Below are 57,671 nucleotides of genomic sequence, written 5' to 3'. Positions count from 1 at the left end.
CAAAATGAATTAAGTCACTATATTAGTAAGGCACAATTAAAATTTGAAGCAATACGCTTAATTGTGGTGAGTAACTAATCATGATGACCAATCAAGAAAAGCAAACTGAGCTACAAGCACAACAAAAAGTTGTGCGAATGGTTCCAAATCCTGATTTTGTTTATTGCCCTCCAATGTCTCCTTATCTTGATATCATTTATCAAGATAATGATATTGTTGTGCTTAATAAGCAAAGTGGCTTACTCACTGTTTCAGGCCGTTTGCCCGCTCATAAAGACTGTTTACAAAGCAGAGTCAATAAAGTCCTGCCTACGGCAACGGTTGTTCATAGACTCGATATGGCCACATCAGGTATCTTGATCATGGCATTGCACAAGCCTGCCCATGTAGCAATTAGCCGGATGTTTCAACAACGAGAAACAAAAAAAAGTTATATTGCCCGAGTATATGGTCATATGAAAGCAGAAAGTGGCTCGGTTGATCAGCCACTCATTTGTGATTGGCCAAATCGTCCTCGACAAATGGTTGACCATGAACGTGGTAAACAATCACTGACTCACTACAAAGTTTTATCTCGAGATACCGATGATAATGCTGTGCCAAGCACTTTAGTAGAATTAACCCCCATAACAGGGCGCTCTCATCAATTGCGTGTCCATATGCTATTTTTAGGTCACCCTATTCTCGGTGACCGATTATACTCACACGAAGCAGCGGTTACCGCTAGCCCACGTTTATTGCTACATGCACAAATGTTAGAACTAGCACATCCTGTTAATGAAAAGACCCTCACTTTCAACGTTCCTTGTCCTTTTATTTGATGCTAAGCTCTTTCTTGTTAAGAAAATAAAGTTTCTGCCGATAATTTATAAAGTACCTATTAACAAATTATCGGTAAATTTTTCCCCTTCGATCTCTAAGGAACTTATGATAAAACGTTTTTTAACTTCGTTAACCATTCTTTGCTTGTTCACTGTTAGTGCAAGTAATAGTTATGGTTTTCGCTATCAAGAAGAAACTAAAACTGAACAGAAAAAAACGAAAGAAAACAAAGCAGCAACCAAAGAAGTGGAAGATAAGCCCAGTGATGTTGAAAAGATAATCATTAAAAAGCGCCCTAAAATTTTTGCGCCTATTAATGCCCTTCTACAAAAAGAACAAGACCTGAGCCATTACTTAACCCCTGAAAAATTGACACCTATGCTCGCTGGAGCTCAAGATTTTATTACCATCATTAACGAGAATACGGCAAGTAATCAAAAGGGTGTAATGATATTACTGCCTGACTGGGAAATGAGTGCAAAAAGTAGTAATGCGTTAAATTACTTACAAAGAATGCTACCCAGTCAGGGGTGGACAACGATTGCTATTCAACCCCCCAGTAGGCCTGTAGATTACCCCTCTACTGCATTTAAGCAACCGCTACAACTTGAAGAAAATAATAAACACTTAATTGAACACCAAGACAAATTAACCATAATGATGACTGCAGTGATTAAGAAGGCGAAAAGTTATCCTGGAATATTTGTTGTAGTATCGCAAGGTAGTCATGCAATATTACTCGCCGACTTATACGCCACAGGAAAGCTTCAATCACCCAGTGCTTTGATAATGCTTAGTGGGTATATGAATACAGCGGTTGATAGCCTATCATTTGCCAAGTCACTGGCGAAAAGTCAGTTTCCTGTCTTAGACCTCTACTTATCAAGAGAACATCAATTGGCAAATACCGATGCAATACTTCGTAAAGCACAAGCAACGAAAGAAATGAAAGCGTATTACCGACAAACTCAACTACATAATAACCAAGTGGGCTATTACCCTGAGAAGCAACTTTTGAGGTCTATAAACGGTTGGCTTAAATCAATTGGTTGGTAAAATGAGCTCCCACAGCCTACAGTAGTAAAGAATGACAATATAAAAACAACAAACTAAAAGGCCTGTTGAATATATTTATTCAACAGGCCTTTTTTAATCGTTTACGCTTAAAGAAACGACAACTTTGTCGTCATTAATTTTAAGTTATTATAGTTTAAACTGTTGCACTGATTGCTGTAATTCTTCAGCTAACTTAGCCACTTCATTACTTGATTGAGCGGTTTGTTGCGAACCTGCAGTGGTTTGCTCTGCAATTGCAACAATAGACTCTAAGTTCTCACTTATTTCATGAGCAACAACACTTTGTTCTTCTGCTGCAGAAGCGATTTGAGTACTCTTGTCAAAGGCTTCATGAACCGAGTGAGTGATCGTTTGCAGTGCTTTCTCAGCTTCTTCACTTTGCTCAACACAATTGGCGGCTTGTTTTTTACCAATATCCATAACACTAACAGCACGTTGGGCACCACTTTGTAGTACCTCAATCATATTTTGTATTTCTTGTGTTGATACTTGTGTTCTACTGGCAAGCGTTCTTACTTCATCAGCAACAACCGCAAATCCACGACCTTGTTCACCCGCTCGTGCGGCTTCAATGGCAGCATTTAATGCCAGTAAGTTAGTTTGTTCAGCGATACCACGAATAACATCAAGAATGCCACCAATAGAGGCACTATCTTGTTGTAGTTTATTAATAACTTGTGCAGCTTCATCAACTTCATCAGCTAATAGTCCAATGGTTTGACGATTACGTTCAGAAATAATTTTGATACGTTTCGCTTCATCATCAGCTTGTTTTATTTCACCTAGCGTATCATTAGCACTTGATAAAACACTTTGAGAAGTACTGCTCATTTGTGTTGTTGCTGAGGCGGCTTGTTCAACCTGTGAACGTTGCTCTGCAATAGCAACCGTACCTTGCGCTGTTACGGCTGAAGTTTCTTCCGCAGCAGTTGCCAGTTGTGTTGAGCGACTGACAATACCCTGAATAAGGGTACGTAAACTATCAATTAATAAATTACAATTACGTGATAATTCTGCAAATTCATCTTTGCCACTTTCATCTAATTTATGTGACAAGTCGCCAGAAGAAACAATATTCAACATTTTATTCACAAGACTTAATGGACGAGTAATACTGATAAGGGTAAACCATGCAATAGTAATTGCCGCAGCAATTGAAAAAATCATAATACCAATCGTTTGTGTCGTACCATCAGAAACTTTCTCTTGAACAAGATAACCTGCAGCTTTGGCAGTTTTGTCTGCAAGGTTTACTTGCGTTGCTAATATAGCGTTGGCTTTTTTGATATTTTTTTCAGCCGCATCTAAATTTTCAGTTGCTGTTTGTAAGGCTAATAACTGTTTTTCTTTATGAGAAAAAATATCATTATCAGAATTAATGAGGGTAGTTAATTCACGTAAGGCCACCGATAAATCGTCTGCTACGTCTTTTGCGCCCTTATTAGACAATTCAGAAATAATATCTATAAATGATTTTTCAACATCTACAAAAGCATTAGTAATTTGATTACCGACTAAATCTACTGATGATCTATCAATTAATCCCCTGTATTCAAGTGCCGAACTTACAGCACCGTTAAGCAGCGTTTCTATACTCTCACCTAAACTAACCGCTCGCTGTAACTTAGTATCAGCCAAGTCATGATCCGCGAGATCTAATAATAATGTTGCCGCATCATCCGCTTTGTCTTCAAGGCTACTTATTTTTTTACGTAATGTAAGCGCTTCATTGATACTCATTTGTCGGTTACTAAAAACTAAGCCAATTTCTTGCTCAAGTTGTGCATAGACTGAATCGACTTTGCGTAAGTTAGACAATAATGAATTTTCATTTTGGACAACAGTTTTTAATTTTTGCAGCTCTGTTGAAAAACCTTCTTTTTCTTGGTTAAAAGAAGCGAGATTAGTACTAAGTGGCGCTAATTCTGTTTGATAGTATGCACGTAAAGTAACATTACCTATTTGCGTTAAGGTCGTAGCAAGTTTGTTGCTGCCTTGTAAGGTGGGTATCGCTAGTTCACTTTGCTGAACTGTAGAGCCTTTAATTATGTTTAAATTCCATAGAGATATGGCACTAGTTATTACCAGCAAAACTGCAATAATGGCAAAACCACCCATTATTTTCATTGCTACCGTTAAATTCATAAATGTCACCGTGTAAATAGATAGTATTGAGTACGAGTGTAAACTAAATTAACTGCTAATTTTTTAGTTGCAACTCTTTAGTTTCAAAGCCAATAATCATAGATTATTGATCATTATTGTCGATTAAATTATCGGCTAATGCTATGAAACATTAAGCCATGAAGTTCAGTATAACAAGCTTAATCTATTTTTCATCTTTAGTTATTGCTTTATCGTGCGTTTTTTATTTTTTTCTCTCGTTTATTCTCTCTATGGGAGTGTTCTGTAAATAATTTCTTATCAGACCATCTTAAGAGTGTTAGATGCCCGCCCCACACACAGCCTGTATCCAGCGCATAAATATTTTCAGCTGAACAATGTCCCATTAATGAAGCCCAATGACCAAATATCCATGAATAACCTTTTTGATTTTTAGAAAATTCAAACCAAGGCTTTATATAATTTGGCGCTTGTTCTATGGAAAGTTTACATGAAAACTCTAATGCCTGATTAAGTTGGCAGTAGCGCATTCTGGTCAGTGAATTAACGGTTATTCTAAATTTTTCATTAGGCGATTGAGCTAATGACCATAGTGTAGGATCTTCACCATACATAATTGCTAACCATTCTTTTCTGAGCCCTGAAGCCAAGTTTTCACTGACTTTTTGTGCTTGTAGCATTGCTTCTTCAGGAGACCAAAATGGCGGTAAACCCGCATGGCTCATGTAAACATTTTCATGAGGAATTTTTTGAATAAGAGGCTGTTTTGCTAGCCAGTCCATTAATTCATTAACATCTGGAGCCGCTAATAATTCATCAAAAAAATCTGCAGGTTTTGCTTTTTTTAACCCTGCATGAATCGCTAACAGATGCAGGTCATGATTACCTAAAACAACTTTGGCACTATTGCCTAGTGCCTTTACATACCTGAGTGTTTTTAAAGAATCGGGGCCTCTAGCAACAAGATCACCGGCAAGCCAGAGCTGGTCATTTAACGGTTCAAATGCGACTTGGTCAAGTAAAGCCCGAAGCTCATTATAACAACCTTGAACATCTCCAACAAAATAAATGGCCATAACGGTGGTCTCGCTCTTAATTTAAAATGAGAGGTTGAGCTAAGCCAAAAACAGGTATCTCAACTTGTTGCAAGTTTTTATCATCACTGAGCATTTGATAATGCCCCTGCATGGTGCCAACAGGCGTTTTTAAAACGCAACCACTGGTGTAGCTGTAGGTTTTTTCTGGTGCTATTGTCGGTTGCTTACCAATAACTCCCTCACCGACAACTGTCGAGGTTTTATTGTCGCCATCAGTAATTAACCAATAACGAGACAATAATTTAATGGGCTTGTTACTGTTATTAGTAATACTAATGGTATAACTAAAAATATAATTTTTTTCGTTCTCAATCAATTGCGAAGTAATGTATTCAGTTTTAACGCTTACTGAAATATTATCTTTCATTCCAATTGACTCGACTGTTTCCAGCGGTGACTTTACATTCATAACTCGACCGGATTATCTGTTAAAAAGTTGGCAAGCTTGATGTAGTCACTAATGGGTAGGTTTTCAGCACGAAGCCTAGCATCAATACCTAAATCGGCTAATTGCTCAACAGTAAATAACTTTTTAAAACTATTACGTATGGTTTTTCTACGTTGATTAAATGCCGCTAGACAAACTTGATTGAGCGAGCGAATGTCTTTTACAGGATTTTTAATTTCGCGATGCGGTATTAATCTTACAATAGCAGAGTCAACTTTTGGCGCAGGTTTAAACGCTTCAGGCCCTATTTGCATAACAGGAATAACCTGGCACTGATATTGAGTCATAATTGAAAGTCGTCCATAAGCTTTGCAATTTTCACTCGCCGCCATGCGTTGAACAACTTCTTTTTGTAGCATGAAATGCATATCTTTCACACTATCTTTAAAAGTAAGTAGGTGGAAAATTAATGGTGTTGAAATATTGTAAGGTAAATTGCCAAAAATCCTTAAAGGTTTTTCTTTGGTCGCTATCTCACTAAAGTCAAATTTCAATGCATCAGCTTCATAAATGGTCAATTTTGAAGCAATAAAAGGATGATGGCGTAAACGATGAGCAAGATCTCTATCAAGTTCAACCACTGAAATAGCACCTGCTCGTTCAATGACAGGCTCGGTTAATGCCCCTAACCCTGGACCAATTTCAATAAGGTTTTCACCCGGTTCTGGATCGATAGCGTCAACAATTTTGCTGATAACACCTTCGTCATGTAAAAAATTTTGTCCGAAGCGTTTTTTGGCCTGATGGCCTAAATGAGTTTTATTATTCATGATTGATTATTTGCTAATTTAATGGCGGTGTTGATAGCTTCAATAATACTTCCTGAATCAGCTAAATTTGTACCGGCTAATTCAAGTGCTGTACCGTGGTCTACTGAAGTTCTAATAAAGGGTAAGCCTAAGGTAATGTTAACCGATGAACCAAAGCCTTTATATTTCAATACAGGCAGTCCTTGATCATGATACATAGTTAAAATAGCATCGGCGTCTTTTAGGTACTTTTCTTGAAATATAGTATCTGCAGGCAATGGCCCTATAAGCTTGAGACCTTCATCCCTTAAGGTATTTAAGGCGGGGATCATTACATCGATTTCTTCTCGGCCTAAATGCCCATCTTCACCGGCATGAGGGTTTATGCCACAGACATAGATTTTAGGCTCTTTAATACCAAATTTGTTAATAAGGTCCGTATTTAAAATACGCGTTACTTTTTGTAAACGTTCTGCTGTTATCGCTTTAGACACATAAGCTAAAGGAATATGCGTTGTGACAAGAGCCACTCTTAAACCTTCAGTTGCCAACATCATCACGACATCCGCACAATTGGCTTGGCTGGCGAAATATTCAGTATGGCCACTAAAAGCAATGCCAGCTTTATTGATTAATCCTTTATGTACCGGGCCTGTAACGATGGCATCGATTTCTCCCGAAATGTTTTTTTCACTAGCAATTCTTAATGTTTCAATAACATAACTGCCATTTTCAGCATTAAGCTCACCTGGAACACAAGGTTCAGCCATATCAACCGAGAGTATTGTTAAAGTACCTGCTTTTTGTGGTTTTGCAGCTACCGCACTATCATAATCAATAAGTGTTAGTGGTAAACCTAAAGTGGCTGCTCGCTCTTGCATTAATTTTTTACAAGCAACAACCACAAGCTCAACTGACCAATCTTGTTGTGCTATAGCGATAGTTAAATCAGGGCCAATTCCCGCAGGTTCACCTGGAGTAATGGCTATGCGTTTTATCATTATTTTTTATCTCTATTGAAAATCTCTATATATGCTTCGTCGCGAAGCTCTTTAAGCCAGCGCGCACTTTCTAGACTAAACTTTCGATTAAAAAGAATTCTTCTTGCTTTATTTTCGTTCATCTGTTCTGTTGCATCAAGCGTTCTACGGCCTGTTAGCTGTGCTAAATGCCAGCCAAATGAAGATCTAAAAGGCTTATGTATTTCATCAACTTTCAAACGAGCTAACGCATTCTTAAAAGCGGGGTCATAAGCATCAGGGTCTGCCCAACCTAAGTCACCACCTCTCACTGAGGTAGGTCCATCAGAATGCGCTTTAGCGAGGTCAGCAAAATCGGCTTCTCCAGCATTAATTTGATCCATATAGCCTTGTAACAGCGCTTCTGCCTTGGCCTCGCTTAAGATAACGGATGGTTCTATCAATATATGTCGTGATTTTACTTCTTCTACTTCAACAATCTGTCTACCACGAATATCTATAATTTTTACGATACTAAAACCTAAGCCTGTACGGATAGGTCCTAAAATTGCTTCTTTACTTTCGCCATCAACAATAGATGAGAATAGCGTGGGTAATTCATTGATGTTTTTCCAGCCTAAGTCACCCCCTTCTAAAGCATTTGAACCACCAGAAGAAGCAATAGCAATTTTAGCAAAATCACTGCCGTTGTTAAGTAATTCAATCACTTTCTCAGCACGCACTTTTGCAGCGTTCATATCCGCTTGTGTAGGTTCAGTTGGAAATTCAATAAGTATGTGACCTAAGCGGTATTCAACGTCAGCAGTTGTTTGCTCTTTCATTGAAGAAAGTAAGTTAGCCACATCTTGTGGTGAAATATAAATACGGCGCTGCACACTGTTACGGCGAACTTCGCCAGAAATAAGCTCCGTTCTAACATCTTCACGATATTTGTCGTAATCTGTGCCATCTTTAACAATATTTTGACGGAACTCTTCTAACGTGAATTTTTCTTCTTTAGCAATATTCGTTAAGGTTTCATCAAGCTGAGCATCACTGACTTGCACACCCATACGTTCGCCAAGTTGAGTAATTAAACTATCGTTAATCAATTTTTCAGTAACCTGGGTTCTTAACGCTTTATCCGAAGGTAATTCTTGTTTTTTCTTTTCTGCTTGCTTTTTTATGGTTGCGATTAAGTCTTTGATTTCAGACTCTAAGACAACGCCACCATTTACAATAGCTGATACCCGATCAAGTTCAACCTGTTCGGCTTGTACTGGAAAAAAAGAAGTTATCGCCAAAGCGCTTGTTAAAAGTAAAAATTTCAATGATTTTTTCATGTATCGTCTATTTCTTATATTTAATTATTGAGAAAGTAAGGGCGTTTGTAGCCAAATATACTTGAGTTGAACATATCTGTAATGTCTTTTGTTCTCATGCTAAATCTTATCATAAAACCATTGTTGAATTCATCGCGATTTTCATTATTACCGGACGTCTCATCAAAGTTCGCAGTGATATAGCGATGATAAGCAAAGCTAAGTGACCAACAGCAACTTTGGTACTGTAAACCTGCATAAGTTTCTATGCTGCGATTTTGCTGTAAATCTTGAGTTATTCTCGTAATAACTTGCCAGTTTTTATTTATTCTGACGTTCCCCGCTAAAGACAATTGTTCTAATGTCATACCTGAGACATCACGAGTATATCGATGGTTCAATTGTATTGTTTGATTTTTACCAAAAAGATAATCAATGCTGGTTTGGCTCTTATTGGTGACATCATCTTCGGTATTATATTGAATGTCACTGCTGAACTGCCACTTTCTATTTATACGTGCGTATACTTCTGCTGCTAGCGCAGAGGTATCAGCGACAATACCTTGATTTTCATCTAACGTAAAATTACTGTCATTTAGATAAACAATTCGTCCTAAGCTCAAACGAAATTGCTCTTGGTTTGTACTATCTAATAAACGACTGGTCACCCCCCAGGAATATTGATTAGCTTGCGCTATTCTATCTAAACCACTAAAGCGTTTATCTCTAAACAACCCATTATAATCATCTTGTAACGGTGTCGTATCGTAAACTCCTATGTTACTTTGGTCTTTTTCTGGGATGTATAAATATTGTAACTGAGGCTCTAAAGTCTGTGTAAAACCCCTCCCCCAAAAGCGTGTTTGTCGGTCAAAGTTAACCCCACCATGAAAGCGCACTTTGGGTAAGGTTCTGCTGACACTTTCTTCAAGCTTACTGTCTACAGGAATATTGTCTTGTTCATAATGCGTTTGTAATAATTTAAATTCTGAATTTAAAAACCATTCGGGTGTAACCATCGGGAAAGTAAAGCCCGCTTCTACATGGTAACGCTTTGCTGTCGGTAGCGTTTCATCTGCGGTATCAAAATTTGTCATTTCTGAATAGACATCAAACAGCCCATCTAATAAATCAATTTCTTGATGGCTGTTTAGTTCAAGTTGAGCAAGCGCTTTATAATTTGTTTGATTATCCCCTAACACCTCAAAATCTTGTAATTTGACTTTTGCTTGCCAACTATCAGCGAAATAAGCTAACTCACCCGTTTGGTACAAGTAAGCATCATTGTCATTATAATGCTTACTACCAATGTCAGCTAAGTAGTTATCATCACTAATTGCCGTGTAATCAATATAAGCACGAAACCTTTCTGAAAAAGTACCTACATGCTGCATACGCACTAAATAACGTGCATCGCTACTTTGTTCTTGTTTATTGTCTTGATCTAAGTACTCGAGATCAAATTGTCCTTGTTGCTCATCGTACAAGTAACGAAATTCGGTAATCAACTGATTACCCCGTTTTAACATATACTTAGGAGTAATGGTTGCATCGATATTAGGCGCTATATTCCAGTAATAGGGAATTGACGTGGTGAAACCTGATTTACCTGAGCTACCAATTTCAGGATATAAAAAGCCAGACTGTCTTTCATCACCAATAGGAATGGTAAAATAAGGAAGGTATAAGACCGGCACATTAAACACTGAAAATCTTGCATGATAGGCTTCTAAATAATTTTCATTTTTAGAAATATTAATTTCACTAGCATTCATTTGCCAATCAGGTGAAGCGCCATAACAAGTCGTAAAAGAAGAATCAATTAATGACAGCGTACCTTCTTTAGAAACGGCAATAACTCCAGCACCTCCGTGACCTGCTGCTCCAGTAAGCTGGTATTGAGTATTGTGTAAGGTCGTTGCGCTTAGAGTTTCACTAATATTCAATTGATCCGCAAAAATATCAATACCTTTATTTTGAAAATGAATATCGCCTGTCGCATTAATTGTTGAGTTTTCTCGGTTTAGCTCAACCTCATTGGCTAGAACTGTCTGCTGATTATTTAACAGCATGACATTACCCGTAAATTTGGCCACTTTATTTTTATTAATACCCGTTTTTTCAGCCAAAATAGTAATTGCTTTACTATTTTCAATAGATTGAGGCTCAGTTAACTGCGGGTAAATAGGTATAGGGCATTGAGCCATATCATCGAGAATATGTGTAACTTGTTCAGCAAAGCTATATTTAGCTATTGATAAACAAGCAATTATTAAAATTAAATAACGCGGAAATGACATTAAAAGTCCGATGGGTGAATGATTAAAGCAATAAAAAGAAAATCGAGCAACATTTTATACTCAAACACTTAGATAATATAGCAATTTTCTTTAGTGTGCTAATTCGGTATATTGGTACTCCTAATGGACATTACATATTTTTGCTGCCATTAATGGACACCATGAGAATAATTTACATGAGGAATACAAAACTTGCCAAGCTCTAGAGTTCAAGCGCTACACCAATGGTTAAATCAACAATTTTCAAACGAAAACATTCACTTAACCCCCTTGTCTGGCGATGCTGGCTTTCGCTGTTATTACCGTTTTATTGTTCGTGGTCGTTCATTTATCGCTGTTGATGCACCCGCAGAAAAATCTAACAACGCTGCTTTTTCGTTTATGCAAAAAAGCCTTAGTAACAAAAGTGTTTTAGTGCCCGAAATTATTGCGGTTGACCTGTCGCTCGGTTTTTTTTGTTTAACTGATTTTGGCGAAACACTTTTAGCTGATGTTTTAACGACTGAAAATATGGCAATGTTCTATCAAAAAGCCATTGATATTTTACCAAAGATTCAATCAGCGTTACCTCACAACACCAAAGAATTACCACATTATAACCAAGAATTTGTTGAACTTGAGCTCAATATTTTTTCACAATGGTTATTAGCAGAGCACTTATCATTAGCATTAACTAATAATGAAGAAAAAGAGTTAGCGCACTGTTTTGCTATTCTTACAGAAAACATACTAAGTCAGCCACAAGCTCTTATTCACCGTGATTACCATAGTCGAAATATTATGGTGTTAAAAAATAATGCATTAGGCATTATTGACTTTCAAGACGCGGTTATTGGCCCTATTACTTACGACATCGTTTCACTGTTACGTGACTGTTACCTAAAATGGCCTAACAAGTCTGTTGCACTGTTATTAACCAACTATATTGAAATGATAACTAAACAGTATGCATTAACTGACATTAGTCGCGAACAATGGCAGCGCTGGTTTGATTTAACCGGGTTACAACGTCATATTAAGGCCAGTGGCATATTTGCACGCTTACATCACCGTGATAACAAAAGCAGTTATTTAGCTGATATCCCTCTTACACTTAACTACATCGTAGAGATAAGCCAGCAATACCCTGAATTAGCCTTTTTACATCAGTTTTTATTAAATAAAGTGCTGCCAGCAATGAACAAAATTAAGGAGAAAGCGTTAACATGAAAGCGATGATTTTAGCCGCTGGTCGGGGTGAGCGTATGCGGCCATTAACCGATTATTGCCCAAAACCCTTGCTTAAAGTAGCTGGCATTCCCTTAATTGAACACCACATTAATAAACTTGCCCAGAGCGGTATTACCGATATTGTGATTAACTGCGCTTGGTTAGGAGAGATGATTTCTACCTATTTGGGGGATGGTAAACAATTCGGTGTTAATATAAGCTACAGCCCTGAAAATGATGGTGCGCTTGAAACTGCCGGCGGCATCATTCAGGCATTACCTTTATTAACTAAAAATCAAGGCAATAAACCTTTTATGCTCATTAATGGTGATGTATTTACTGATTTTAACTTTGCTGACATGCCGATATTGGCTAACGACTGTTTAGCTCATATCTGCTTAGTTAACAATCCAGAGCATAATAAAAAGGGTGATTTTATCTTTGATCACCATCAACTAAAAAACATTCAAAATCAGTCAGCGTTGGAGCTAACGACATTGCAGACTTATACCTTTAGTGGTATCAGTCTTTTTCATCCTGATTTTTTTAAACGTGAAAATACTCGACAAGTGTCAAAATTGGGGCCAATGCTTAAAAGAGCCGTTGAGCAAGGTAAAGTTTCAGCCAGCATATTAACTTGTGCATGGACCGATGTTGGCACACCAGAGCGTTTAGCTAATCTAAATAAATAATACAGGTAATATTGATAATGAGAATATGGGGAAAACTTTTAGGCTTTATATTTGGCTTTATGCTGAGTAAAAACCTACTGGGTGCATTAATAGGTATGTTTATTGGCCATAACTTTGATAAAGGTAGAGCACTGAATTTCGGTCATTTATCTGGTTCAAAAGGGTCCGAAAGCGAACGTCAAACCACCTTTTTTTATACCTCTTTTTCAGTCATGGGTTATATGGCAAAAGCTAATGGCTTAGTGTCTAAACATGAAATTGAATTTGCCAACGCCTATATGGACAAGTTATCACTGCAAGGAGAATTGAGACAACAAGCGCAAGATGCCTTTCGAGAAGGGAAAATGGCTGGTTTTCCACTGAACGATCGTTTAGCTAAATTTAAACAGGTTTGTGGGAATCGTCATGATTTATTGTTACTTTTTTTAGAGATTCAAATTCAAGTAGCTTTCGCTGACGGCACATTAGACAGTGACGAACGTCAAGCTTTGCATACCATTGCGCAACATTTAGGATTTTCAAGTAAAGAACTCGACCAACTATTAGAAATGATCATAGCTGGCGCACAGTTTCACCAGGGGCAATCAGGTAAAAGCTCGCAGTCTCAATTAGACAATGCCTATAAAGTATTAGGCGTTACATCAGACACCCCAGAAAAAGATATTAAGAAAGCTTACCGAAAATTAATGTCACAGCATCATCCAGATAAAATGGTTGCTAAAGGGCTTCCTCCTGAAATGATGGAAATAGCCAAACAAAAAGCGCAAGATATTCAAGGTGCATATGAGTTAATTACAAAAAATAAATAACCGTTAATGCTTGTGATTATTGGCAGAGAATAGCCGCTGTAGTTTACTAGAAGCTAAATGAAAAAACGCATATTTGCCTATGCGTTTTTTTGCTTTTAAAAGGCTACTTTCGCTGATAGATACAAAAATCGAGATCAAAATGATTCTTTTCGTCGGCACTACATTTAGTACTTTGTGTTAATTGCCAATCATTATCAGTATCATATTCAGGAAACTCGGTGTCCCCTTCGATGTTGGCTTTAATATGGGTAACGTAAAGACGGTGAGCAAAGGGTAAACAATGTCTATAAATGGCCCCACCACCAATCACCATAACTTCTTCAACATCTCCTGCCAAAATAAGCGCTTGCTCAACAGAAGTCGCACAGTCTACGCCGACAGCTTGGTAGTTTACATCGCGTGAGATAACAATGTTTTGTCTACCGGGTAATGGTCGGCCAATAGATTCATAGGTTTTGCGTCCCATTATAATAGGCTTACCAAGTGTCGTTTTTTTGAAGTAAGCTAAATCAGCAGGCAAATGCCAAGGCATGTCATTATCTTTGCCAATAATACGCTTATTGGCATGTGCGACGATCAGAGAAAGTATTGTCATTAAAATTTTCGCTATAATTTTAATAATTCACTATTTTATTAATAAAATAACAAACTATTATTGTTAATGAGTTAAGTAATTGGATGGCACTTTAAACGTTATTGTGACACTTTACCACCGACGCTAGGGTTAGGTTGCTTCAATCTATTAAGGGGATTTACATCTGCCTGATAAATGACGAGCAGCAAGCATCAATGCCTAAGAACAGTCATGACCATTAATTTGGGATATAAAAATTGCCATATAAAAAAAGCTCAAGTAAGTGATACTTGAGCTCTCTTAAAAACTGAAATGCTAGGTTAATAATCTATTTACGATATTCAACTTCTACGTCGTATTCGTCTTCATCCCAGTCTTCATCATCAAGCATGTCTCCAGCCTCTGCAACAGCATCTTCGTGGTAAGTATCCCACTTAAATTCAACCGTTTTATCTTCAGGCGTCTCTTCGACTTCTGGAGGTAGACCTTCAATAAAGGTCATCACACCTTGTGTTAAGTCACCGGTGCCAGATCTATTGATTGCAGAAATACTACGTACTTCACCCTGCCAACCTAAACCAGCGATAATACTATCCGTTAACTCTTTCGCTTCATCTTCTAACATTAAATCAAGCTTGTTAAAGACTAACCAGCGTGGCTTAGCAAAAAGCTTAGATGAATGTCGTTCTAATTCACTGATAATAGTTTTAGCGTTTTCAAGTGGATCAGAACCATCAGCAGGCATCACATCAATAATGTGTAATAAAATTCGACAACGTTCTAAATGCTTAAGAAACTGTGTGCCTAGGCCTGCGCCTTCTGCTGCACCTTCAATCAACCCCGGAATATCAGCAATAACAAAGCTACGCTGGGTGTCTAAACGAACGACACCTAAGTTAGGCACTAATGTAGTAAATGGGTAATCTGCTACTTTTGGTCGAGCCGCTGATACACTGCGTATCAAAGTAGATTTACCCGCATTAGGTAAACCTAATAAGCCCACATCAGCTAAGAGTAGAAGTTCAAGCTTCAAGCTACGAATTTCGCCTGGCGTACCATCAGTTTTTTGACGAGGGGCGCGGTTAGTACTACTTTTGAAACGCGTATTCCCCAAACCGTGCCAGCCGCCTTTAGCAACAAGCATTTTTTGCTCATGATGGGTCAAATCACCTAATTGTTCACCGGTGTCAACATCAGCAGCACGTGTTCCAACAGGTACTTTCAAGATTAAATCGTCTGAACCTTTACCCGTACAATCACGACTTTGACCGTTTTGACCGCGCTTAGCACGATGAAAACGCTCAAAGCGATAATCAATTAAGGTATTCAGGCTTTCATCCGCCATTAAATAAACGTCACCGCCGTCACCGCCGTCACCACCATTAGGTCCGCCGTATTCAATGTACTTTTCTTTTCGAAAACTTACACAACCGTTGCCGCCGTCACCGGCCTCAACTCTAATTTCAACTTCATCAACGAATTTCATGGTGCTTTGAAACACTCCAAGATTAAACTATTGCCTTATTATAAGTTATTTTTCGCACTTACGAAAACAAAGTTATTTTTTATACAAAATGAATACCATTTGGATTAATTAAAATGACAAAATTCAATGAGAATAAATTTTCAAGAACAAGGTGCTTGATTGAACAAGAGCTGGCCATTGCGATGCAAAGCAACGACGTTATTGTCTATTTAAGTCATTTAAAAATGAACAGTTAATTAGTGCAATTGATATAAGATACTTATCTAATTAAGTATCAAAAAAAAACCCTGCTTAAAGCAGGGTCTTTATTAAGATTGAGTAGCGTTACTAAGCAACAATACTTACAAACTTACGGTTTTTAGGACCTTTAACATCAAATTGTACTTTACCATCTGTTAAAGCAAATAATGTGTGGTCTTTACCAATACCCATGTTTGTTCCAGCGTGGAATTTAGTACCACGTTGACGAACAATAATGTTTCCAGCTAATACAGCTTCGCCACCAAAACGCTTAACACCAAGGCGTTTAGCTTCTGAATCGCGACCATTTCGTGTACTACCTGCAGCTTTCTTATGTGCCATCTTGAATCGCTCCTAATTAGCCGTTAATGCCAGTAATTTTCACTTCAGTGAACCATTGACGATGGCCCGCTTCTTTACGTGAATGCTTACGACGTTTAAATTTAACAATCTTAACTTTATCAGCACGGCCTTGATTTACAATCTCAGCTACTACTTTACCACCGGCAATGTAAGGCGCGCCTACATTAACTTCTTCGCCGTTAGCGATCATTAAAACGTTATCGAATTCTACTGTTGCACCAATTTCAAGCTCAAGCTTTTCAAGGCGAACTGTTTGTCCTTCAGTTACGCGATGTTGTTTACCGCCACTTTGGAATACAGCGTACATACCTACTCCGTACAGCGTCATTTTATTTAGACGCTAAATATTAAAATATAGGGCGCGAATTCTACGCGAAGATTTTTATTCAGGCAAGTCTAATTCGCATCTATTTCCAATTAATTTGCTTATCGTTAAACTAATCCGCTACAGCCCTTTATTGCTCAATAATTTCGTGTAAACTCATGCTTCATAAAATGTCCTCAATACAACAACAAAGGTAGCTGTAGCTTTCTATGGATATCAAAAATATACAAGCCCTCGCTCAAAAAGATATGACTGCGGTAAATGATATAATTTATTCGCAAATAAACTCTGATGTTGCGTTAATTAATCAACTCGGTGTTTATATTGTTAATGCGGGTGGCAAAAGAATGCGGCCAATGCTAACGGTGCTATCTGCACGTGCATTTGGTTATCAAGGTGAAGAACATATTTCTATCGCCGCCATTATTGAATTTATTCATACCGCAACATTATTACATGATGATGTTGTAGATGAGTCGAATATGCGCCGTGGTCGTGAAACCGCAAATGCCTTGTTTGGTAATAGTGCGAGCGTACTTGTTGGTGACTTTCTTTACACCCGTTCTTTTCAGATGATGACCCAATTGGGCAACATGAGAATAATGGATATATTATCTGATGCCACCAATATTGTTGCAGAGGGTGAAGTGCTGCAGTTAATGAATTGTAACGACCCAGACACAACAGAAGAAAGTTATTTTGAAGTTATTTACTGTAAAACGGCCAAGCTATTTGAAGCCGCCACGCGTTTAGCTGCCGTTATTGCAGGGCAAGATGAAACAACTGAAAAAGCCATGCAGGAATATGGAAAATATTTAGGGACTGCTTTTCAATTAGTCGACGACATTATGGATTACACCGCTGATGCAAAAGCGATGGGTAAAAATATTGGTGACGATTTAGCTGAAGGTAAACCTACTTTGCCATTACTTTATGCAATGCAACACGGTAATACACAGCAGAAGCAGCTAATAAGAGATGCTATAGAACATTGTAATGGTATGGAGCACTTAGACGAGATACTCGCCGCAATGGAGCAAACAGGCTCTTTAGTGTACACACAAAAGAAGGCAGAGTTAGAAGCTGACAAAGCCATTAGTGCCTTACACATATTACCTGAATCAGAACACAAGCAAGCGTTAATTAGTCTTGCTCATATTGCTGCGAATAGAACGGTGTAATGATGAAAACTCATTTTGGCTTTCTTTTTAACGTCATCGCTATATTGTTATTTATTCCAGGCATATTTCTGCCGATGTTCTTTTTACAGATGGATGTTAGCGCGAGTATTAGTGGACCCGCACTTACCTCTGAACTGATAAACAAAGAACTTTCACTATTAACAACTATTCAAGAATTATGGCAACACGATCGTTTATTGGTGGCGGCGTTAATTTTTATTTTCTCTATTTGTATTCCGCTACTCAAAGCGTGCTTAGTGACTTGGTCTTATTTTAAAAGAAATACGCAGATAGAAAGAAAGATCATCAATTTTGTAGGAACTATTGGTAAGTGGTCGATGGCAGATGTTTTTGTAGTCGCAATATTTCTAGCGGTGTTATCCACTAATCATGCAGAAACGGCAAACCAACAAACACTCAGCATCATGGGTTTTAAACTTAACTTAATGATCAGCAGTGAAACGTTATCTTCTGTAGGGCATGGGTTTTATTTCTTTACCGCTTATTGCTTACTTTCATTGATAGGAACGCAGTTAAGCCAAAGTGGTTTGAAAAAGCAACCAAGCTAAACGATTATCTATTCACTCTGACAAACTAATTCTTTATCACGCTATTTTCATTCATTATTTTAACGCATAAAAAAACCGCTATTCTTTCCAGAGTAGCGGTTTTTTTTGCAGAGAATATCAAACAATAAATATAAATTTACCTATTAATATCAATGCTAACGTGCATCAAAATTAACCTTTGATGAAGTTAATGCCTTCAGTAATGTCAGCTTTTAATGTGTCTAACATATCTACTTTCGCTTTTTCTTCAAAAGCACTTAGTTTGCCGTAAGATAAAATTTCGCTCACGCCATTTACACCTAAACGTACTGGTTGTGCGAAAAATTGTGCATCTTCGCCTGCGCCTTCAACGTAAGCGTAATCAACCACGTCTTTGCCTTGTAAGCCTTTAACCAAAGACATACAAAAACGAGCGGCTGCTGCGCCCATTGATAAAGTAGCGCTACCGCCACCCGCTTTAGCATTAACAACTTCCGTACCTGCATTTTGAATGCGTGGCGTTAAAGCAGCAACTTCTTCATCAGTGAAAGTAACACCTTCAACTTGTGAAAGAAGCGGTAAAATTGTTGTACCTGAATGGCCACCGATAACGGGCACTTTAACTTCAGCTACGTTTAAGCCTTTTAATTCAGCAACAAAAGCTTCACTGCGAATAACGTCTAGTGTAGTAATACCAAATACACGAGCAGCGTCATAAGTACCTGCTTTTTTGAATACTTCAGCAACAATAGGAACCGTGCCGTTTACTGGGTTAGTAATGATACCAACCAACGCTTTAGGACAGTTAGCAACAATGCCTTCTGCTAACGTTTTAATAATGCCCGCGTTTACTGCGAATAAATCAGCACGATCCATACCTGGTTTACGAGGCATGCCAGCCGGAATTAAGACAATATCAGCACCTGTTAATGCATCGCCTAATGCGTCAGCACCAAAACCTTCAACTTTAACCGCTGTAGGGATGTGTGATAAATCGACAGCAACACCTGGAACAACGGGTGCAACGTCATATAAAGATAGCTCAGAACCAGCTGGTAATTGAGTTTTTAATAATAATGATAACGCTTGGCCGATTCCGCCAGCAGCGCCTAAAACAGCAACTTTCATTTGATGTCTCCGGTAGTTAAAGAATATTTGAGTAAATACGTAAATTTTCGTGCCCAAAAGATATAGCATCGGCCACTAAAAAACAATTAATATTAAACGATATATGGCATTAGGATACCGTATAATACTTTTAATGAAATAATACTTAGGTCTTACTTCCTCATCATTAAGAATTTAAGATTAAAAAAAGTGTAGTAGAAAAATAATAAAGAGTACCGTTAAATTATGACAGTTTCACAAAAACAAGAAGCATTAACACAAGCTTTTAAAGATTTATTAAAGCAAGAGCAGTTTGGCTCTCAGGGCGATATCGTTGAGGCTTTGAAAAAACAAGGCTTTGATAATATTAGCCAATCAAAAGTTTCGCGTATGCTCAGTAAATATGGTGCTGTTCGCACCCGTAATGCTCGCCAAGAAATGGTGTATTGTTTACCCGCTGAATTAGGCGTTCCAACAGCAAAAAGCCCTTTACGCCAGTTAGTTATAGATATTGAATACAATGAAGTGATGATCATTGTTAGAACAAGCCCAGGAGCGGCACAGCTCATTGCCCGATTACTCGACAGCTTAAGTAAGAGTGACGGAGTACTAGGAACGATTGCCGGAGATGATACTATTTTTATAGCCCCAACCCATGTTGGCCAAATAGAAGAAACCATTGCTAAGTTAGAGTTACTCTTTTCTAGAAACTTAAATTAAGCAAGCACCAAAAGAGTTGAAGCAAACGTATATGTTATTGTCATTCTAAAATTTCTGCATAACCTATCAATGAAGATAATTTCAGAATGACACGCCATCAACTGTATTTTTTCATGACTGAGCTAGTTTAGCTAAAAAATTCAAACTTGGGGCAAAGAAAGACGCCCCTGTTTCTGCCTGGGTATATTTCAGTAAATGGTCAAAATGACCATGTGCATCTGTTTTGATCATTGCTTTAAGCATCATCTCAAAAGGTTCTGGCGATCGGCAATATGCAACGAAAAATAAGCCCTGCAACTTCATATCACCGTATGGCATGCTTTGGCGTACTATCTCAATAGCATTACCGTCTGCATCTTTTAGGTTTACACGTTTAGTATGCGATGTGGGTGGTTTGTTTTCACTCGTATACTCTTCATTTTCTAATTTTGTACGCCCAAAAATATCTTCTTGGTCTTTAACTTTTAAACTGTTCCATAGATTTAAATTATGGCGATAGCGTTGAATATGTAAATAACTGCCCGCGGCAAATTCAGCATCATCTTCATTAGCAACCAACGCCACTATACGGCGGTGTGAGCCTTGTGGGTTCTCAGTGCCATCGACAAAGCCAGTTAAATCACGACCATCGAGAAACCTAAAGGCGCGTACCTGCTCAACAAGTTCAACACTATTTGCTAATAAAGCGCACACTTTTGTACTGACAATGTGATTGACATCAGCACGATCGCTTCTTATTTCAATATAGAGATCATAACTATCAGCAGGCGCTGCGCGGTCATCACATTCAATCGCTGAAAAAGGCTTAAGATTTTTGGGTCTTGCTTGAGGATAAAGTTCATCCCAGTAGTTAGCGCCAATAGCAATAACACCTGCAAGGTTTGATTCTGAAAAACGATCAGCGTAATGATCAAATAAGGCAGGTAATCGAGAAAGGGCTAGACGCACATGAGCATTTTTATCATCTAAAACATTAAACAATAGATAATAGCCGTGCAAACTAGGTTCCGCGCAAATACCAAATTGTTCTCTTGCCATCAAAGCTTCCAAAATAAAACGTGAGTTAATTTCTTAATTTTACACAGTTTTCTAAAATTGACAGTATATCTTTTGATTTATTAAAATAAGCACAAACTCAGTTGTTCTGTGACCTTCATGTGAGCGCACCATTGCTTGCATGGCAACACGACATACCGTTCATCCTGAACATCGTCGCTCTTTGCCATCCGTGGCAACACGACATACCGTTCATCCTGAACATAAAAAACAGCCCGTAGGCTGTTTTTTTATCTTTATTCATCTAATAAACTAAAGACTGATAAGTATTAAGTAAACTCTGGATAAGCTTCCATACCACAATCTGTTTTATCAACGCCTTCATATTCTTCTTCTTCAGTCACACGAATACCCATGACCTTTTTAAGCACATACCAGACAACAAAACTTGCACTAAATACCCAGACAAATATTGTTGCTGCGCCGATTAATTGTCCGCTAAAGGTTGAGGCTGGGTTTGTAAGAGGAACAAGTAGTAAACCAAAGAAACCAACAACACCATGAACTGAGATAGCACCTACTGGATCATCTATTTTCAACTTATCTAATCCAATAACCGATAGCACCACCAATACACCAGCGATCATGCCAAAGAGTGTAGATTGTAGCGCAGTAGGCGTTGAAGGTTCTGCCGTAATCGCAACTAAGCCCGCTAACGCACCATTTAATGTCATGGTTAAATCTGCTTTCTTAAATAAGATTTTAGCAAAAATCAATGCAGCTATTGCACCACCTGCGGCTGCAGCATTGGTGTTTAAGAAAACCATAGCAACAGAATGTGAACTGTTAATATCTGCAAGTTTTAATACTGAACCACCGTTAAAACCAAACCAGCCCATCCATAAAATAAACGTACCTAATGTGGCCATTGGCAAGTTAGCTCCAGGAATAGCATTTACACGACCGTCAGGACCATATTTACCTTTACGTGCACCGAGTAATAATACGCCAGCGAGTGCTGCTGATGCGCCGGCCATATGCACAATACCTGAGCCTGCGAAATCAGAGAAACCTAAGTCACCTAAAGTGTATAAACCAAATACAGCATTACCGCCCCAAGTCCAGCTACCTTCAAGTGGGTAGATTACTGCTGTTAGAGCAACGGTGAAAGCAAGGAATGCCCACAATTTCATACGCTCAGCAACGGCACCTGAAACAATCGACATGGCCGTCGCTACAAAAACAACTTGAAAGAAAAAGTCAGACGCTTTTGAATAAATAGCGCCGCCATTAAAACCATCTTCACGACCAGCAAATTCTTTTAATACTGCATCAGCATCAACCGTTTCGATGCCCGACAAGAAGAACCCACCACCGTACATAATTTCATAACCACACGCTAAATACATCATGCAAGCAATTGCATAAAGCGCAACGTTCTTAGTCAAAATTTCTGTGGTATTTTTCGCTCGAACTAAACCCGCCTCTAACATAGAGAAACCTGCTGCCATCCACATAACGAGGGCACCACAGACTAAGAAATAGAAAGTGTCCATTGCATACTGTAACTGAAAAATGTTTTGTTCCATGATTTACCCCTTAAATAGCTTCAACATCTTGCTCACCAGTACGAATACGTACAGCTTGCTGTAAGTCATAAACAAATATTTTACCATCGCCTATTTTACCCGTATGAGCAGATTCTGTAATTGCTTTCACTAAGCGTTCAACAACGTCGTCGTTCACTGCAATTTCAAGCTTCACTTTTGGTAAAAAATCAACTTGATACTCTGCACCACGATACAATTCGGTATGACCTTTTTGTCGTCCAAAGCCTTTTACTTCACTTACGGTTAATCCTTCGACACCAATTTCAGAAATAGCTTCTCTGACATCGTCCAGTTTGAAAGGTTTTATTATTGCGTTAACCATCTTCATTTTGTTTAGCCTTATTTGTGATTTGTACATAACAATACAAATGTTATGCCAAGCACTAAAAACAATAAAATTCAGTATGTTAAAATAAAAGTTAAAATAAAAACTGTTATTAAGCACTTCTGTGGTGCATAAAATATTGCGAATGACTGTAATTGGTGCATGAGGTAATGATCACCGCCACTTAAGTTGAGAATTCACGGCAACCTGAGAATTTTGTTGAGGTTCAAAGAGCAAGCAGAAGCTAAAACCCTATATAAATCTGTATATAGAGACTACAAATAAGTAACTGTAGATACTTATTTGTAAGTAGGATCATATGTGGTTTCCAATTTAATTCGAAATTTTGTCAAGAGTACTTCAACTCAAAACATCCATGAATACATAGGTACATACTTCACTAGTGATATTGTTGGATATTAAATGGATTGAGTGGGGACAATATTCACTAATGCCACAAAGCCGACGTTAGCCCTGATGAAATAACATTGAATTCGAATTAAATTTTGTATTAATAACTCAGTGCTAAGCAGTAAATATAGGTTGGTTTAAATAAGTGACGAAGAAGCAAAAACCAACTGTAATTTTTCCATTTGAGTACATTGGTATAGCTATTTACTTGTATTATTTGAAACGCTCTCTCACCTAAAGTAAAAAACAATGTTAACCGAATTCAACAATAAGTTCTAAATCATCGAAACATGCCATGATGAAAGTAACTATGAATATTATATTTGGAATGAAAAAAATAGAGAATAAGGTTTAAGATCTCTTTAACGTAAAGCTAAATGTGTGCATAATGCTTTCTTTTTTAACCCAATAACTAACTTATGAGTAATGTTGATTTAAAACTCTGTAGCAATTGCGATACACCAATAAATGATAAATATTGCTCAGTGTGTGGTCAAAAGATAAAGGATTGCCAGCCTTCTTTTAATAATTTTATATTAGCCTTATGGGATGACTTTGTCAGTGTTGATGCCAAGTTACTCAATACTCTTAAAGCATTATTTAAACCTGGGCGTTTAACCTTAGATTGGATCAATGGAAAGCAACAACGCTACGTCCATCCTGTTCGATTGTACATAGTACTCACCATCTTATATTCCACTCTCATTTTTCTTGGTTTTGAGGGCGGCCAACATGAACAGAGCTTTTTAAATGGCTTTATAAAAGGAATGAACGAAGGAAATAGTCATGCTATTACTCAAGAGCAAATAAATCAAATTATAAAGTTAACAACGTTTTTAACGATACCATTAACCATTATTTCAGTTAAAATTTATAGCCTCAAAGCAAGGCTTATTAAGAACGTATTCTTTGTTGTCAATATTTACTCGGTCATTGTCATCTTTGCGATAATGTTATTATTACTAGCTAATTTCTTAATACTTTTTGACGTTGAATTGCCCTCAGTTTACTTAATTCCCCCATTAGCATTACTTTTTACTACATTGAGTGCTAAAGCTGTTTACGATAAAGGACTTATCCAGTTAACAATTAAAACGCTTTTAGTTTTTATTGTTAACTCTATATTGATCGTAAGTATCTCAGCTATTTCAGTTGGGTATTTAGAAGCAGAAAATGGGCATATTAAAGATGTGCTCCCCCCTGAAGCAAAACAAGAAGTCGATGCAGCTAAAACTAAAAGCTAAATTCACACTGATGTGACGGTACACTTGATTGAATTCAAGTCCTAAAGCCGACTAAGCATCTTGCTAGATGCTACTGACCATCAAATAGCAAATTATCGCCTGAAGGGGGTAAGTCAACATTAACTGGTTTAATAATGTCTAAATAATAATGCATTATAGGCCTTGGCCAATGCACCTTAATTGTAGTCAACTCAATTTCTTCTATAGCCTCGTCGTATTCGACGACACTTACTTTTTTTTTTCCCAGACTTGGTTTACTTCTTTATTACTGAAGATTGAATGTTCACAAGACAGATAATATATACAATAATGTACATATGAATGCGACAGGAATAATAATTTAATATCTCATTGCCTTGCCTAAATATATAACAGCTTACTCTGGAGACTTCTCAGTAATATCCATTAGAAAATATATGGTAAAATAATTTAATGCCATTGTCTGCTTAGCGCACAGAGTGATCGTTAATAATTCAAAATTGACTGATAGCAATGGTGGTTTTGCGACGGTTAGATTAAGTAAAGTCATAGTGACTCTGAGTACGTGCATTTTTTGCACGTACTCATGGTCTCTAAGGTGCAATGCTTCTGTATGACCTATTACTACCTCTTTACTAAAAAAATAGTAAAGAGGTAGTAAAGCGTCTGCAATAGTGGATTAGTTGGCTATCAAAATAAAGTATAAAACCTTTAGCTAGGTTCATATAATCTGTATAACCTGGCAAGAATTTACTTCTTAAATACTAAATTTATATAAACTTATCCCCCTAATGCGCTCCTATGGTAGTAATAACCACAACAAAAATAACTAGATATTGCTTATTCTTCTTAGCATACTTTTGTTTGTGTAATGTATGCGATCTCATAATGTAATAAATCTCAAACTATAAGGCAGTAGTGTGAACAATTCTCAACTTAATTGGCAGTCAACAAATTCAAACAATCTGCAAACTATTGAAATATACGACTGTCACTTGCCTGAGATTCTCAGATTAAGTGGCAGTGATCATAACGAACGTTATATTCATAGCACAAACAGGTGGATGAAAAATTAAATCATTAAAAAAGGCGTAAAGATCTATTGTGGAGATAAATGATTAAATCAATGAAAGAAAGGGAGCCATCAGAAAATGTGTAGAGTAAGTTGTTGTGTGTTCAGCAAAGGGAAAGAATGCTTTTAATTTTAGTTAAAGAATTTATTTAACGATTGTTCATTGTTATTACACTATGGATGCAATAACAATGAGGTATTAATAAAGCATAAAAGCACTTGGATTAAGAACAGCCAAAATACTTAAACGTTCCATGTCACAGAAATCACTCGCATCACGTAATAGTTCTTTTTGAACAGCCAGTGAATCTAGTTTTTCATCTGTAATCACCACTGACGGATCATGACTTTTGCATTCATGGTTGAGCGTCATCACACGCTTAGCAATATAGAGTAATTTGGTTTCGTCGGTACTGTGTTCAAAGTCTTCACCATCTTGATCGCGTATAGGCTCAATCAAACTGTAAGGTAACTGCCATTGCTTTAATAACTCAGCCGTAACGTCAGCATAAGAAAAACCAAAAAATTGTAGCTGTTTCGTCCATGGTAATTCGTCTGAATTTACCTGTTTACAGGTCTCTACTTTTTCAGGCATAAATTGATGCATAACCAACTCACCTAAATTGTGTAGCAAACCCAAAATAAAGAGTCTCTCGGCATTTGGAACACTTAATTTAGCGCCTAAGAATTTCACCGTTAATGCACAATCAACACTACGCTCCCAAAAATCGTTTAAGTATTCAGGGTCTGTTTTGATTTTTCTACAGGCTTTGGTGCTAAAATAAGCGATAACTAGATTATAAACTTCAGTAATGCCAATAATTAAAACAGCTTTCGAAATAGTATCGATTTGACCGGGATAATTGAAAAATGAGCTATTAGAGAGCTTTAAAATAGTGCCCGATAAAGCAGGATCTAGTAAAATGACATCAGCAATATCATCAATAGTTGACGATTCATTATCAATTAATTCTTTAATACGAATAAAAGAATCTGATAAAACAAATATTTCACTTGCCTTCTCGGCGTATTCTGGAGCATTCATGAAGGAGATCCTAAAAATGTATAGGGTAATTGCATACCCAATTAAGTGAGTATGTTACTATTTTTAATCGATTAACGACTCACTTTCTATTTAAAATACAGTAAATTAGTGAATGGTCAAGAGTAAAAAAAAGTATAGTCACTAAATCGGTAATTAGTGACTTTTTATTATTATAATCGATATTACTCTTCAACCGTTAGTGCCACTTGGTAAGATCCAAATTTTCGTATATTAATAACACCCTTATCAAAGATCAAATATTGCCCTTTAATTCCTTGCAGTAGCCCTGAAACTTGTGCTGTTTTATCAAAGTTAAATGACGCTATTTTTTCCAAATATTGCTCTACTGGAAAACGTAAATTAACTACAGGCTCATCAAGTAACTCAACAGCATCAGCGCCAAAACGTAATTTAATGTCTTCTAATTCCGCGGCGATCTCTGGTAATAGTTCCTGCGCTTTTTCTTTTAAATCAACGGTTTTACCCATTCCTTTTAGCATAGCTCGCCAATTTGTTTTATCAGCAATAAATTTGGCGAGAGCTATTTCAACAAGCCCCGATTGTAAGCGCGTACTCACTCTAAATAATGGTAAAGCTTGTGTAGCGCCTTGATCAATCCAGCGTGTAGGTATTTGTGTATGGCGAGTAATACCCACTTTAATTCCCGAAGTGTTCGCTAAATAAACATAATGATTTACCATGCAATTTTTTACGCCCCACTCAGGCTCACGACAAGTACCTTGTGCATGGTGACAAGTTTCTGGCTTCATAATGCACATGTCACATTGTGCAAGTTTTTGCATACACGGATAACAAAAACCTTGTGAATAGCTTTTTTTCGTTACCCTTGAACAATGGCGACACGCTATTTTACCTTGATAATCGAAGGTTATTTTTTTCCCGATTAACGCATTCATATCGATTAACTGTTCACCGATAGGTAATTGATAATGAACAAGTCCGTTTTCATCTAATTGGGCAGTCATTTTACTCAAAGCACCAGCATCGTAATGGGTCATTTATTGTCTCGATAGTTTTCATGGGGAATTTAGAGGGCATGGTATAAAACTCTGGAAATGACAGCCAGCTTTTTATCGATTTCAATGATAAAAATTGCCATAATAAGCTTATGCCAGAAAAAAAAATCTCTCCCAAGCCAACCTGGTTTGTTTATTATTTACGTTGTGCTGACAATAGTTTGTACGCAGGTGTTACTACAGACCTTATTCGTCGGCTCTTTGAACACAATACCTGTAATAAAACGGGAGCTAAATACACGCGCGCGCGTCGACCAGTAAAATTAGTTTACGCTGAAGCTCAAGAAAATCGACAACTAGCCTGCAAACGTGAATATCAATTAAAGAAGTTTACCAAGGTAGAAAAAGAAAACCTAGTGCATAGTTTTGACCCCAATATTTTAACAAAAGTCCCTTGACGATACTGGTCTGCTTAGTTTCTGTTTTTTCAATTAATTTCCACTTATCTGTGGGTAACTGCTAATATACGGCGGTTTTCAAACAATAGATGTAGGTATTATGTTTCTAGAAAGTTACTGTAGCGTAACAGGCAGTCAAATAAGTTTCTCTCGTCAACAAGGTAGTGACTTTGCTAAAAAAATTGCTGACGATTTCAATCCGCTACATGATGTTGATGCAAAACGTTTTTGTGTACCCGGTGACTTACTTTTTTCAGTGGTATTAGAAAAATCAGGTTTATCACAAAACATGGGCTTTACTTTTTCGGGCATGGTTACTGATGGTCTTAAGCTAGATTTTCCAGAAAAAATTGTCGAATCAGCCTGTGTTACCGATGACAATGCTAAAGAGTACATGAAAATAGAAGCCTCGGGTGAATGTACAACGAATAGCCAATCGATCAATGCATTGATCCGCGCCTACGTTGAGTTTTCAGGCCATACATTTCCACATATTTTAGTAAAATTAATGTTTGAAAACAGTGTAATGATCAATCCGACACGGCCAATGGTGATGTACGAGAACATGTTTATTCATTTAGATAAGCTTAATTTTGTTGACGTACAATTGCAATTAACGACGCCCAGTTTACTTATTGATGGTAAACGCGGTAAAGCGACACTACCTTTTGATTTAGTGGCTAATGGTGAAGTTATCGGTCATGGTAAAAAACACATGCTACTCAGTGGCTTAAGAGATTATGAACAAGCAACTATTGATACACTTGTTAGCCATTACAACGATAAAAAAGCGCAGTATCTGAAATAAAATCTCAATAAAATGATGTTACTCAACAATAATAGTCCTCTCACCTTTCTCAAACGCTAACTGCTGTGTTCTTCTGTTTTCTACGCAATAAGCAAACTGACGAGTAGTCTTAGGCCGTAAACACTTTTTCGGCTGTTGATAATATTGTAGCCATGCTTGCAGTTGTTTACCTTGATAACGAGATTTTATTACAACGGGAGCTGACGTTTGAAAGGGTTTACTACTGCCCTTTTTAATATCTCTTGATAAAGTGGCTGATAACGGCTGATGGATATTTACTGCAATATTTCTTTGCTTTTTTTTATGGTTACCTTTTACCTTTTTTAACAGACCTCGTTCGCACTGCCACCATTTTTTCCGCGCCACTTTCTCTTGCTTATTTAAGTTTTTACTGCGTTTTAAGCCTTGGCCTTGCCTTTGTTGTGACTGAACATTACGTAATTTATCTGCATAAGATTGACATTCTTTTTTCCCCGCGTAACTTTCATAAGAAAAAGTTAACATGATGCCAACAAGCAAAATTTGAAAATAAACACTCTTCACAGTTCCTCCTTGAGTCCCTACTAGAACACTTAATATATTAGTACACAAAATTAACATTACATTAGCAAGTCAGCAAATACGTTCTATACTCAGTTTTATCTAAAATGAGCAAGGACGTTCAATGTTGCACGCGTTTACAGTAAAGTTTTTATATTTATTAGCTTGCTACATGCTCTTGGCCCAGTGCTATGCAAAAGACTTACCCAAAATTCAACTCGCAACACCCTATAAAGCTGACAGGAAAAATCCTATCAGTATTAATGAATACTTTGTTAGCGAAAAGCTCGATGGTATTCGTGGTTACTGGAATGGTAAAAATTTATTCACTCGTGGAGGCAACCTCATTCATGCACCAGAGTGGTTTACCCTAGGTTGGCCCAAGATATACCTTGATGGTGAACTATGGAGCAACCGTGGTGAGTTTGAAAAAATCAGTAGCTGTGTCAGAAAACACCAGCCTACACCACAAAATAAAATGAGCTGTTGGCAGAAAATACGCTTTATGGTTTTTGACTTACCCAAACATGCGGGTACTTTTAGTCAGCGTATTACTCAGATGAATCATTTAATCGCATCATCGACCAGCCCTTATTGGCAGACAATAGAACAAGAAAAAATAAATTCAATCGCCTTATTGCATCAACAACTAGTAAATATCGTCAATATAGGCGGGGAAGGGTTAATGCTGCATCATCAAGCAGCCTACTACAACGTTGGTAGAAGTCATGATTTAATGAAACTAAAACAACATGATGATGCTGAAGCTATCGTTATTGCGCATATTAAGGGTAAGGGTAAATACAAAAATAAAATGGGCTCGTTAAAAGTAAAGATGCCTTCCGGTCTTACCTTTAAGATTGGTAGTGGTTTTACTGATAAGCAACGCGAAAAACCACCCGCTATTGGTAGTACGGTCACTTACAAATACATTGGTAAAACCGCGCGAGGTGTGCCAAAATTTGCGAGCTTCTTACGCATTCGTGAGCTAACACTCATTCAGTAAAATGCATAAACTGACTATCGGTCCCTATAAAAAGAGAATAATAATTAATGGAATTTCACTTATGGTTATCTTTTGTCGTCATTTGTATGATGGGCGCTTTATCTCCCGGACCAAGCTTGGCATTAGTCATCAAAAATACGTTGTCTGGAGGAACATCACAAGGTTATGCCACGGCTATTAGCCATGGTTTAGGTGTTGCGATTTATGCAGCCATTACGGCAACAGGTATAGCGGTGATTATCGTTAAATCTCCTTTGATATTCAGTATTATTCAATATGCAGGCGCGGCTTTTTTACTGTATTTAGGGGTAAAATCATTATTAAGCAAAAAAGTTAATACCGTATTTTCTCAAAATGACCCAGTGAAAAAAGCGCAAGTAAACGGCTGGCGTGATGGCTTTTTAATCGCTTTTTTAAACCCAAAACTCGCTATTTTCTTTCTCGCCTTATTTAGTCAGTTTTTAGGGGAAGACGCGAGCAGTGAGCAAAAAATGATAATGACCGCGACAGTAGGAAGCATTGATGCTTTATGGTATTGCTTAGTAACGTTTACACTATCACGCGGTAATATCATTAATAAATTACGTGAGAACAGCCATATTGTTGACAAAGTAACGGGCAGCTTTTTAATACTACTTGCTGCTCGTATAGTGATTAACTAAATACAACTTATTTAGCATATTTCCACGTAGCGAAAATAAAGCACCTTCAAGCCCTTACCTGCTTCAGCTTCAACGAATACCTTTGGGTTATCAATTCGATGCTGAAATTGGCACTGAGGGCATTCTCTAGAAACTTCAGCTAATAAAAAATCCTCACTTAAGTCAGGAGAATTTAAACAGAGCACTACATCACTATTATTTGCCATTAACTCAGGTAAGCGTTTAATGATTTTCTTGTAATCTCGCTCAATATTTACACTGCCCTTTTGAAATGAAGGAGGATCACAAATCAATAAATCGTAAGGGCCATTTTTTTTCAATCGATTGTACGATTTAAAAATATCAACACCTTCATATTTTACCTTGCTCGCATCTTGTTTATTAAGTTTATGATTTTCACGCCCTTTAGATAAAGAGCTTTTACTCATATCAATATTAACAACTTGCCGAGCACCCCCTGCAATAGCGGCAATAGAAAAGGCACAAGTATAAGCAAATAGATTTAAAACGTTCCTCCCTTCACTATGATTTTTCACCCAATCTCGGCCATTGCCCATATCAAGAAAAAGCCCAGAATTTTGTGCTTTACCTAAGCTAATATGATATTTAAGGCCATGTTCTTGCGCATTTAATTCCGTGATATCTTCTCCCCATAATACTTCGCTAGGAGCAAACTTTCGGCTACGGTATTGTACTTGAATCGATTGGCAGTATGGGATCAACTGCTTTATCACCGTCACTTGTTCATTCAACCAAGCTTCATCAACCTCTTGGTAAAGTGTAATGAGCACAACAGGCGAAAACCAGTCAACATTGACGTGAGATAACTCAGGATAAGTATGACCTCTACCATGAAATAATCGTTGGCAATCAGTTAAACTACTGAGTTTTTCAATAGACTGTAGCGAAGTTTTAAGGTGATCTTGAAGGTTTAGTGTCATAACTATATTGTTTAAAAGATAAAATAAAGCCGCATAATAACAAATTATGCGGCTTTTGGTTAAATCGTTTGTTCCTTTACATTACATCATCATACTACGAAGCAAAAATGTTGTAGGCAAAGAATTTTTGCGCAACAGTATTTAAGAAAATACATAAGACAATGAAGGGTATAAAAGTACCTAACGAGAAGTTAACATACTTCTCGACCCAAGAACCTTTATAGTTATCGTTGCCAATAGCTAGTTCGTCTGAAAGGTTATGTTTTTTCCAGCGATAACTTACAAACATACATAAAAGAAAGCCATTTAACGGTAAAATTGTATCGTAGAAAATATCATAAACCACATCAAAGAATGAACGTGAACCGCCAGCATACGTTGTAAATTCAGTAAAGAACGACACCATACCAAATGAAACCATAGCAAATACAGTTAATACACCACCTAAAATCATTAAAATTGATAAGGCTTTTTTACGACTATGCTTTTTTTCTGTGACTAAATAAGAAACCGGTACTTCAATAATTGAAACTAATGAGGTAATAGCAGCAAAAAACACTAAAAGGAAGAAAAATGCAGCGACGGCACTTGCACCAAAGTAGCCAATAGAGGTTTGTAGTGCTAAAAATATTTTAGGTAAAAAAGTAAAAATTAATGATACAGAACTGTCACTTAACTCCGCTGGATTAACATTAGGGTTGAATGAAAATACCGCAGGTAAAATCATTAAGCCTGCAGTAAAAGCAACCGCAGTATCAGTTAAAGCCACTAATTTTGCAGAATTAACAATATCAGTTTTATTATTAATATATGAACCGTAAGTAATTAATATACCCATACCTAACGATAGCGAAAAGAACGCTTGCGACAAGGCGCCGTTAATCACGGTAGGGGTGATTTTATCAAAATCAGGAATAATAAAAAATTTCACACCAGCCATAGCGTTATCAAGGCTTAGTACATAAACCACCATGATTAACAGCATAACGAATAATGCTGGCATCAGTATTTTTGCTGCTTTTTCTATGCCCTCTTTTACCCCGGCAACTAAAATGAAATTTATAATGGCAGCAACAGCAACCATAGCCACAAATAAATAGGAACTATTAATGAATTCACTAAAGCCCTTACCGCTGGCTAAATAATCTAATTGACCCGATAATGTTAACGCGAGATAACCGAAAAGCCATACGGTTAACACCATATAGAAAACAGCAATCATAAATGGCGTAAGCACACCAAAGATCCCGGCTATTCCCCAACCTCTACTACCACCACTGAGTGCTTTATAGGCACCAACAGGTTCTTTTTGTGTTTTACGGCCAACGGCCATTTCGGCAATCATTACCGGTAAACAAATTAAAAATACGAATAATGCGTACATAATTAAAAATGCACCACCCCCATTTTTAGCAGCATTCACAGGAAAGCCGACTAAGTTACCAATGCCAACAGCAGAACCTGCTGCGGCTAAAATAAATCCGAGTTTAGAGCTAAAATGCTCTCTAGATGCGCTCATAAATGTCCTTAATTATAATTATTTGTAGGGCATATTTTGTACAGTTTATTAACTATACGAAAAAAGAATGGCCTGATGCTAGCAGGCTTTATAATTAATGTCTTGTTTTAGAACGAAGGTATTAGTAATTAAGTGTATAAATATGGTTGCACCTAGAAACCAAGTCGTAAAATCGCCTTATAAATCTCATAATTTCAGCAAGAACTCATCTATAGCCCCTTCCACAAATAGTATCCCTCTATTTTGAGAAAAGTCCGCCATTGATGATAGTGAGAATATTTTCCGTCTCTTCTGATGCAAAATCAACCGCCTGAGCTAAGTCATCACTAAAAATATTTAAATTCTGACATAAACGTTCATCAATACTGTCCTTATAATCGAACACATCGGGATGGCTATCAACTAATGCTAAACGAGAGGCTAAATAAAGGACTTTTACATCTTTATTAATTTGAATTTTTTTTGCTTCGTTAACGTGGCGAATAGGCAAAATTATTTTTTCAGGTATTTGCCATATTTTTAATAACTCTGCAGATATATCGGTATAAGTAAAACCCAGCACTTGCTTTTGCAGTGCCCAAGGCAACTGCTCGGTTGAATATTTTTCACATTGCTGAGCAATTTCAGGCGTTATTTTTGCAACAATCACTTCACCAAAATTTTGCAGAAGTCCAGCGACAAAAAGCCGCTCAATATCAGGGATCCCAGCCTTAATCGCTAAATTTTTAGTCGCCAAACCACAAAAAATGCTCATCCGCCAAAAACGTTTTAAATCAATTGCCTGATTTGAAAAGTGTTTAAAGGCTGTCGCCGCAACATCCACTAGCATCATGTTATAAATAGCTTGGGTGCCAATAATTGTGATGGCACGTGAGATAGTGCTAATTTCTCCCGGAAAACTATAAATAGCACTATTAGCAATTTGTAATAAACGAGAAGTCATTGAAGGGTCGACACTAATTACATTGGCAAAATCTTCAATCGTTGAGTCTTCATTTTCCATTAATCCTTTAATTTTGAAACAAGCGTCGGGAAGAGCAAAAGAGCCATTAGCTTGTAAAGCGTATTGGTGAGCATCCATGGTGGGTATCAATATTTTTATCGAGTCATGTTTATAGTGTAGCTTTTTAGTTAAAAGCAGAAAACAAAAAAAACGCAGTGATCTTCATCACTGCGTTTTATCTTTTTTACCGATGCATTTTACTGAGCGAAAGTTTTTCCAAAAAAGTCGCCTTGGTTCCACGTTGGACGTTTATCACCATTAGCAATTTCTAAACCTATCATCATATTAACCTCGGCAAAGCTTGCCGCGGCATCGTAACGAATAGGTAGGGTTATTTCATCACTATGTTGATGATAATGATTTTTAAGGAAGTCACCAAATACTGCACCGCCATCAATTTCAGGATCTTTAGATTTAAAGCCTGTCATTAAAAAGACTGATGGAATACCTGCTTTGACAAAGCTGTAGTGGTCGCTACGCGTAAATAACGCCTGCTCTGGCATTGGGTCATCACTTAGCGACAAATTAATTTTTTCTGCGGCACTCGCAACGATAGGACCTAAACTTGAATGTGTTGAACCGAAAGCAATAATATCAGCAAATGGGTATAAGATTAATGGCATATCTAAGTTAACGTTCGCAACCATTTGAGACGACGGTACCGTTGGGTTTGTTGCAAAATAGCTAGACCCTAATAGCCCCTTTTCTTCACCTGTAACTACAACAAATAAAATAGAACGTTTTGGTTTTTCAGGCATGCTCGATAATAAGCGGGCTGTTTCTAGCAAAATTGAAACGCCTGATGCATTGTCTAACGCGCCATTGTTAATTTTATCTTTTTCATCACCATGGCTACTAATACCAATGTGATCAAGGTGAGCACTAAAGACCACATATTCGTCTTTTAGTACGGGGTCACTTCCTTCAATAACAGCAATAAGATTAGGGCTGGTAATTTCTTCATGGCGACTTTTATTAGCCATGTTAACACTTGATTTCAAAGCAAAACCTTTAATGGCAATATTATTAGTATCGTCGCTAAGTAACGCTTCTAGTGTGCGTTCTGCTCCTTCAAATAAGGCTTGGGCATACTCTGAACTTAAATAAGCACCTCCTTTTATTTCAGGATGTTTCCCAAAAGGCATGCCCTCTTTGTTTAACCAGCTTAAACGTGGTGCTTCCGCATAAGATGCGCTTTTAGCAAAAGTTCTTACTGCATCACGTTTAGGGGTATGAATAGTAATAAAACCAACAGCTCCATTGCTAACGGCATGTTGAATTTTTTCACTGCTAGAACCGATGTGAGCACCTTCTTCTGACGGTAAATCATCAGGACGTCCTGTTAAAACAACAACAACTTTGCCTTCAACATCAATATCTTCGTAATCGTTATAACCAAATTCTTTAGAAACAATGCCGTAACCAACAAAAACAGTTTCAGCCGTAACGCTAGCGTCTGTCACGATACTATCGCCTGACATAATAAAAGCATCTTTAAAGGCTAACTCAATGGTACCTGAAGTATTAATAATAGAAAGCTCAGCACTATTTTCTTCAAGGAACGCTTTTCTAAAGGTTACTTTTTGTTCAAACCCTTCACGTTCACCCATAGGTGTTAAGCCTAACTGTTTAAAGTATGACTTTACATAATTAGCGGCTATTTGGTAGCCTTCACTACCAGTATCTCGCCCTAATAAAGTATCGTCAGCTAAAAACTCTATGTGGGCTTTTATATTATTTTCATTTACTTGTGGCATTTTTTCAGCAACTGACCTTGTTGCTTCATTGTTTTGTCCACACGCAGATAAAAACGCGATACTTAATAAACTTGCACTGGCTATTAATTTAAATTTCATTGGCTTCTTCATATTATTAATTAAATTTTAAGATATTTTAGAGGGGAGTTGATATATTTATATCACTATAATGATTGTAAAAATAAAACGCTAGTATAGACATAAAGTTATTCGTTAAAGCGCTCACAACTAAAGCTCATAAAACCCATACTAAAATGGCGGTATTCCTAATGAAATAACGCCATTTTATTGTAAGAATAGAACAACTACTTCAGTAAATATGCCTCTGTTTCAGTCGCCGGCATAGGTTTAGCATAATAATAACCCTGCCCAAAGCGACAGGCCATAGCCATTAAAAGCTCGGCATCTGCTAGGTTTTCAATGCCTTCACATACTGTTCCCATTTGTAAATTGGTTGCTAAATCTATAATGGTTTTTATGATCGCCTGATGATTATCATGCTCGTGCACATTATTAATGAACGAACGATCAATTTTTAGCACATCAATAGGAAAACGATGTAAGTAACTTAAACTTGAATAACCCGTGCCAAAATCATCAAGTAAAATTTTCACGCCTAATGTTTTTAGTGCATTCATATTTTTTAGCACTATGTCACTATTTTCGAGTAAAGCACGTTCGGTTAACTCAACTCTTAATTGCGGGGGTTTAATGCCAACACGTTGAATTATTTCTTCAATATCGACCGGTAGCGTTACACTAAAAAAATGATCACCGTATAAGTTACAACTAACGTACAAGTCATCGCGACCACACTTTTTTTCCCATTGCTTTAACTGCAAACAAGACTTCTCTATGATCAGAAAGTCAATCGCCATCACTAAATTCGTTTCTTCTGCGAGGGGAATAAAATCATTTGGAAGAACAAAGCCACGTTTCGTACTCTGCCAACGAGCTAGAGCTTCAAACCCAACAACCGCTTCAGTTTTTAAATCAACAATCGGCTGAAAGTAAGGTGAAAATTCATTATTTTCTATACCATTACGAATATCAGTTTCCAATTCCAATGCATGTTGAACTTTTTTTTGCATGCTAGAATCAAAAACTTCATAACGGCCCTTGCCTTGATTTTTTGCATGGTACATTGCGGTATCAGCATCTCTAAGCATAATGTCAGCGCTGTCATAACGTTCATGATTAAATAACACACCAATACTTGTGCCAATAAAAATACCTTGGTTTTCGATAATAAAAGGAGTAGCTAAAAAGTCATTAATACGCTGAGCAACTTCATAAGCTTCATTATTAGAATCTAAATCTTCAATTAAAATAACAAACTCATCACCGCCTAACCGAGCCACCGTGTCTTTGTCTCGAACCAGTATTTTTAATTTTTTGGCTATTTTTTGTAAGAGCAAATCACCAGCATGGTGACCTAGGCTGTCATTAACCACCTTAAAGCGGTCAAGATCTAAAAATAACACCGCAAATTTCATCTTAGCTTTTCGTTTATGACAAGCAATAGCATGATTCAATAAGTTAATAAACAGCGTGCGATTTGGTAAGCCTGTTAAAATATCGTGTGACGCCGTATGTTGTAACTTCTCTTCAGCTTTTTTTCTTTGCTTTATTTCGTCTTCTAATGCGACCGTTCTTAGCTTAACTTGCTGTTCAAGAAGTAGATGCGATTGCCGTTCAAATTCTAATATGTCACGTCGATTAATCGCTGAAGCAACATGTTGAGAAACAAATTTTAATAGTTCCGCATCTTGCTCAGTGAATGTTGTCGCTAAATTATAACTTTGTAAGACCATTGCTCCAAGTACAACACCAGAATGTATTAATGGCACGCCCAGCCAAGATTTAGTTTCACCTTGTGGCTCTTTAGTCTTACCTTGCTCATATAAAGCATACATTTGCTGATAATTAAGTAATTGTGTTTCACCGGTACGAATGATGTGCTCGGTAAAACTATTTCCTAATGTTATTGGCTGAGAGTCAACATCGGCATTAGTAGAGTTTTGATCTAAATAATAAACAAAAGAAAGTGTTTTGGAATTTTGATCATATTTAGTGATATAAAAGTTTTGAGCGTTTATGAGCTGGCCAACAATGTTATGAACCATTGAGTAAAACTGATCAATGTGGAGCGTAGCATCATTGGTTAATTCTGATATTTTAAAAAGCGACTCTTGCAATAACTCTGACTTTTCTCGCTCTCTAATTTGCTTCATAAGTTCACGAGTGCGTGAATTTACTGCATTTTGTAAACGCTCATGATCTTTTAAGCGGGTCATCGCGGTAACGATATGCTGAGCCGTAAACTCCATCAACTCTAGGTCATCTACCAAGTAACGAATTTTCTCAGAATAACTCTGTACAGCCATAACCCCAATAACAACACCATCGTTCAGCAAGGGAACACCAAGCCAGTCAGTACTGTCAGAGCCCATACGTTTAATTGCATTCTTAGCCACTAATTCACCAACAACCTCAGGAGTTGCTAATAATGATTTAGCTGTTTCAATAACATAGCAAGTCATAGAACCTGCAAAAGCAGCTAAAGGAGACTTACCTAAAGGGAAATCATCTTTTTCATCAATATCATAGACAAACTCTAAGGTGGATAAGGTTTGATCGTAGAGCGCAATATAAAAATTTTCAGCTCTCATCACTGAAGCTATAGATTGATGAACTTGACCATAGAACATACTTAAATCGGCACAGTCATGTGATAACTGGTTTAGTTTAAAAAGTGCGGTATAGCGGTCTTCGAGCTTGCGATATTTGATAAGCAAAGCAGTCGTTTCGTTTGCTAACAAGTTATCGCTCTCATTACGATTATCAAGTTCATTATTTAAATGTTCTGCCATACAATCCAGAAATAAAGATAATAGAATGTTTAATCATAATGACTATATTTGGGTGAAATATCCACTAAACGAAAGAAAGAATTAACACTTTATTTGCATAGTGACAGTAGAGGAGCATAAAGCTCCTTTACAATTTATTGCTTAAATTTTAATAAATTACTTATGATAAGGCTTACTTAAGCGGTGAACTGATTCTATAAAGTGACCCGCATGCTCTGGATCCACATCAGGGTGAATACCATGACCTAAATTGAATACATGCCCAGTACCGCCTTCACCAAAGCCGGCAAGAATTTTGTCAACTTCTTGCTCAATACGCGGTAAGGGGGCGTAAAGCATTGAAGGATCCATATTACCTTGCAAAGCAACTTTATCACCGATACGTGCTTTTGCATTTTCAATATCTATGGTCCAATCAAGTGCTACTGCGTCACAGCCTGTTGCCGCGATAGACTCTAACCACATACCGCCATTTTTGGTAAACAAGGTTACAGGGACTTTACGACCTTCATTATGACGAGTTAAACCGTCAACAATTTTTGCCATATACTGTAATGAAAATTCTTGATAATCACGTGGAGACAATACGCCGCCCCAAGTATCAAAAACCATAACTGATTGTGCGCCAGCAGCAATTTGAGCATTCAAATATGAAATAACAGAATCAGCTAATTTGTCTAGTAACATGTGTAATGTTTTTGGTTCAGCAAACATCATTTTTTTGATTTTGGTGAACGCTTTTGAACTACCGCCTTCAATCATGTAAGTCGCTAATGTCCATGGACTACCAGAAAAACCAATAAGAGGAACTTCACCTTTTAATTCTTTGCGGATAGTACGCACCGCATTCATTACATATTGTAATTCTACTTCAGGATCTGGAATACCAATTTTTTCTACGTCAGCCTTACAAGTAATAGGACGCTCAAACTTTGGTCCTTCCCCAGTTTCAAAGTACAAACCTAAGCCCATCGCATCAGGGATCGTTAAAATATCACTGAATAAAATGGCAGCATCAAGCGGAAAGCGACGTAACGGTTGAATGGTAACTTCACAGGCAAGATCAGCATCACGACATACCGACATAAAGTCCCCCGCATTTTTGCGAACTTCGCGGTATTCAGGTAAGTAACGCCCTGCTTGTCTCATCATCCATACGGGTGTGTAATCTACAGGCTGACGCAAAAGCGCGCGTAAGTAAGTATCGTTTTTTAATTCAGTCATGAAGTATCTTCCCATTTTTATATGCGCGCATTCTATCATTAGCAATTTTTTTGGTCTATGTTCTAAATCAATTCTTAGCAGTAATAATATAAGCTTATTACCTTATAAGCGTAATAAGCAATGTGTTATCAGTTACTTATTTTTAACAAGTGTAAATTATTGTAACAAAAGTGACTTGTACGAAAAAAATCGTGGTATAAATGCTCTATTAAAGTTGTTGCGTTAGCTTTTTTGCTTTGCTATAAATTGCCCCGCGTTAAAGAAGTACATAAAATAAAAATAATAATAATAAAAGAAATAACTAAAAAGAAGCTAGTATAAACTAGACCTACAGCGAGCAATTCAAGCCTTACACTTTGTAAGGCTTTTTTATTGCCTAAAATAACCTATTAATATTTTTCGTGTTTAGGCTATAAACCTTTACTGTTTTATTAGGCAATAGTATTCACAACTCTACTTATTTATAAATAGGTTTTTTCAGCCTTCGTTACCTTCTCTAAATAATGGCGAGATTCAGCTTTTGGGTGCTTTTTCGTCAGTAAATAGTATACATCTTTAGGCAACTTGGCATTGAGCACTCTCATTGCAGTTTTACGATTACCATGAAAAGTTTTTAATACATTACCCGCACCGCCATTGTAAGCAGAAATAATAGAGTAGTGTCGACTGGTTAAATTTCGTACGGATTTTAAATAATTATTGTTGAGAATGTATAAGTAGGCTGAGCCAATATCAATGTTAAACGCGGGGTCAAATAGCTGCTGCTTGGTTGGCATGCCCTTTTTCTTCTTAATGCGTTGAAAAACATCAGCGCCGGCTGTTTTAGGCACAACTTGCATTAAGCCATATGCATTAGCTGTACTCACCGCAAATGGATTAAAGCTACTTTCAGTTTCAATAATACCGTATATAAGTTGCGGTGATATTTGATAACGTTTAGCGGCTGCCAGTACATGAACACTGTATTTTTGTTCACGCAGGTGTTGATGTTTTGCCACCATCTTGATGCTAACCGCATAAATTTGTTTTTTATTTTTTTTGTATTTTTGTAAGTTAAATTCGGTTAAATACTCAGAGAATCGATTCGCGCGCCATTGGTATTGAATCGGCTTGTTGTCTCGGTCAACCACTTGTTGGTATAAGTAAGGTTGCCCTGATAACAGTGGTGCGTCGCTTGAAAATATATCAGTTTTTTGAGGATCGGATGTCGATAATAAAGTGGTTACTATTGCTTGTTGTAAATTATTCAGCGTTTTAGCTGAAGACTTATCAGCTAAAGATTCGATTAAAATTGTTCCTTTTTCAAAATCAACAATGGCACGGGCTTTGTAGTTGTTGGTATATTTAACAAGCTTTTTATTGTTAGGTATTTTTGGCTTAGCTTCGCCCCAAACCTCGTTAATCTGTTTCGTTAATTTTTCAAACAACGCTTTGATATTATTAACATCGTGTAAAATAAGTTTATTCGTTTTAACCGCTTGTTGAGCAATAGCAATAAGATCTGGGTCTTCAGATTTTATTTGTTTAATTAAGATTTCCGCACTGCGAAGTGAGGCAAGATTGGGCGTACTTTTACAACTGGTTAAACTAATGACGATAAGTAGCAACAACAGTTTTTTAAACATTAAACTACAACCTTTGATTTATTTACTCCCCGCAAAGCATATATATATTTAGCAATTAAAAATACCAATACATTGATAATATAAGGTGAGTTATACAAAGGTATTATCAGTAACACCCCGTAAAAAATATACCTGTAAAAGTGCCTAACATTCTTTTAAAGGTTGCTTTAGCCGTGACTACTTTCAATGTATAGCAGATATTGATCCTATTAATTTTTTATATGCTGTACAGTTAATTAACGAAATAATAACGCTCAATCATTACGCAAATTCTGATGAAAGAACCTATCATATTAACTAGTTCAACATTAAGTACTTCGGCTATGGCAGAAAAACAAGCTGGCTTGATATCTAGGGCTAAAGGCAGCTTAGACACTGAGCAAGGACAACAAGCAAAACAAGTCTTAACAAAGGGTTTAGGTAAACTGTTAGGTTAATTCTTTGTAGTCGTTAATATAAATAAAAAAGGTTCTTTAGGTATAAATTAAGATGACTGCTCAGCACATTAACTCAAGGTAAAAACTTTTAAATTAACCTACCAAAAGCTTAAAGCGAAACTGTTAATAAGCAATTGAGTTTCGCTAATGTCTTCATTTAATCATTTTATTATTGCACCTACTTAAAAAGTATAAATGACGGTAATTCCATTCATCCCAGGCAAACATTTTATTGAGGTAAATAATTTTTACAAAATGTAAAATAATGTAAGTTACCATAAACAATTAACACACAATTTTTATATACTTTTGGCTTGTAACTCTCGGTAAAATCTTGTCGTAACCACTTGCGCCCTCCTTTTATATGCGCACTAAATTATTGAGAAAAGACTATGAAAAGATTATTACTTAGCGCTTTACTGTTAACCGGATGTGCAAGCCATGGGGTTGACCGAGCAGACCAACACCAAATAATTAAAGAATTTTATGCGACGATTGCGTCGGTTACGCCGGTAACTTTATCTTCAGAGGTCAAAACAGGTATTATTACCGGTGCTGGCATTGGCTTATTAGGCGAGCTTGACGGTAACCATGAAGATATGATTGCAGGGACCATTGCTGGGGCATTAGTTTTTGGGTTATTTACCGCTTTATTTGAGGGGAGTAATGAGGCTTTTCAGTACCATCTAAATTCGGCCACCCAAGGTGAATTTGATGTCATTCAAAAGAAAAAAATTCCTGAATCAGTAAGTTGTGTAAAAGTGCGAAGTGGTAAAACGATTACGTTAATGACTGCCTCACCTGAAAACTGTTCTAACTTATTTAAATAACTTATACTGATTTTACACAGGGTTCTAGAGCAAAAATATGCAAAAGTTATTATCTACTTTACTGATACTCTTTTTATTTTCTTGTGGTTCAGTATCGATGAGCGACGGACGACAAGAGATTATTATTAACGCTAAACCCGCTCCTTGCGATATTCACCGCAAGGAAATAGATCCCAATTGTAAAATTGAAGGTAAGAATGTATTGCTTCGCAAAAATCATTAAACCTGATAACCCCAGCGCGGTATAATAGATTGCTCAATGCTTAAATGGTCTAACATTCTTCCTACCATGAAATCGATTAAGTCATTAATTGACTGAGGATGATGATAAAACCCAGGCGCTGCTGGCATTATGGTTACCCCCATTTGTGAAAGTGTTAGCATATTTTGTAAGTGTATGGTGGAAAAAGGTGATTCTCGTACTACTAAAATCAACTGCCCTCTTTCTTTAATAACAACATCGGCTGCACGCTCAATCAAGTTGTCACTCATGCCTAGGGTAATAGCCGCTAATGTGCCTGTTGAACAGGGGCAAACAATCATCTTTTTAGGGGCTGCAGAGCCTGAAGCCACTGGTGAGAACCATTGTTCTTTGCCAAAAACAGTGATCTGTGAAGGCTTGGCTTTAAATTTTTCACTCAAAAATTGAGTGGCACCATCAGGAGAGCCCGGTATTTTGACGCCCACTTCTGTATCAAGAACAACCCGAGCTGCGCTTGAACATAGTACATAAATTTCTACATTCGCGGCCACTAAACACTCGATCAGTCGTAATGCATACGGCGCGCCAGAAGCCCCCGTAATAGCGACCGTTATTTTTTCTCTAAACTCGTGCATGTTGATCCTTTTTTTCCAATGCTATTAATAATTTATTGTGAATATCACCAAAACCACCGTTACTCATTACAACAATGGTATCGCGTGCTTGAGAGTTTTCAACAATATGACTGACTAAAGCGTCAATGTTCGTTTCAACAAAGCACGGCTGCTTACAATCTTGAATAAGGGTATTCACCGACCATTTCACTTGCTCACCTTGAAACAAATACACAACATCAGCTTGTGCTAATGAGGTAGCAAGTGTGTCTTTATGCACACCTGATTTCATGGTGTTTGACCTTGGCTCTAACACGGCAATTACCCGACAAGATTGATCGCCTTCACCATTAGCGCTGACATTAGATCGAACCCCAGCCAGTGTTTTAGCGATAGCCGTTGGGTGGTGCGCAAAATCGTCAAAAACGCGCACTTGCTGCACTTCGCCACGCAACTCTAAACGTCGTTTGGTATTAATAAATTCAGCCAGTGCATCAATCGCAACATGGCTAGGAACACCAGCATGTCTAGCGGCAGCAATCGCCATTAAACCATTGTCGATGTTAAAGTCGCCAATTAAGTTCCATTTTACTGTGCCTTGAATTTCACCTTTGAAACGCACAATAAACGCGCTGCCATCGACAATAAGCTTTTCTGCATGCCAGCCTTCTTGGCGAGCGCTATGTTCAACACTAAATTCTGTAGGTGTCCAACAACCCTGCGCTAACGTTTCAGTAATAGCCGATTCATTTTTTGGTGACAACACTAAGCCGTTACTGGGAACCATTCGAATAAGATGATGAAACTGGCGTTGAATATCTGACAAGTCATTAAAAATATCAGCGTGATCAAACTCCATATTATTAATCACCAAAGTACGTGGACGATAATGAACAAACTTAGAGCGTTTATCAAAAAAAGCGGTATCGTATTCATCGGCTTCAATAACAAAAAATGGCGCATCGCCTAAGCGTGCAGAACAATCAAAGTTTTGTGGAACACCACCGATTAAAAAGCCAGGCTTCATGTTAGCGTATTCTAAAATCCAAGCGACCATAGAACTGGTTGTTGTTTTACCATGCGTACCTGAAATAGCCACTACCCAGCGGTCTTTTAAGACATGTTCTAATAACCATTGTGGGCCTGAGGTATAAGGGATATTTCTATCGAGTACATACTCAACCATTATGTTGCCGCGCGCCATGGCATTACCCACGATCACTAAATCAGGTTCATCGTTTAAATGTGCGGTTAAATAGCCTGGTTTTAATTCAATCCCTAATTGTTCGAGCTGTGTACTCATTGGCGGATAAACATTAGCGTCACAACCTGAAACACGATGACCAAGTTGTTTTGCTATTGCCGCGATACCACCCATAAATGTGCCGCAAATACCTAAAATGTGAATATGCATATAATGTCCGTTAAAGCGCTGGTGCTCTGCTATTGCGTTGCCAACCAGTAATAAAAATAAGTTCAAAATAATGCCTAACAATATACCTGATCAGAAACAAAAAAGGCATTGCAATACCGTGTTAATTTAGTAAGTATGCATAGTCATAATAAAATAAAGGACGCGCTGTGCAATCACCTTCATTACAATCTCTTCATATATACCCTATAAAATCAGCTGCTGGCATTGCTTTGTCTAATAGTTGGGTTGACGATTTTGGCTTAAGTTTCGACCGACGCTTTGTGCTAACAGACCCAAATGGGCTGTTTATAACCGCTCGTACTGAACCAACACTTTGCCTTATTAAGGTTAATTTATCTGAGCAGGGGTTAATTTTAACCGCCCCCGACATGCCAGCGCTGCACATCTCTTATCATATGTTATCAAAAGTTTATAAAGACATTAGTGTATGGGACGACGGTATAAAGGCGCAGTATGGTCATAAGAATTATGATTTATGGTTTAGCCAGTATTTAAATAAACCTTGTCAGCTACTTTATTTTGGTGAGCAGTCGCAGCGTTATGTTCGTAATAGTCACAAGCAAGTCGCTTTTGCTGACGGTTATCCTCTTTTACTTCTTTCGCAAGCTTCTCTTGATGATTTAAATCGTAAAATGTCTCTGCAGCTAAATCAAAGCGTTAGTATGTCGCAATTTCGCCCTAATCTTGTTGTTGACCATTGTGATGCTTTTGCTGAAGACACTTGGCAACATATTCGCATTGGCGAAGTAGAATTTGAAATATCTAAGCCTTGTTCTCGCTGTATATTTACCACCGTTGATCCTAAGAATGCAGAAAAGCATCCACAGCAAGAACCCCTGACCACTTTAAAAAATTACCGACAAGTCGTCAGCGGTGACGTTATGTTTGGACAAAATTTAATTGCCCTAAATCAGGGAAGTATTAAGCAAGGTGATGAAATAGTTATTTTAAAGAAGCAGTCTTCACCTCTATTTATACCTCACCCAGCAAAGAAAACTGCCGAGACAAAATCTTCTCCCGATTTAGCGGCGAATAAAGTGCTGAAAAAAAAGCCCAAAAGGAAAGTGAATTTACACTTTGACTCATGGAACAAAAACGTTATCGGTAACACCAAAGACTCTATTTTAGATCAAGGTGAAGCAGCAGGTATGCTCTTACCTTATTCATGTCGAGGCGGCATGTGTGGTCGTTGTAAGATAAAGCTAGAAAGTGGCGAAGTGAAACAGTTAGCGAATGATGGATTAAGCGATGCAGATAAAGAACAAGGCTTTGTATTGGCCTGTAGTTCTGTTCCGCAATCTGATTTAGTGTTAGCAAAGCGATAACACGCCAGCTCAATGGCTTAACAAGTACGGTAAGTTAAGCCATAAATGCAATGCCTTGATATATTTCATCATAAAAAATTCACCTTTATAAAATCTTTACCATTCTAAGATTATCCACCTATAACTATCGCTCTACTGTTTGATGTAAGTCAACAATGAAACAGCGGTGTTCCCTCAAAAAATAACAACTTGATATGAATCAAACTTTCCCTATTGGCAAGGTGACAAACTCTGCTCATCAATTATTTCAAATAAAATAGAAAATATTAACAATATTAACCCTCCCGTTCAATGCGGCTTCTTGGCATAGCAACACCAATTGGTATTCACAAAAAATTCAAGAATGAAATACATAGGATATAAATGATGAAGTTTATTAAAACAAAATTGTTACTCGCTATAATGACTAGCGCGATTATCTCGGCACCTTTTGCAATAGCAGACGATACCTCGTTCAATTCAGAAATAAAAAAAGCAATTGCGGATAGTAAAGTCGGTATTAGCTTTCGTGCTCGCTACGAAGGGGTTGATGAAGATGGCATAAATGGCGCTTCAGATATAGAGGCAACAGCGTTAACCATAAAGTCTCGTTTGACACTGCAAACAGGCGATTATAAGCATTGGTCAATAGGCCTTGAAGTTGACAACGTAACAGCCGTTATAGATAACTATAACGACTTAACAAATAGCTACAACGGCTCTGACTCTATTGTTATAGACCCCGAAGGAACTGACGTTAACCAAGCATTTTTACAATTCAATACTCAAAAAGTAAAACTTACTGCGGGTCGTCAACGTATTCTACATAACAACCAGCGTTTTATAGGGGGTGTAGACTGGCGTCAAAACGAGCAAACCTATGATGGATACCGTATTCAATATGCGGTAAACGATACAGTTTCATTAGATTATAGTTTTGTTCACAACGCTAATCGTATTTTTGAAGAGAATAGTAAAAAATCGAACAATCTTTCTGGAGCCTTCCACTTTGCAAATGCGGGCTACAAAATTAATAAAGCACATACACTTTCAGCATTTGCCTACGTATTAGATTTCAACAAAGCACATGCCATGTCTTCAAACACTTATGGCTTACTTTATCAAGGTAACTTTGGCGCGATAAAAGTTAACTTAAGCGCTGCAACACAAAGTGACGCTGGCGACAACCCGCTAAGCTACGATGCAAGTTATTACAATGCTGAAATAGCCACAGAGTTGGGTAAGATTACACTTTTAGGTGGTTTAGAAGTTTTAGGCAGCGATAAGGGTAAAGCAGCTTTTAGTACACCTTTTGCTACATTACATAAATTCCAAGGATTTGCAGATAAGTTCTTAGGTACAGGTAGTAGCACAGGGATGGCTAATGGCGTTGAAGATACATACATTACGGTAAAAACAACCTTGAATGATGTTAAGTTAGCAGCAACATTTCATGATCTTGTTTCAAATGAAGGTCATATTGATTGCGGAACAGAGGTAGACTTAATCGCTGCGTACTCCTTTAAAAAGGACTACGATTTACTGATTAAATTTGCAAGCTACAGTACTAATGAGTTAAGTAATGATACCCATAAATTATGGATACAAGTTGCAACTAAGTTCTAAAACTTGCGTTTAGCCTTACTTAAATTCAAGGCCGTTACAAAAGTAACAGCCTTGAATGTACAGGATTTACGGTATGGTCATATAGATGTTAACGCGTAACGAATGTAAACAACGCAGACGTTGTCATAGTCATAGTCAAATGACCGTTTTTACCTCCAAAGTCTCAACAAATTCGTGTACATAGAGACAAAATATTCATTTAAATAGTATTAAAAAACCTGCAAAAACAAGCGTCAAGCGCTAAACCATAAATATATAATGAATTGTCTATGGCGAGCGATTAGAATAACCGCGTTTATAGCCTTCCTATTCAAGGGATTATTTTGTTATTAATGCTCGACAATTACGACTCTTTTACATTTAATTTAGTACATTATTTTCAAGCATTAGGACAAGAAGTCGTGGTTGCCCGTAATGACCAAATAACGTTAGCTGAAATTAAGGCATGGTCGCCTCAGTATATTGTTATTTCGCCAGGCCCCTGCTCACCCAACGAAGCAGGTTTATCATTAGATATTGTTAAACACTTTGCAGGGAAAGTACCTATCTTAGGCGTTTGTTTAGGGCACCAGTGTATTGCACAACATTATGGTGCAATCATTGATAAAGCACGTAAAGTGATGCATGGTAAGACAAGTAAAATAAAGCATGTCGAAAAGGGATTATTTCACCGATTAAATAATCCACTAACGGTGACTCGCTATCATTCATTAATTGTTAATAAAAACACTTTACCTGAATGTCTCGAAGTCACCGCTTGGAGCTGTGATGAAAATGGTGAAAATGATGAAATTATGGCTTTAATGCACAAAAAATTACCCATTGCTAGCGTACAATTCCATCCTGAGTCAATTTTAACTGAACAAGGGATGATGTTATTGGGCAACTTCCTCAGTCACTTTAAGTAAAATGTAAAATGTAAAATGTAAATAAGACGAGTAATCTCATCCGCTATCACACATACTTTTGACTATATCGCCGACAAAAGACATAACTTCAACTTTATTGGAAAACATTATTTACGCTCATGCAGATATTTGAAAACAACGACTTAGTCGCCCCAATATACCGAAGAGCGATGAGCTTAATGATCAGTAAAGAGTTTGCTGAACAACAAAGTGGCAAAGTTACTATTGCTAGCCAGCAAAATAGTGAACAATCTAATCGACGCCGAGAGTTACTTGCTGTTGAAGAAGAAGCCAAAAAGAATAAAATAATTCGAGCACATGGTGAAAGTTTTTTTACTGACCAAGTGATGTCAAAATTTTTTGCCCATGTCACAGCCGAAGTGAATAAGAAGTTTGATAACAAAGAAAACCTCTACAACAATATATTAAAAATTGAAGATGCCGCCCCCAATATCATGGAAATACTGTCCGTGCGTGCCGCTTCAATTAACCGCATCATTCCTTTAGCAAAGTCACTACCTTGGTTAGCTGATGAACTTATAAACTTAGTCAATAAGCCTCAATATCGTAAGCGTGCTAATGTGCAAGTATCTGACGCAAGCCTAGCGCTAAGTTACATTGGCTTAGACAACTTAAAATTAGTCATGCCCACCTTTATGCTTAAGCATTGGTTGCCCAACAGCACAGCTCCCTATTCCTTAATGAAAAGAAAACTTTGGAATGACAGTTTAGCTATCGCGATGTCTTCCTCTGTATTGGCCAAAAAAGAGGGGATGGATGAATTTACAGCTTTTGCTGCGGGCATGTTTAGTCATTTAGGTTTAATTGCTGTGTCTCGTTGCTTTCTGACAACCTATAGCGAATTACACACCGCTGAATTAAAAACAGCTTACGAAAATAAAGATAAAAAACTTCACGATACCTTAGTTAAATTTGATGCCTCTCCTGATTTATTACTTGAACAGCTCATTACGCGCAGCAGTAAAATATCGGCAGATTTAGTTGAATTAATGCGCCTTGACCGATTACGGATCACTGAAGCTACATTTGATCTTGCTTATACAGAAACACTTGAAAAAATGTGCCCTTTAGCGCAAATTGTTACCAAGGCAAAGGCTTATGTGGCATTTAGAAGCTTAGCTAAAGATGAGTTGATCAGTAATGACGAAGCTAAGCTACTCTTAACGTCAGTGCGTATTACGCCTCAAGAGATCAGTTTACTAAAGAAAAGTGACATTGATCACATAAAATTAAATTTTAAATAATTTTTGATTATTTATTAAAATTTCACCTATTGTTAATTAAGCACTTAGTCAGCTACCTAACGAGCAATTCCGTCAATAAGCTCTTTAAATTCTCTTTATATAGTTATGCATCTATACTGAATAAAACCCGACAAGCCCCAGTTTTAAAAGGCTTGCGGTCACTTGGAGCAAGACAATGCTTGTTTTCTCTGTCATACTTAATACCTAATTTCTAGCTTCATCCTTTTTTGTCTGCTGAAATATAAACTAATATAAGGTTTTTATGTGCTGAATTATTCAGCAGTAATGCCAATATGCACTGCACAGCAGTGTTTAATCACTTGAGGAGTAAACAATGACTAACCATTTTCCTGTAGGCCGTGAATTATTTGATGACGTTATGGTACCGAACTATGCACCATCAACGGTTGTCCCTGTACGTGGTAAAGGCTCTCGTGTATGGGATCAACAAGATCGTGAATTCATTGATTTTGCTGGCGGTATTGCTGTTAACTGTTTAGGCCATTGTCATCCTGCATTGGTTGGCGCATTAAAAGACCAAGCAGATAAAATTTGGCATTTATCAAATGTAATGACTAACGAACCTGCCTTACGTTTAGCTAAAAAAATCGTTGATAATACTTTTGCAAATAAGGTTTACTTTGCAAACTCAGGTGCTGAAGCAAACGAAGCCGCACTAAAATTGGCACGTCGTTGGGCTCTTGATGTTCATGGAGCAGGTAAAACACAAATAATTGCGTTTAAACAAGGTTTCCACGGTCGTACTTTCTTTACGGTTACTGTTGGTGGACAAGTTACTTACTCTGATGGATTCGGACCGAAGCCAGGCGATATTGATCACGTTGATTACAACGATCTTGAAGCACTTAAAGCCATTATGTCTGACAAAACGTGTGCCGTAATGATTGAACCATTACAAGGTGAAGGCGGCTTAGTTTCTCCTACTCAAGATTTTATTGAAGGTGTTCGTGCACTTTGTGATCAACATCACGCTTTACTTATTTTTGATGAAGTACAAACAGGTGTTGGCCGTACTGGTGATTTATATGCTTATATGGGCTTAAACGTTGTACCTGACATTTTAACCACAGCAAAAGCATTAGGTGGCGGTTTCCCTATCGGCGCAATGATAACAACAACTGAGATTGCTAAACACCTTAAAATAGGTACTCATGGCAGTACTTATGGCGGCAACCCTTTAGCCTGTGCTGTAGCTGAAGCTGCATTTGACACCGTTAATACACCAGAAGTTTTAAATGGTGTAAAAGAAAAAGCAAAAATCTATGTTGCTGGTCTAAATGCCATTAATGCTAAGCACAACGTTTTTAAAGAAATTCGTGGTAAAGGTTTATTAATTGGTGCTGTATTAACTGATGCATATCAAGGTAAAGCAAAAGACTTTTTAAACGCGGCATTGACAGAAGGTGTTATGACTTTAGTTGCTGGCGCAAGCATTATTCGTTTTGCTCCGTCTTTAGTTATCCCAGATGCTGATATTGTTGAAGGTTTAGCACGTTTTGAAAAAGCCGTTGCTAAATTAGCAATATAGTCATTGTTAATTTAATAAAACAATTACACCGTTGAAATTGTGATTATTCTCTAAGAGTAACCACAATTTCTTTTTCTTTATAAAAAATGAGATTTTTCTATGATTATTATACGCCCTATTCAAGCAAGCGATTATGACTCCTTGCATCGTATTGCGATAGAATCAGGACACGGTTTTACATCACTGCCGATCAACGAAGGCTTATTAAAGCAACGTATCGCTCACTCTGAAGTTTCTTTCAATAAAGAAGTGTCGTACCCATCTAGCGAAGGCTATTTGTTTGTAATGGAAGATACTGACACTGGTCAAGTTGTTGGAACCAGTGGTATTGAAGCAGCAGTAGGCTTAGAGGATGCTTTTTACCATTATCATTTAGGTAAAGTCGTTCATAACTCTCGTGAGCTAGGCATTTATAATACCGTAGAAACATTATCGCTGTGTAATGACTACACGGGTGCATCTGAAATATGTACATTGTTTTTAGGTGAAAGTCATCGTAAAAACAAAAATGGTCGTTTTTTGTCTCGTTGTCGTTTTTTGTTTATGGCTGAGCATCAAGAACGCTTTGCTGAAACAGTTATCGCTGAAATGCGTGGTATTTCAGACGAGGAAGGTCGTTCTCCTTTTTGGAATTGGTTAGAAGAACACTTCTTCTCAATGGACTTTCCTACTGCCGATTACCTAACCGGTATTGGTAAAAAAGTATTTATCGCTGAATTAATGCCAAAGCATCCTATTTATGTCAACTTATTAAGTAAAGATGCCCAAAAAGTTATTAACGAAGTTCATCCAAAAACCCTACCAGCACTGCGTTTATTAGAAGCTGAAGGTTTTGCACGTCGAGGTTATGTCGATATTTTTGATGGTGGTCCAACCGTTGAAGTACAAACAGCAAAAGTAAAAACCATACGTAACAGTGTAAAATATCAAGTGATTATTGGTGATACTGATGACACGGTTAACTTTATTATCTGTAACACGAAAGTGGCAGGTTTTAGAGCTGTTCAAGCGAAGGTATCGTTAAGAGCAACAGCAGAGCAAGTAGTGATCCCTGGTGATATCGCAGAAGCACTACAAGTAAATGAAGGTGATTTTGTACGCTTAGTACTTAATTAAACTAAACTTTAATCTTTTAAGCTGGGCTTGAATTTTGCTTAACAGATAGCAGTAAAGTAATCATGAGTTCATCATGGGGGGTTAAATCACATGATGACGTCGCAAAGTATAAGGACAGAAAAATGTCACAAGCAATACAATTAATTAATGGTCAATGGCAAGTAGGTTTAGGCCACGATGTTAGCTCGTTAAATCCCGCTAAAAACGAAGTTATTTGGCAGGGTCAATCTGCTTCTAAAGAACAAGTTGATACCGCGGTAAAAAGTGCTAGAACGGCATTTGAGTCTTGGGCAGAAATGAGCTTAGAGGCACGTATTGCTATTGCAGAAAAGTTTGCTGTTTTGTTAGGTGAAAACAAAGAAAATTTAGCAATTACAATTGCACAAGAGACAGGAAAACCCCTTTGGGAAACACGCACTGAAGTTGGCGCAATGATGGGTAAAATAGCCATTTCTGTTAAGGCTAACAATGAGCGTACCGGCACTGTTGAAAACCCAATGCCTGGTGCAAAAGCAATGATCCGTCATAAGCCACATGGTGTTGTCGCTATTTTTGGTCCTTATAATTTTCCCGGTCATTTACCTAATGGCCACATTGTTCCGGCTTTAATAGCGGGCAATACGGTTGTATTTAAACCAAGTGAATTAACGCCGAAAGTTGCTGAAGAAACGTTAAAACTTTGGCTACAAGCAGGTTTACCTAATGGCGTAATTAATCTTGTACAAGGTGAAGTCGAAACAGGTAAAGCGCTTGCTTCTCACCCACAAATTGATGGTTTGTTTTTCACGGGTAGTTCAAACACCGGTCACTTATTACATGAGCAATTTGGTGGTCAGCCAGGTAAAATATTAGCGTTAGAAATGGGTGGAAACAACCCATTAATCGTTAAAGACATTAGTGATGTAAAAGCGGTTGTACACGATATTATTCAATCAGCTTTTGTAACGACGGGTCAACGCTGTACTTGTTCAAGACGTTTATTCATTGAAACGGGTGAGCAAGGCGATGCAATTATAGCTAAGTTAATTGAAGCAACTCAAGCCATTAAGATTGGCTATTATGATGACGAAGAGCAGCCCTTTATCGGTTCTATGATTTCTGAGAAAGCTGCTTTAAGCTTGGTAGCTGCTCAGCAACAGTTACTTGATTTAGGCGCTAACTCATTAGTTGAGATGAAACATTTGGAAGCTGGGACTGGCTTTATTTCTCCGGGTATACTTGATGTAACCGCGATTAATGAAATGCCTGATGACGAACATTTTGGTCCGTTATTAAAAGTATACCGTTACACAGATTTTGACGCAGCGATCAATGAAGCAAACAATACTTCATTTGGTTTATCTGCTGGTTTGTTAAGTGACAGTGAAGATTTATACAATCACTTTTTCCGCAGAATACGTGCTGGCATCGTTAATTGGAACAAACCAATTACCGGCGCAAGCAGTGCTGCACCGTTTGGTGGTATCGGTGCTAGTGGTAATCACAGAGCTAGCGCATTCTATGCCGCTGATTATTGTGCATACCCAGTAGCTTCTGTTGAAGCGCCTAAAGTGTCATTACCTGCTACTTTAAGCCCTGGCTTAAGTATCTAGGTTAAGTTTTAGTATGCTCACTAATAACCCTATATTGAAAGCTGGGCTTCGTCCCAGCTTTTTTAAAAATATAGATCAAATCTAACGATTCATTTGAATAGTTAGCAGTAACCCGCATTCAAATTGATCTTCCAAAAATGAACGCTATTCTTTAACTATTCGTTAGTACCCCATTTAAATATACTAAGGATGTTCACATGACTAATGCTATATCAAACCAACACCAACAAGTTACCGACTTGTTTACTAATATCTGGCAGAATTATATTAAAGTTACCCCTTCAGCTCATAAGATTCATGAGTTACTAAGCTCGGGTACTGACTTAATAAACGATCATGTTGCTTACCGCACCTTTGATACCGCTAAAGTCAATTTAGATAAACTAGCGGCTATTTTGATCGACCTAGGTTATAAATATGCTGGTGAGTATGACTTTTCAAGCAAAAAATTAAATGCAAAACATTTTGAGCATAGCGATACTAGCTTGCCTAAAGTTTTCATTAGTGAATTGCGTGTAAAAGAATTTTCTGCTGAAGTTCAGGCTATTATAGAAAAAATGGTGAGTGCTATAGACGATGACATCATTGCTGATAGTCGCTTTTTGTACTCAGGTACGCATTGGCAAGTCAGTAAAGCAGAATATCAAACCTTGTTAGCAGAAAGTGAATATGCTGCATGGGTTGCGGCCTGGGGTTATCGTGCTAACCACTTTACTGTAAGCATAAATCACCTAACAAACTTTACAGATATCGAAGATGTAAATGCAGCAGTTAAAGCAGGCGGTTTTTTATTAAACACCACCGGCGGAGAAATTAAAGGTGATTCGACGGTTAAACTAGAGCAATCTTCAACAATGGCTGATAAAGCGCTTGTTAAATTTTCAGACGGTGAAGTAGAAATCCCTAGTTGTTTTTATGAGTTTGCTAAGCGCTACCCTCTAGAGAACGGGCAGTTATATTCTGGTTTTGTTGCTGCTTCTGCAGATAAAATATTCGAAAGTACTAACGCCAGTTAAATATTATTATATTTTATCTGTATTATAATATTTGCTAGATATAGCGAGCAGAAATCACAAAATCTGCTCGCTAAAAATATCACACTTGTGGCCACCTCGTAATACATCTTAATAATTCAACGTTCCTTTCTTTTAGTTAACGCTTGCTAAATCAGTAATTGAAACTGAAGTCTTTGTCCGATCTAACAGTTTCAGCATAGCTGCTGAATTTTTGCCGTTATGTTCAACAAAGCTTAATAAATTTTTTCCATTACATTCAATGTTATTCGCTACATATTTTGAAGAGTATCCGGAAGACTTTATCGATTTGTACATTGCGGCTCTATTACCTGTGGCTGCTGTTACACATAAATTCGTTGCAATACTATTATCTATAGCTGTTACTTTTGCAGCTTGTGCTGATATTGAAAAACCCAATGTGATGATTGTCGCTACTACTATATTTTTATAGTTCATGTTAACTCTCCAAATTAATATTTATGACAACACAGATTGCGTTGTCTTATTAATAGTGACGCTAAAATGAAAAAAAGTTGTATTAAACTAATGTTGATATGTAATAACGCGTGTTTAATCTATTTAATTATTTATTATGGAATTCAACTCAACTGAATGTTTCAACAATCAAATATAAATTGAAACTCAAAATAATATAATCATACAATTTTACATTCAAAAACAATTAGACATAAAAAAGCCCCGATAAACGAGGCTTTTTACTTTCTATCTAAGCAATAAAGTCGCTATTAAAAGCGTGCTTCAAATCCTACACGAACGTAACGAGGTGTCTGCCAAGTCGCATCAGCACCGTAATATTGGTTTTGATTACCAGGAGACGTTTCCCACAATTCATTCTGTGTAGTCGCTGTTTGAATATCAAACACGTTAAAGATATCAATTGATGCTTCCATATCTATACCGTTAATTTCAAACGCGTAGCTACTTGATAAATCAACTTTAAATGTCCAGCTAGTTTCGCCAGCTGCACCACGAGGTAAACGATTAATTACATCATCTGCTTCGTCATCAGTACCGTTAGTATCAGTAGTGTAGAATGTATCACCGTAACCACCGAATAAATCAGGGTTGTCAGATGGGTAACTCTTACCAAATGCTGATAATGGACGACCACTTGCTAATGTACTGTTCCAACCAACTATCCAGTCATCAGTAATGCTGTAGCTACCGTATAACTTGAATACGTGGCGACGATCGTTAGCTTGATTACCATTTGCACCATCCATTAAGGCTGGGAAATCGAAATCTTGTGTAATACCTGCATCGGCTTGACCGATATCAGACTTAACAGCACCTTCGAAGTTACCGTAGCTGTGTGACCAGCTATAGCTAAGTGTCATGCTTAATGAATCAGTATTGTATTTAACAATAGTTTCTAAAGCGTAGTACTCGTTTTTAGCTTCAGGAAGCATAATTTGCGAATCATTAGAATGTGTAGTTAATGAACCTGCATCAGGAGAACCATCAAATAAATCACCATCAACAGTTAAATCGCCGTTACCATTGTAGTAGAAACCATCTTTGTACCATGA

Annotated in this window: 56 protein-coding genes (2 of these 56 cut by a window edge); 27 read left to right on the top strand and 29 right to left on the bottom strand. The window is 37.4% G+C overall.

Annotated elements, in window-relative coordinates; genetic code table 11:
* The 3 genes from rapA to H4J52_RS03665 form a co-directional block, all read left to right on the top strand.
* Positions 1–78, top strand: the end of a protein-coding gene (gene rapA, locus H4J52_RS03675; protein WP_182223834.1) for an RNA polymerase-associated protein RapA. It extends 2,850 nt beyond the left edge of the window; the window shows 78 of its 2,928 coding nt (coding positions 2,851–2,928); the start codon falls outside the window, past its left edge; it ends in the stop codon at positions 76–78.
* A 59-nt stretch (positions 79–137) separates the two neighbouring features.
* Complete coding sequence (locus H4J52_RS03670) at positions 138–821, top strand: pseudouridine synthase (protein WP_182179299.1); 684 nt, start codon at positions 138–140, stop codon at positions 819–821.
* A gap of 106 nt (positions 822–927) precedes the next feature.
* Positions 928–1,878 (top strand): DUF3530 family protein, encoded by a 951-nt coding sequence (locus tag H4J52_RS03665; protein ID WP_182179134.1) that lies wholly within the window; start codon positions 928–930, stop codon positions 1,876–1,878.
* 147 nt (positions 1,879–2,025) lie between these two features.
* On the opposite strand, the gene H4J52_RS03660 is transcribed toward H4J52_RS03665, so the two are convergent.
* The 7 genes from H4J52_RS03660 to H4J52_RS03630 all read right to left on the bottom strand — a co-directional run bounded on the left by H4J52_RS03660 (position 2,026) and on the right by H4J52_RS03630 (position 10,898).
* Entirely contained in the window at positions 2,026–4,044 is a 2,019-nt protein-coding gene (locus H4J52_RS03660; RefSeq protein WP_182179132.1) for a methyl-accepting chemotaxis protein, read from the bottom strand.
* Positions 4,045–4,253: 209 nt separating this feature from the next.
* Positions 4,254–5,099 carry a symmetrical bis(5'-nucleosyl)-tetraphosphatase gene (locus tag H4J52_RS03655; RefSeq protein WP_182179130.1) on the bottom strand — a complete coding sequence of 282 codons (846 nt, stop codon included), beginning with the start codon at positions 5,097–5,099 and terminating at the stop codon, positions 4,254–4,256.
* A gap of 16 nt (positions 5,100–5,115) precedes the next feature.
* Complete coding sequence (apaG, locus tag H4J52_RS03650; protein ID WP_259367810.1) at positions 5,116–5,529, bottom strand: Co2+/Mg2+ efflux protein ApaG; 414 nt, start codon at positions 5,527–5,529, stop codon at positions 5,116–5,118.
* Positions 5,526–6,338, bottom strand: a complete 813-nt coding sequence (rsmA, locus tag H4J52_RS03645) for a 16S rRNA (adenine(1518)-N(6)/adenine(1519)-N(6))-dimethyltransferase RsmA (protein ID WP_182179126.1) — start codon at positions 6,336–6,338, stop codon at positions 5,526–5,528. The genes apaG and rsmA overlap by 4 nt, the downstream gene beginning before the upstream one ends.
* A complete protein-coding gene (pdxA, locus tag H4J52_RS03640) occupies positions 6,335–7,318 on the bottom strand; it encodes a 4-hydroxythreonine-4-phosphate dehydrogenase PdxA (protein WP_220460024.1) in 984 nt (327 codons plus the stop codon). The genes rsmA and pdxA overlap by 4 nt, the downstream gene beginning before the upstream one ends.
* A complete protein-coding gene (gene surA / locus H4J52_RS03635) occupies positions 7,318–8,619 on the bottom strand; it encodes a peptidylprolyl isomerase SurA (protein WP_182179124.1) in 1,302 nt (433 codons plus the stop codon). Before surA ends, pdxA begins: the two co-directional genes overlap by 1 nt.
* Before the next feature lie 20 nt (positions 8,620–8,639).
* Positions 8,640–10,898 (bottom strand): LPS-assembly protein LptD, encoded by a 2,259-nt coding sequence (locus tag H4J52_RS03630; protein ID WP_182224236.1) that lies wholly within the window; start codon positions 10,896–10,898, stop codon positions 8,640–8,642.
* 192 nt (positions 10,899–11,090) lie between these two features.
* Between H4J52_RS03630 and H4J52_RS03625 the strand changes: the two genes are divergently transcribed.
* From H4J52_RS03625 to djlA, 3 genes are read left to right on the top strand one after another with little or no spacing between them, the layout of a single operon-like run.
* Positions 11,091–12,107 (top strand): aminoglycoside phosphotransferase family protein, encoded by a 1,017-nt coding sequence (locus H4J52_RS03625; protein WP_182179114.1) that lies wholly within the window; start codon positions 11,091–11,093, stop codon positions 12,105–12,107.
* On the top strand, positions 12,104–12,799 hold the full coding sequence (gene murU / locus H4J52_RS03620; RefSeq protein WP_182179112.1) for an N-acetylmuramate alpha-1-phosphate uridylyltransferase MurU: 696 nt from the start codon (positions 12,104–12,106) through the stop codon (positions 12,797–12,799). Before H4J52_RS03625 ends, murU begins: the two co-directional genes overlap by 4 nt.
* A 17-nt stretch (positions 12,800–12,816) precedes the next feature.
* Entirely contained in the window at positions 12,817–13,608 is a 792-nt protein-coding gene (gene djlA, locus H4J52_RS03615; protein WP_182224235.1) for a co-chaperone DjlA, read from the top strand.
* A gap of 103 nt (positions 13,609–13,711) precedes the next feature.
* Here djlA and folA read toward each other — a convergent pair whose 3' ends face one another.
* Together folA and cgtA are read right to left on the bottom strand one after the other, a co-directional pair.
* Positions 13,712–14,203 carry a type 3 dihydrofolate reductase gene (gene folA, locus H4J52_RS03610; RefSeq protein WP_182179108.1) on the bottom strand — a complete coding sequence of 164 codons (492 nt, stop codon included), beginning with the start codon at positions 14,201–14,203 and terminating at the stop codon, positions 13,712–13,714.
* Between the two features lie 307 nt (positions 14,204–14,510).
* Positions 14,511–15,668 (bottom strand): Obg family GTPase CgtA, encoded by a 1,158-nt coding sequence (cgtA, locus tag H4J52_RS03605; RefSeq protein WP_182179106.1) that lies wholly within the window; start codon positions 15,666–15,668, stop codon positions 14,511–14,513.
* A 113-nt stretch (positions 15,669–15,781) separates the two neighbouring features.
* Between cgtA and H4J52_RS19840 the strand changes: the two genes are divergently transcribed.
* Positions 15,782–15,904, top strand: a complete 123-nt coding sequence (locus tag H4J52_RS19840; RefSeq protein WP_259366539.1) for a hypothetical protein — start codon at positions 15,782–15,784, stop codon at positions 15,902–15,904.
* A gap of 91 nt (positions 15,905–15,995) precedes the next feature.
* On the opposite strand, the gene rpmA is transcribed toward H4J52_RS19840, so the two are convergent.
* On the bottom strand, positions 15,996–16,250 hold the full coding sequence (rpmA, locus tag H4J52_RS03600) for a 50S ribosomal protein L27 (RefSeq protein WP_070375738.1): 255 nt from the start codon (positions 16,248–16,250) through the stop codon (positions 15,996–15,998).
* A 16-nt stretch (positions 16,251–16,266) separates the two neighbouring features.
* Entirely contained in the window at positions 16,267–16,578 is a 312-nt protein-coding gene (gene rplU / locus H4J52_RS03595; protein WP_182179099.1) for a 50S ribosomal protein L21, read from the bottom strand.
* A 227-nt stretch (positions 16,579–16,805) separates the two neighbouring features.
* Here rplU and ispB point away from each other — a divergent pair, with 227 nt between their 5' ends.
* Together ispB and H4J52_RS03585 are read left to right on the top strand one after the other, a co-directional pair.
* Entirely contained in the window at positions 16,806–17,777 is a 972-nt protein-coding gene (ispB, locus tag H4J52_RS03590) for an octaprenyl diphosphate synthase (protein ID WP_182179097.1), read from the top strand.
* On the top strand, positions 17,777–18,346 hold the full coding sequence (locus H4J52_RS03585) for a paraquat-inducible protein A (protein WP_310649633.1): 570 nt from the start codon (positions 17,777–17,779) through the stop codon (positions 18,344–18,346). Before ispB ends, H4J52_RS03585 begins: the two co-directional genes overlap by 1 nt.
* A gap of 171 nt (positions 18,347–18,517) precedes the next feature.
* Here the strand turns inward: H4J52_RS03585 and mdh are convergent, their stop codons facing one another.
* Positions 18,518–19,453 carry a malate dehydrogenase gene (mdh, locus tag H4J52_RS03580; protein ID WP_182179095.1) on the bottom strand — a complete coding sequence of 312 codons (936 nt, stop codon included), beginning with the start codon at positions 19,451–19,453 and terminating at the stop codon, positions 18,518–18,520.
* A 225-nt stretch (positions 19,454–19,678) separates the two neighbouring features.
* Between mdh and argR the strand changes: the two genes are divergently transcribed.
* Positions 19,679–20,152 carry a transcriptional regulator ArgR gene (gene argR, locus H4J52_RS03575; RefSeq protein ID WP_182179093.1) on the top strand — a complete coding sequence of 158 codons (474 nt, stop codon included), beginning with the start codon at positions 19,679–19,681 and terminating at the stop codon, positions 20,150–20,152.
* Between the two features lie 111 nt (positions 20,153–20,263).
* Here argR and H4J52_RS03570 read toward each other — a convergent pair whose 3' ends face one another.
* The 3 genes from H4J52_RS03570 to H4J52_RS03560 all read right to left on the bottom strand — a co-directional run bounded on the left by H4J52_RS03570 (position 20,264) and on the right by H4J52_RS03560 (position 23,086).
* Complete coding sequence (locus H4J52_RS03570) at positions 20,264–21,190, bottom strand: Dyp-type peroxidase (protein ID WP_182179091.1); 927 nt, start codon at positions 21,188–21,190, stop codon at positions 20,264–20,266.
* Positions 21,191–21,477: 287 nt separating this feature from the next.
* On the bottom strand, positions 21,478–22,737 hold the full coding sequence (locus tag H4J52_RS03565; RefSeq protein WP_182179089.1) for an ammonium transporter: 1,260 nt from the start codon (positions 22,735–22,737) through the stop codon (positions 21,478–21,480).
* A 10-nt stretch (positions 22,738–22,747) separates the two neighbouring features.
* Positions 22,748–23,086, bottom strand: a complete 339-nt coding sequence (locus tag H4J52_RS03560; RefSeq protein ID WP_070375731.1) for a P-II family nitrogen regulator — start codon at positions 23,084–23,086, stop codon at positions 22,748–22,750.
* An 827-nt stretch (positions 23,087–23,913) separates the two neighbouring features.
* On the opposite strand from H4J52_RS03560, the gene H4J52_RS03555 reads away from it, so the two are divergent.
* On the top strand, positions 23,914–24,738 hold the full coding sequence (locus tag H4J52_RS03555; protein ID WP_182224234.1) for a DUF3667 domain-containing protein: 825 nt from the start codon (positions 23,914–23,916) through the stop codon (positions 24,736–24,738).
* 899 nt (positions 24,739–25,637) lie between these two features.
* Positions 25,638–25,793 carry a hypothetical protein gene (locus tag H4J52_RS03545; protein ID WP_182223836.1) on the top strand — a complete coding sequence of 52 codons (156 nt, stop codon included), beginning with the start codon at positions 25,638–25,640 and terminating at the stop codon, positions 25,791–25,793.
* 195 nt (positions 25,794–25,988) lie between these two features.
* Here H4J52_RS03545 and H4J52_RS03540 read toward each other — a convergent pair whose 3' ends face one another.
* Together H4J52_RS03540 and H4J52_RS03535 are read right to left on the bottom strand one after the other, a co-directional pair.
* Entirely contained in the window at positions 25,989–26,834 is an 846-nt protein-coding gene (locus tag H4J52_RS03540; RefSeq protein ID WP_182179085.1) for an HDOD domain-containing protein, read from the bottom strand.
* 182 nt (positions 26,835–27,016) lie between these two features.
* Entirely contained in the window at positions 27,017–27,853 is an 837-nt protein-coding gene (locus H4J52_RS03535; RefSeq protein WP_182179084.1) for a DUF2797 domain-containing protein, read from the bottom strand.
* Between the two features lie 110 nt (positions 27,854–27,963).
* Here H4J52_RS03535 and H4J52_RS03530 point away from each other — a divergent pair, with 110 nt between their 5' ends.
* Positions 27,964–28,269, top strand: a complete 306-nt coding sequence (locus tag H4J52_RS03530) for a GIY-YIG nuclease family protein (RefSeq protein WP_182179082.1) — start codon at positions 27,964–27,966, stop codon at positions 28,267–28,269.
* 100 nt (positions 28,270–28,369) lie between these two features.
* Entirely contained in the window at positions 28,370–29,077 is a 708-nt protein-coding gene (locus H4J52_RS03525) for a DUF3581 family protein (protein WP_182179080.1), read from the top strand.
* Positions 29,078–29,095: 18 nt separating this feature from the next.
* Here H4J52_RS03525 and H4J52_RS03520 read toward each other — a convergent pair whose 3' ends face one another.
* Positions 29,096–29,620 (bottom strand): hypothetical protein, encoded by a 525-nt coding sequence (locus H4J52_RS03520; RefSeq protein WP_182224232.1) that lies wholly within the window; start codon positions 29,618–29,620, stop codon positions 29,096–29,098.
* Between the two features lie 121 nt (positions 29,621–29,741).
* Here H4J52_RS03520 and H4J52_RS03515 point away from each other — a divergent pair, with 121 nt between their 5' ends.
* Positions 29,742–30,623, top strand: a complete 882-nt coding sequence (locus H4J52_RS03515; protein ID WP_182179076.1) for a DNA ligase — start codon at positions 29,742–29,744, stop codon at positions 30,621–30,623.
* 47 nt (positions 30,624–30,670) lie between these two features.
* Entirely contained in the window at positions 30,671–31,285 is a 615-nt protein-coding gene (locus H4J52_RS03510) for a LysE family translocator (protein ID WP_182179074.1), read from the top strand.
* A gap of 11 nt (positions 31,286–31,296) precedes the next feature.
* Here the strand turns inward: H4J52_RS03510 and H4J52_RS03505 are convergent, their stop codons facing one another.
* The 7 genes from H4J52_RS03505 to H4J52_RS03475 form a co-directional block, all read right to left on the bottom strand.
* Positions 31,297–32,226 carry a class I SAM-dependent methyltransferase gene (locus tag H4J52_RS03505; protein ID WP_182179072.1) on the bottom strand — a complete coding sequence of 310 codons (930 nt, stop codon included), beginning with the start codon at positions 32,224–32,226 and terminating at the stop codon, positions 31,297–31,299.
* A gap of 94 nt (positions 32,227–32,320) precedes the next feature.
* On the bottom strand, positions 32,321–33,745 hold the full coding sequence (locus tag H4J52_RS03500) for a sodium-dependent transporter (protein WP_182179070.1): 1,425 nt from the start codon (positions 33,743–33,745) through the stop codon (positions 32,321–32,323).
* A gap of 238 nt (positions 33,746–33,983) precedes the next feature.
* The gene (locus H4J52_RS03495) at positions 33,984–34,826 is read right to left on the bottom strand and encodes an HDOD domain-containing protein (RefSeq protein ID WP_182179068.1); all 843 of its coding nucleotides are present in this window, start codon (positions 34,824–34,826) and stop codon (positions 33,984–33,986) included.
* Between the two features lie 119 nt (positions 34,827–34,945).
* The gene (locus H4J52_RS03490) at positions 34,946–36,604 is read right to left on the bottom strand and encodes a M28 family metallopeptidase (protein WP_259367809.1); all 1,659 of its coding nucleotides are present in this window, start codon (positions 36,602–36,604) and stop codon (positions 34,946–34,948) included.
* Positions 36,605–36,810: 206 nt separating this feature from the next.
* Entirely contained in the window at positions 36,811–39,378 is a 2,568-nt protein-coding gene (locus H4J52_RS03485) for an EAL domain-containing protein (protein WP_182179064.1), read from the bottom strand.
* Between the two features lie 156 nt (positions 39,379–39,534).
* Positions 39,535–40,602, bottom strand: a complete 1,068-nt coding sequence (hemE, locus tag H4J52_RS03480) for a uroporphyrinogen decarboxylase (protein ID WP_182179062.1) — start codon at positions 40,600–40,602, stop codon at positions 39,535–39,537.
* Positions 40,603–41,063: 461 nt separating this feature from the next.
* On the bottom strand, positions 41,064–42,227 hold the full coding sequence (locus H4J52_RS03475) for a murein transglycosylase domain-containing protein (RefSeq protein WP_182224231.1): 1,164 nt from the start codon (positions 42,225–42,227) through the stop codon (positions 41,064–41,066).
* 275 nt (positions 42,228–42,502) lie between these two features.
* Here H4J52_RS03475 and H4J52_RS03470 point away from each other — a divergent pair, with 275 nt between their 5' ends.
* The 3 genes from H4J52_RS03470 (at position 42,503) to H4J52_RS03460 (ending at position 43,717) form a co-directional block, all read left to right on the top strand.
* Positions 42,503–42,664 carry a hypothetical protein gene (locus H4J52_RS03470; protein WP_182179058.1) on the top strand — a complete coding sequence of 54 codons (162 nt, stop codon included), beginning with the start codon at positions 42,503–42,505 and terminating at the stop codon, positions 42,662–42,664.
* Between the two features lie 392 nt (positions 42,665–43,056).
* On the top strand, positions 43,057–43,494 hold the full coding sequence (locus H4J52_RS03465; RefSeq protein ID WP_182223840.1) for a hypothetical protein: 438 nt from the start codon (positions 43,057–43,059) through the stop codon (positions 43,492–43,494).
* 37 nt (positions 43,495–43,531) lie between these two features.
* Positions 43,532–43,717 carry a hypothetical protein gene (locus tag H4J52_RS03460; RefSeq protein ID WP_182179054.1) on the top strand — a complete coding sequence of 62 codons (186 nt, stop codon included), beginning with the start codon at positions 43,532–43,534 and terminating at the stop codon, positions 43,715–43,717.
* On the opposite strand, the gene H4J52_RS03455 is transcribed toward H4J52_RS03460, so the two are convergent.
* Both H4J52_RS03455 and mpl read right to left on the bottom strand, forming a co-directional pair.
* Entirely contained in the window at positions 43,714–44,331 is a 618-nt protein-coding gene (locus H4J52_RS03455) for a flavin prenyltransferase UbiX (RefSeq protein ID WP_182179052.1), read from the bottom strand. The two genes, H4J52_RS03460 and H4J52_RS03455, sit on opposite strands and share 4 nt — an antisense overlap.
* Positions 44,318–45,724: a UDP-N-acetylmuramate:L-alanyl-gamma-D-glutamyl-meso-diaminopimelate ligase gene (gene mpl, locus H4J52_RS03450; RefSeq protein WP_182179293.1), complete on the bottom strand. Its 1,407-nt coding sequence runs from the start codon at positions 45,722–45,724 to the stop codon at positions 44,318–44,320. The genes H4J52_RS03455 and mpl overlap by 14 nt, the downstream gene beginning before the upstream one ends.
* Before the next feature lie 167 nt (positions 45,725–45,891).
* On the opposite strand from mpl, the gene H4J52_RS20240 reads away from it, so the two are divergent.
* The 8 genes from H4J52_RS20240 (at position 45,892) to H4J52_RS03410 (ending at position 56,121) form a co-directional block, all read left to right on the top strand.
* The gene (locus tag H4J52_RS20240) at positions 45,892–47,070 is read left to right on the top strand and encodes a YcbX family protein (protein ID WP_182224230.1); all 1,179 of its coding nucleotides are present in this window, start codon (positions 45,892–45,894) and stop codon (positions 47,068–47,070) included.
* A gap of 363 nt (positions 47,071–47,433) precedes the next feature.
* Positions 47,434–48,675 (top strand): alginate export family protein, encoded by a 1,242-nt coding sequence (locus H4J52_RS03440; RefSeq protein WP_259367808.1) that lies wholly within the window; start codon positions 47,434–47,436, stop codon positions 48,673–48,675.
* 323 nt (positions 48,676–48,998) lie between these two features.
* The gene (locus H4J52_RS03435) at positions 48,999–49,583 is read left to right on the top strand and encodes an aminodeoxychorismate/anthranilate synthase component II (RefSeq protein ID WP_182179048.1); all 585 of its coding nucleotides are present in this window, start codon (positions 48,999–49,001) and stop codon (positions 49,581–49,583) included.
* A 119-nt stretch (positions 49,584–49,702) separates the two neighbouring features.
* Complete coding sequence (locus H4J52_RS03430; RefSeq protein ID WP_182179046.1) at positions 49,703–50,848, top strand: HDOD domain-containing protein; 1,146 nt, start codon at positions 49,703–49,705, stop codon at positions 50,846–50,848.
* A 334-nt stretch (positions 50,849–51,182) separates the two neighbouring features.
* A complete protein-coding gene (locus H4J52_RS03425) occupies positions 51,183–52,397 on the top strand; it encodes an aspartate aminotransferase family protein (RefSeq protein ID WP_182179044.1) in 1,215 nt (404 codons plus the stop codon).
* Between the two features lie 99 nt (positions 52,398–52,496).
* Positions 52,497–53,513, top strand: coding sequence for an arginine N-succinyltransferase (astA, locus tag H4J52_RS03420; protein WP_182179042.1), 1,017 nt, complete (start codon positions 52,497–52,499; stop codon positions 53,511–53,513).
* Between the two features lie 122 nt (positions 53,514–53,635).
* Entirely contained in the window at positions 53,636–55,105 is a 1,470-nt protein-coding gene (gene astD, locus H4J52_RS03415; RefSeq protein WP_182224229.1) for a succinylglutamate-semialdehyde dehydrogenase, read from the top strand.
* A gap of 197 nt (positions 55,106–55,302) precedes the next feature.
* Entirely contained in the window at positions 55,303–56,121 is an 819-nt protein-coding gene (locus tag H4J52_RS03410) for a DUF1338 domain-containing protein (RefSeq protein ID WP_182179038.1), read from the top strand.
* A gap of 132 nt (positions 56,122–56,253) precedes the next feature.
* Here H4J52_RS03410 and H4J52_RS03405 read toward each other — a convergent pair whose 3' ends face one another.
* The gene (locus tag H4J52_RS03405; protein WP_182179036.1) at positions 56,254–56,577 is read right to left on the bottom strand and encodes a DUF3718 domain-containing protein; all 324 of its coding nucleotides are present in this window, start codon (positions 56,575–56,577) and stop codon (positions 56,254–56,256) included.
* 290 nt (positions 56,578–56,867) lie between these two features.
* On the bottom strand, positions 56,868–57,671 hold the final stretch of the coding sequence (locus H4J52_RS03400; RefSeq protein WP_182224228.1) for a TonB-dependent receptor. Its footprint extends 2,190 nt past the window's final position; only the last 804 of its 2,994 coding nucleotides appear in the window; its start codon lies beyond the right edge, outside the window — the gene reads right to left on this strand; it ends in the stop codon at positions 56,868–56,870.

The sequence above is a fragment of the Colwellia sp. MB02u-14 genome (assembly GCF_014076915.1).
Lineage (GTDB): Bacteria > Pseudomonadota > Gammaproteobacteria > Enterobacterales > Alteromonadaceae > Colwellia_A.
The sequence above is the reverse complement of the archived record's forward strand: the minus strand, read 5'-3'. Positions and strand labels throughout refer to the sequence as shown.

What these genes read in the sequence shown, in the direction of transcription:
- H4J52_RS03670 (WP_182179299.1), top strand. Translation starts at nt 138, where the DNA reads ATGGTTCCAAATCCTGATTTTGTTTATTGCCCTCCAATGTCTCCTTAT.
- H4J52_RS03665 (WP_182179134.1), top strand. Translation starts at nt 928, where the DNA reads ATGATAAAACGTTTTTTAACTTCGTTAACCATTCTTTGCTTGTTCACT.
- H4J52_RS03660 (WP_182179132.1), bottom strand. Translation starts at nt 4,044, where the DNA reads ATGAATTTAACGGTAGCAATGAAAATAATGGGTGGTTTTGCCATTATT.
- H4J52_RS03655 (WP_182179130.1), bottom strand. Translation starts at nt 5,099, where the DNA reads ATGGCCATTTATTTTGTTGGAGATGTTCAAGGTTGTTATAATGAGCTT.
- apaG (WP_259367810.1), bottom strand. Translation starts at nt 5,529, where the DNA reads ATGAATGTAAAGTCACCGCTGGAAACAGTCGAGTCAATTGGAATGAAA.
- rsmA (WP_182179126.1), bottom strand. Translation starts at nt 6,338, where the DNA reads ATGAATAATAAAACTCATTTAGGCCATCAGGCCAAAAAACGCTTCGGA.
- pdxA (WP_220460024.1), bottom strand. Translation starts at nt 7,318, where the DNA reads ATGATAAAACGCATAGCCATTACTCCAGGTGAACCTGCGGGAATTGGC.
- surA (WP_182179124.1), bottom strand. Translation starts at nt 8,619, where the DNA reads ATGAAAAAATCATTGAAATTTTTACTTTTAACAAGCGCTTTGGCGATA.
- H4J52_RS03630 (WP_182224236.1), bottom strand. Translation starts at nt 10,898, where the DNA reads ATGTCATTTCCGCGTTATTTAATTTTAATAATTGCTTGTTTATCAATA.
- murU (WP_182179112.1), top strand. Translation starts at nt 12,104, where the DNA reads ATGAAAGCGATGATTTTAGCCGCTGGTCGGGGTGAGCGTATGCGGCCA.
- djlA (WP_182224235.1), top strand. Translation starts at nt 12,817, where the DNA reads ATGAGAATATGGGGAAAACTTTTAGGCTTTATATTTGGCTTTATGCTG.
- folA (WP_182179108.1), bottom strand. Translation starts at nt 14,203, where the DNA reads ATGACAATACTTTCTCTGATCGTCGCACATGCCAATAAGCGTATTATT.
- cgtA (WP_182179106.1), bottom strand. Translation starts at nt 15,668, where the DNA reads ATGAAATTCGTTGATGAAGTTGAAATTAGAGTTGAGGCCGGTGACGGC.
- H4J52_RS19840 (WP_259366539.1), top strand. Translation starts at nt 15,782, where the DNA reads ATGACAAAATTCAATGAGAATAAATTTTCAAGAACAAGGTGCTTGATT.
- rpmA (WP_070375738.1), bottom strand. Translation starts at nt 16,250, where the DNA reads ATGGCACATAAGAAAGCTGCAGGTAGTACACGAAATGGTCGCGATTCA.
- rplU (WP_182179099.1), bottom strand. Translation starts at nt 16,578, where the DNA reads ATGTACGCTGTATTCCAAAGTGGCGGTAAACAACATCGCGTAACTGAA.
- ispB (WP_182179097.1), top strand. Translation starts at nt 16,806, where the DNA reads ATGGATATCAAAAATATACAAGCCCTCGCTCAAAAAGATATGACTGCG.
- H4J52_RS03585 (WP_310649633.1), top strand. Translation starts at nt 17,777, where the DNA reads ATGATGAAAACTCATTTTGGCTTTCTTTTTAACGTCATCGCTATATTG.
- mdh (WP_182179095.1), bottom strand. Translation starts at nt 19,453, where the DNA reads ATGAAAGTTGCTGTTTTAGGCGCTGCTGGCGGAATCGGCCAAGCGTTA.
- argR (WP_182179093.1), top strand. Translation starts at nt 19,679, where the DNA reads ATGACAGTTTCACAAAAACAAGAAGCATTAACACAAGCTTTTAAAGAT.
- H4J52_RS03570 (WP_182179091.1), bottom strand. Translation starts at nt 21,190, where the DNA reads ATGGCAAGAGAACAATTTGGTATTTGCGCGGAACCTAGTTTGCACGGC.
- H4J52_RS03565 (WP_182179089.1), bottom strand. Translation starts at nt 22,737, where the DNA reads ATGGAACAAAACATTTTTCAGTTACAGTATGCAATGGACACTTTCTAT.
- H4J52_RS03560 (WP_070375731.1), bottom strand. Translation starts at nt 23,086, where the DNA reads ATGAAGATGGTTAACGCAATAATAAAACCTTTCAAACTGGACGATGTC.
- H4J52_RS03555 (WP_182224234.1), top strand. Translation starts at nt 23,914, where the DNA reads ATGAGTAATGTTGATTTAAAACTCTGTAGCAATTGCGATACACCAATA.
- H4J52_RS03540 (WP_182179085.1), bottom strand. Translation starts at nt 26,834, where the DNA reads ATGAATGCTCCAGAATACGCCGAGAAGGCAAGTGAAATATTTGTTTTA.
- H4J52_RS03535 (WP_182179084.1), bottom strand. Translation starts at nt 27,853, where the DNA reads ATGACCCATTACGATGCTGGTGCTTTGAGTAAAATGACTGCCCAATTA.
- H4J52_RS03530 (WP_182179082.1), top strand. Translation starts at nt 27,964, where the DNA reads ATGCCAGAAAAAAAAATCTCTCCCAAGCCAACCTGGTTTGTTTATTAT.
- H4J52_RS03525 (WP_182179080.1), top strand. Translation starts at nt 28,370, where the DNA reads ATGTTTCTAGAAAGTTACTGTAGCGTAACAGGCAGTCAAATAAGTTTC.
- H4J52_RS03515 (WP_182179076.1), top strand. Translation starts at nt 29,742, where the DNA reads ATGTTGCACGCGTTTACAGTAAAGTTTTTATATTTATTAGCTTGCTAC.
- H4J52_RS03510 (WP_182179074.1), top strand. Translation starts at nt 30,671, where the DNA reads ATGGAATTTCACTTATGGTTATCTTTTGTCGTCATTTGTATGATGGGC.
- H4J52_RS03505 (WP_182179072.1), bottom strand. Translation starts at nt 32,226, where the DNA reads ATGACACTAAACCTTCAAGATCACCTTAAAACTTCGCTACAGTCTATT.
- H4J52_RS03500 (WP_182179070.1), bottom strand. Translation starts at nt 33,745, where the DNA reads ATGAGCGCATCTAGAGAGCATTTTAGCTCTAAACTCGGATTTATTTTA.
- H4J52_RS03495 (WP_182179068.1), bottom strand. Translation starts at nt 34,826, where the DNA reads ATGGATGCTCACCAATACGCTTTACAAGCTAATGGCTCTTTTGCTCTT.
- H4J52_RS03490 (WP_259367809.1), bottom strand. Translation starts at nt 36,604, where the DNA reads ATGAAATTTAAATTAATAGCCAGTGCAAGTTTATTAAGTATCGCGTTT.
- H4J52_RS03485 (WP_182179064.1), bottom strand. Translation starts at nt 39,378, where the DNA reads ATGGCAGAACATTTAAATAATGAACTTGATAATCGTAATGAGAGCGAT.
- hemE (WP_182179062.1), bottom strand. Translation starts at nt 40,602, where the DNA reads ATGACTGAATTAAAAAACGATACTTACTTACGCGCGCTTTTGCGTCAG.
- H4J52_RS03475 (WP_182224231.1), bottom strand. Translation starts at nt 42,227, where the DNA reads ATGTTTAAAAAACTGTTGTTGCTACTTATCGTCATTAGTTTAACCAGT.
- H4J52_RS03470 (WP_182179058.1), top strand. Translation starts at nt 42,503, where the DNA reads ATGAAAGAACCTATCATATTAACTAGTTCAACATTAAGTACTTCGGCT.
- H4J52_RS03465 (WP_182223840.1), top strand. Translation starts at nt 43,057, where the DNA reads ATGAAAAGATTATTACTTAGCGCTTTACTGTTAACCGGATGTGCAAGC.
- H4J52_RS03460 (WP_182179054.1), top strand. Translation starts at nt 43,532, where the DNA reads ATGCAAAAGTTATTATCTACTTTACTGATACTCTTTTTATTTTCTTGT.
- H4J52_RS03455 (WP_182179052.1), bottom strand. Translation starts at nt 44,331, where the DNA reads ATGCACGAGTTTAGAGAAAAAATAACGGTCGCTATTACGGGGGCTTCT.
- mpl (WP_182179293.1), bottom strand. Translation starts at nt 45,724, where the DNA reads ATGCATATTCACATTTTAGGTATTTGCGGCACATTTATGGGTGGTATC.
- H4J52_RS03440 (WP_259367808.1), top strand. Translation starts at nt 47,434, where the DNA reads ATGATGAAGTTTATTAAAACAAAATTGTTACTCGCTATAATGACTAGC.
- H4J52_RS03430 (WP_182179046.1), top strand. Translation starts at nt 49,703, where the DNA reads ATGCAGATATTTGAAAACAACGACTTAGTCGCCCCAATATACCGAAGA.
- H4J52_RS03425 (WP_182179044.1), top strand. Translation starts at nt 51,183, where the DNA reads ATGACTAACCATTTTCCTGTAGGCCGTGAATTATTTGATGACGTTATG.
- astA (WP_182179042.1), top strand. Translation starts at nt 52,497, where the DNA reads ATGATTATTATACGCCCTATTCAAGCAAGCGATTATGACTCCTTGCAT.
- astD (WP_182224229.1), top strand. Translation starts at nt 53,636, where the DNA reads ATGTCACAAGCAATACAATTAATTAATGGTCAATGGCAAGTAGGTTTA.
- H4J52_RS03410 (WP_182179038.1), top strand. Translation starts at nt 55,303, where the DNA reads ATGACTAATGCTATATCAAACCAACACCAACAAGTTACCGACTTGTTT.
- H4J52_RS03405 (WP_182179036.1), bottom strand. Translation starts at nt 56,577, where the DNA reads ATGAACTATAAAAATATAGTAGTAGCGACAATCATCACATTGGGTTTT.